Raw genomic sequence first — 55,715 nt, forward strand, 5'->3', positions numbered from 1 at the left:
GGGCCGCGACGCCGGCCACCCCGCCGGGGTCCGCGCGGGCGGCAAGGGCCCGCCGGCGGCGCCCCTGGGGGGCCGCCCGGCGACTTCGCCCCCCGCGGCGCCGCGGGCCCGAGACCGTCAGCGGCGGCTTCGTCCTCGACCGACTGACGGTCCGGGTCCGCCGACTACGCGGCGGCAGGCCCTCTACGAATCACGCTGTGCTGCAACAGGTCGCTGTCGCGATGAATCCACCGCGACGGCGACCTGTTCGCTTTTGACGGGCGCGGGCGCGGCTCTTGTTGCGCTCGGGTGGCCCACGGCGCTACCGGGTACCTCACCCCGAGACACGGATGCGGACCAAACGGCGAACACCCCACTCACCGCGGGAACTCACTGATCCGGGTGTTCTGGAAGGTGGTGAACAGCCAGATTGCGTTCTCGCGCACCGCGACCCGGGTCTGCACCGAGCGTGCTTCGGGCGGCGCCGGCTCCCCCGGCAGCATGGGCCGATCACCCACCGTGACCAGCACCGCGACATTCGATGCCGGGAAGCGCAGGGTGGTGGTGTCGGGCTCGGCCATCCGGGTGCCCTTCATGAACCCGTCGAAGCCCTCCTGCATGACGGTGGCGAGTTCTGCTCTGCCCCTCACGAATTCCCCGATCACCGACACGAAATCGGCGTCGGGGGTGAACGTGTCGGCGAACGCGGCGCCGTCGCCCGCAGCCCAGGCGTCCATCTGCGCCCGCAACAGGGAGTGGATGGCAATTTCGTCGGTCTCTCGATCGGTTGTCATGAGACCGACGCTGCCAGCGGCCGGTCACGGTCTCAATGACCTCGGAGGTCATGGCGACTGGGCCGGCCGCAGCACTCCGGTCACTGCCGGTCCACGAACTCCCCGAGTAGCCGCAGGTCGAACGGCCGCAGCACCTCGTCGAGCGCGTCGGCGGGGAGTTCGGGGTGGTCGTAGGTGATGTTCAGCCAGAGCACCGGCAGCTCACCGGCGACGGCCACCATCCGCTCGGGGTCGAGCAGGTCGTTCACCATGTCGCCGGTCGAAAAATAGCCGCGCGCCTGGAATCTCGCGGACGGATACCGCGCGAGCACCGGCGCGAGGGCGTTCTTCAGCTCGAGCAGACGGCCGTAGGCGGCGTGCTTGGTCGCCACTCCCAGCGGGCCCGCCCACTCCCGGCATGCCAGCGTCATCGCTCGACCCTACGTACCCCACGACGTGCCGGTCGAGCTTGGAATCGTGCGGCGCAATCGGTCATTTTCTCAGACCCCGGCCCGCCCGATCACGTCGTCGAGCACGTCGCGCGAGCGCAGCAGATCGCGAATCTTGCGATCGATGCGGGCGCGTTCCACCTTCAGCTCGTCCACCAGTTCCGGCGTCGCGAATTCGTTTGCCCCGCCGTCGGTATCGCGCATGCACGGCAGGATCTGGAAGATCTTGCGGCTGGACAGCCCTGCCGCGTACAGCTCCTGAATGTGAATGACCCGGTCCACCGCCATCTCGGGATAGTCCCGGTGCCCGCCCGGCGTGCGCCCGGACACCAGCAGGCCCTGCTCCTCGTAGTAGCGCAGCGAGCGTTCACTGACGCCGGTGCGCGCGGCCAGCTCTCCGATGCGCATCCGCCACCTGGTCTTTCTCATTCGGACTTGATTCTCACATCAATGTGAAGTTTTACCGTACCCGCATGACGCACACAGCAGCACCCGCCGACCTCTTCGACACCGCCCGCCTCGGCGGCCTCGAACTACCGAATCGCCTTGTCATGGCGCCGATGTCACGTCAGCGCGCCACCGCCGACGGCACCCCCACCGACCTGATGGCCACCTACTACGCCCAGCGCGCGAGCGCCGGGCTGATCGTCGCCGAGGCCGCCACCCCCAGCCTCGTCGGCAAGACCTTCGCCGGCATTCCCGGCATCTACACCGACGCCCACATCGCCGGATGGCGGCGGGTCACCGACGCGGTGCACGCCGAGGGCGGGCGTATCTTCCTGCAGTTGCAGCACGGCGGGCGGATCGGGCATCCCGACAACACCGGCCACACTCCCCTCGCCCCGTCGGCGACCACCCTGCCCGGCACCGTCCACACCGCCGCCGGGGCGCGGCCCGCGGTTGAGCCGCTGGCCATGACGGAAGACCAGATCCGTTCCACGACCGACGATTTTGTTCAGGCGGCACGGAACGCGATGGCCGCGGGCTTCGACGGCGTCGAAGTGCACAGCGCGAACGGCTTTCTGCTGCACCAGTTCCTGTCCGGCAATACGAATCAGCGCACCGACGGCTACGGCGGCACGATCGCCGGCCGGATCCGTTTCACCGTCGAGGTGGTCGAGGCCGTCAGCGCCGCCATCGGCCCCGAACGCGTGGGCGTGCGCATCGCCCCCGGCGTCACGGCCAACGCGATAGCCGAAACCGATACCGCCGAGCTCTATCCGGCCCTCGTCGAGGCACTCGCGAGCACCCGCCCGGCCTACCTGCACGTCGTGTTCGCCGACCCGCGGTCCCCCGTCTTCGAGGCCATCCGCCGCGACTGGCCCGGCACGCTGATCGCCAATCCCTACCTGGGCTGGGGTGAGCCGCTGCCCGCCGACGGCGGAAAGCACGCCGCCGACCGGCTGCTCGCCGCGGGGGCCGACCTCGTTTCCCTCGGCCGGCCGTTCCTGGCCAATCCTGATCTGGTCGAACGCCTCCGTCACGACGCGGCGATCACTCCGTTCCGTGAGGCCTACTTCTACGGCGGCGACGCGACGGGCTACACCGACTATCCCGTTCTCGCGGGCGTGCGCGCCTGATCGCGCACAGACACGAGGCCCCGACACCACTGCGCGCGGACCACGGGCCGAAATGATCGGGGCACCAGCTCACGTTCGAGGCAGGGTGCGGTGCGCGCTCGCACCGGCGGCGGGCTCCGTGTTGTCACGTCGACCCGACAGCCCACGCGCTGCCGGGGATTGCCGACTCACACCATCCAGGCGAGCTCTCCGGTCTCGATGTGCCGGGCGGTCCGCTCGAGCCAATCGATGTCGTGCCGCAGCCGCGACAGCAGGTAGTGGGCCTCGATCATGTGGATCTCCGGGCCCGTCACCTCGGACACGGCTCGTTCGAGTCGGCTCACCTCGGCCCGGATGCGCGCGACTCGATCCCCGACCACCTCGATCGCATCGGGACGCGGCAGCACCCCGAGGTAGGCGAGGGCGGTGATGAACGTGGGACCGCCGGTGAGATCCGCGTCGCCCACTTGCCGGCGCACCTGCTCGGCCAGCACGGCCACGCCCGGCCCGGTGACCGTGAGAGCACCGCGCTCATCGTCGTTCGCCGGGGCAACCCAACCCTCGGCGGTGAGACGGTCCAGGAGCGTATAGACGGTCGCATTGCGCACACGCAGGTAGTCGTACCGGCGTTTCAGCTCGCTGAACAGCGCGTACGGGTGGCGTGGCTGTTCGACCAGCAGCCCGAGTATGGGCAGCACCAGGGGGTTGTCGAGCGCGTTCTTGGGCACCAGCGCAGCCTACGCGAATAGCCGTATACGGCTACCACTGCTACCTTGTAGCCGTATACGGCTATTTGGAGGTATCGCATGATTTTCGGGATCTGGCCGGGCGTTGTCGCCGCCGACCTCGTCGACTTCCGCCCGCTCGAGTGCCCGCCGGAAGACCCCGCCGCGACCCTGTCGGCGCTGCGGCAGTTGCAGGGTCCAGCGTCCGCGTTCTACGTGCGCTGCTACCGCCACTTCGGAGCCAACCCGCGAGAGCGGCCGGAAATCTCCCGAGCCCCCGTGGACCCCGGGGCGTACGCGGGTGAGGGACGGCTCATCGATCTGGTCGCGTGCTATCAGAGCTCCGAACCCGATCCGGCCGGATTCGCCGAGTTCGTTCGGACGGCCGTGCGAGACGTGGCGATGTGGGGCGGTGGCAAGGTGCAGGTCGGTGAGGAGCTGAACATGCCGGCGCCCCAGGATGGCGGCAGCCCAGGGTGTTTCGAGGCCATCGCCGCCGGAGTCGCCGCGGCGTTCTCCGAGCGCGAGCGACTGGGCGCCGACGTGGAGATCGGTGTGAACTCGACCGGTATGGCCGGACCCGAGTTCTGGCAGCGCATGGCCGCCGCGGTCGGCCCGAAGTATCTGCCCGCACTGGATTACGTTGGTGTGGACTTCTTTCCCGACGTGTTCCGCCGGATCCCCCACGAGCAGCTGGCGGGATCGGTCACCTACATCCTCGAGGACTTCCGTGCCGTCACGAAAGCCGCTGGGGTACCGGGCAATACGCCCGTGCACGTCACCGAGACCGGATGGCCGACCGGCCCCGGCCGAGACGAGCGAACACAGTGCGCCGTCCTCGAGGCGGTGGCCGCCGCCGCACTCGACACGGACCTCGGCATCACGGCGTACGAATTCTTCGGCCTACGCGATGGCCGCAGCGACGCCGACTGGTCCGGCCGTTTCGGCCTCCTGCGCGACGACTACTCGCCCAAGCCCGCCTTTCACACCGTGCGCGAACTCGTCGCCTGCCGATCCGCACCTCGCGCCGGAATGCGATAGCCCCCGTCAAGAGCAGGAAGATACGACCCCGTGACGTTGACCTTCTAGCTTCGGGATGTCAGTGAATCCACCTCGGAAGGGCCGACATGCTGCATACCGACATCCCCACCCGCTCCGAACTCGAAGCGCTGGTCAACGCTTCGGCGCCGTGGTCCGTATCGATCTACACCCCGACGGAAGCCGATACCCCGACACCGGAGGAGAACCGCATCGCGTTCTCCAACCAGACGCGCGAGGCCCTCGAGCTGGTGTCGGATCGGCGAGCACGCTCGTCCCTGGCGGAGGAACTCGAGGACCTCATCGACGACGAGGACTTCTGGCGATTCCAGTCGCGCACGCTGGTCGTGCACGCGACCCCGGAACGCATGCGCACCTTCCGGGTTCCCAATCGGCTCGAGCCGGGTGTCACCGTCGGTGATCGCTTCTTCGTCAAACCGCTGTTGCGGGCGGTGACCTTCCCGCAGTCGGCCTTCGTGCTGGCCCTCGCCGAAGGTTCGGTGCGGCTGGTGGAGATCACCCCGGACAGTCCCGCCGCGGAAGTGCGGGTTCCCGGGCTGCCGACCAGCGCCGCCGACTACGCGCGCAAATCGTCGTTGAGCGGACGAGCGCCCAAGGGCCGGATCCAAGGCACGGAAGGTCGCAAACTCCGGGTTCGCCAGTACGCGCGGGCGGTCGATCAGGAATTGCGCGATCTGCTGACCGGCCGCGATCTGCCCCTGATTCTGGCCGCGACCGAGCCGATCGCCGGGCTGTTCCGCTCGGTGAACAGCTACGACGGGCTCCTAGAGGACACCATCGCGGGCAATCCCGAACACCTCACCGACGAGGAACTCGCGACACGTGCCCGCACGATCCTGGACGATCACTACGCCCGCGAACTGTCCGGCCTGCGCGAGCTGTTCGACCTGCGGCGGGCCGAGGGCCGAGCCACGACCGACCTGTCCGACGTCGCCCGCGCCGCGACCTTCGGCGCCGTCGACACCCTCCTGGTCGATATCGACACCACGATTCACGGAACGATCGCCGAAACCGACGGAACCCTCACGCTCGCAGCGGACTCGGATGCCGACACCCCGGGTGTCGTGGACGAGATAGCCCGGCGCGTGCTGCTCTCGAACGGCCGGGTATTGGCCGTGCGCACCGCCGACATCCCGGACTCCGCGCCGGCCGCGGCGATCCTGCGCTACTCCGTGTGAGCGGAGGCGCACACCCACGCCGGTGCGTGTTGCCGAGAGCATCTCCGTTGCGCTGGAACAGTTCACGGCCTCGACATGGATGAGCCGCGAGCCGGTCAGCCCCGTGCCGCGGCCAGGTAGCGACCGGCCTGCTGGATCTGCAGGACGCTCTCACCGGAACCACCACCGTCGCACGGGATGACCGCGCCGGACACATAACCGGCGGCAGAGGACGACAGGAACATCGCCAGCGCGGCGATCTCGGCGGTGGTGCCCAGCCGTCCCAGCGGAACGGTCGCGACCGCACCACCGTCGTCGTCGCCGGGGGTGAGCCGAGCCAGTCCCTCGGTGCCCGCGATCGGGCCCGGCGCGATGGCGTTGACCCGAATCCCCTTGTCGCCCCACTCCATTGCGAGCACACGGGTCAGCTGATCGACGCCGGCCTTCGCGGCGCACACATGTGCCTGGTAGCGGACCGGAATCGAGCCCTGCGGGGCGGTGATGTTGATGACCGAGGCCCCGGGCGCGAGGTGTGCCACACCGGCCCGCATGACGTGAAAGGTGCCGTTGAGGTCTATGTCGACCACGACCTTGAACCCGTTGGACGACAGCGACTCCGCCTCGGCGAGGAAGTTGCCGGCCGCACCCGAGACCAGGACGTCGATGGCGCCCCATTCGGCGGCGATCCGCTCGAACACCTCCTCGACCGCGGCCATGTCCCGCACGTCGGCCGTGAACCCGAGCACGCGTCCACCGTGCGCTTCGAGGTGAGCGACGGCCGCCTCGACGTTGGCGGGCTTGCGGCTGATCACCGCCACGGCCGCACCGCGCGCGGCGAACGCCTCGGCGATCCCGAGGTTGATCCCGCTCGTGCCCCCGAAGACGACGACCTTCCGGCCGGTGAAGTCGAACTGAATATCCATGCGCTGCACTCCCTTTGGTGATTCGAACGAGCTTCGCCGTTCACTCCCGCCCGGCGGACCGCTCGCCGTGATAGCGGTGCCAGGAGACTATGGCCGGGATCGTTGTTTGTGCAATAAGTTGCATAAAACATGTGACACCCGTCACCACGAGGGCGCGAGACGGCGCTTCCGCCCCGGTCCTGACGCACGAGCCGGGAAAACGACCCCTCTAAAGTTCGGGGAATGGCACTGCAGTTCGCGATCCTGACCGCGCTGACCGACCGCGAGGCGGGCGGCTTCGAACTGGCCAGGCGATTCGATCGCGTCTACGGCTACTTCTGGTCGGCCTCGCATCAGCAGATCTACAAGGAACTCGATCGACTGCACGCCGCCGGCCTGGTCACCGAAGTGCCCCAGCCCGAACGGCCCGGCCGCGGCCAGCCCAAACAGTTCGCCATCACCCCCGCCGGCACCGATGCCCTGCGCGAGTGGATCGGCGAGATCGACGAGCCCACCCACCCGCGCGAGTCACTGATCGTCAAAGTGCGCGCCGCCGCAGCCGTCGGCGATGTCGAGGGCCTGCGTGCGGTGATCAACCACCACCTGACCGTGCACGCCTCCACCCTCGGCAAATACACCGACATCGAGAAGCGCGACTTCCCGGACACATCCCCCGCCACCGATCCTCTGCGCCACCTGGTCCTCAAAGCCGGTATCGCGATGGAACGCACCTGGGCCGACTGGTGCCGGGAAGCACTCGACACCCTCGATGCCCTCACGGACTCGGAGACCACGGTTCCCTGACCGGTCGGTCTTCACCGATCGCGGTTCGGCCGCGTCGATCCGGGCATTGCCGATGCGATGTCCGTCACCTACTCGACGATTCGGTCGCCTAACGATCCGCCCGTGACGTGCGCGGCGGACCCGTGCGACCGCCGAGCATGGGGTAGGAGACAGTGATGGCAGCGATCGGCATGTGTACCCCTTGCGAGGTCAGCGGGCGTGTCGCGCTCATCGCCGCCGGGACCGGAAGCGGGCGTGAACGAGCCGTGGGGAGCGACCACGGATGCACGCGCCGGACCCGAACCGTGCCCCCGGGGCCGGGTCACGGGGCTTGACCCTGCCCCAAGGGCACGGTTTCTACTGATCGGTAACAGTGCATGCCTCACCCGGAGGCAACCTGCTCGCGAACACGGAGGGACTCATGGCGTCGTTTCTATACCGCGTGGGACGGTTCTCCTACCGCCGATGGTGGGCGGTCCTGGGGGCCTGGATCCTCATGGCGGTGGTGCTGAGCGCGGTCGGCGGTGCCATTTCCAAGCCTTTCGAGGACAGCTTCGAGCTGCCGGGCAGTGCCGCGGTCGAGGCGCAGGAGAAGCTCATCGAGCGCTTCCCCGAGCGCGCCGATCAGGAAGGCGTCCCCGCCACGATCGTCGTGCAGTCCACCAACGGCGCACGACTGGACCAGGGCGCCGATCACGCGGCCGTCGAGCAGGTGGTGGCCAAGCTGCGTGAGGTCCCGCAGCTGACGCCCGAGGCGCGCGCCGCGATCGTCGACCCCACCGTGGGACCGGCGGCCGTCGAGAATCTGAACGCGGACGGCACGGTCGCGTTGATCAAGCTCACGCTCGACGCGAAGCCCAGCGGCGCCGACAACGGCGTGACCGAAGCCTCGATCGAGAAGGTGACCGAGGCCAAGGAGATCGGGCGCGCGGCGGGTCTGGTCGTCGAGAGCGCCGGCGGCGCGAACGAGAAGATCGCCGAGCCGCCGGCCGAGCTGATCGGCATCATCGTGGCCGTGGTGGTCATGATCATCACCTTCGCGTCGCTGCTGGCCATGGCTATGCCGCTGACCGCCGCGATCGTCGGAATCATGATGTCCACCTCGGTGATCTCCATCGGCACGGCGTTCATGACGCTGGGCACCTCGACCACCGGCCTGGCGACGATGATCGGTCTCGCGGTCGGTATCGACTACTCGCTGTTCGTCATCTCGCGATACCGGTACGAGACGACCAGGACCAATGACCGCGCGCATGCCGCCGGCGTCGCGGTCGGCACGGCGGGTTCGGCGGTCGTATTCGCCGGCGCCACAGTAGTTATCGCGCTCGTCGCGCTCAGCCTGACCGGCATGTCGTTCCTGGCGCAGATGGGTCTCGGCGCCGCGGTGACCGTCGTCATGGCCGTGCTGGTCGCGCTGACCGTGCTGCCCGCGCTGCTGGGTCTGTTCAAGTCGGCCGTGTTCAAGCCGCGGCTGCCCCTGCTGTGGACGCCGGAGCACTCGACCGGTCCCACGGTCGGACATCGCGTGGGCGTCGAGCTGACCAAGCGTCCCCTGCCTTACCTGATCGTCGCGGCCGTGGCGCTCATCCTTGCCGCGCTGCCCATTTCGCAGCTGCAGCTGGGGCTGGACATCACGCCGCAGTCGGACAAGACCGCGGTCAAGATCGAGCGGGACGCGTTCGGCGCGGGCAAGTCCTCGCCGCTGCTCGTGGTGGTCGCGGCGAACGATCCCGCGGGTATGGCGCAGGCGTCGGAACAGATGAAGGAGCGCCTGAGCGGGATGGCGCACATCACCCCGCAGGGCGTGATCGGCCCGGTGCCGAACGCGGCGCAGGACTCGGCACAGTTCGTCGTGATCCCCGATCACGGCCCGGCGAGCCGGGAGACGGGTGATCTGCTGGCCGATATGCGCTCGGCCGCAAAGGATGTCGAAGCCTCGACCGGGATCTTCGTCGGAATCGGCGGCGCGGCCGCCATCAACGCGGACTTCTCCAGTGCGCTCACCGACAAGCTGCCGCTGTACCTCGTGGTGGTCGTCGGACTCGCGTTCCTGCTGCTGATGGTCGTGTTCCGCTCGGTGGTCGTGCCGCTGATCGCGTCGGCGGGCTTCCTGCTCTCGATCGCGGCCACGTTCGGCGTCACCGTCGGGTTCTTCCAGAACGGCTGGCTGGGCTGGATCAAACCCGAGGACCAGGGGCCGATCCTGGTGTTCATGCCGATCTTCTTGATAGGCATCGTGTTCGGCCTCGCTATGGATTACCAGGTCTTCCTGGTGAGCCGCATGCGCGAGGAGTACCACCACGGTGCGTCGGCACTGGACGCGATCCGCACCGGGTACGGCGCCGGAGCCCGCGTGATCACGGCCGCCGCGCTGATCATGATCTCGGTGTTCGCGGGCTTCACCCTCTCGAACGAGACGTTCCTGAAGCTGATGGGCTTCGCGATGGCTGCCGCGATCATCTTCGACGCCTTCCTCGTTCGCATGGTGATCATGCCGACCACGATGGCGTTGCTGGGCGATCGCGCCTGGTGGATGCCGGCCTGGCTGGATCGGATTCTGCCGCGCATCGACGTCGAGGGTGAGAACCTGCGCGTGGAACCGGCCGAGCAGAAGGAGGCGGTGCCCGCCGGCGCCCGGTCCGACGGCTCCTGAGCAAGCCCCGGGGGTCGTGCGCATCGCGCGACCCCCGGTAGCGAACAGATCCGATGAGCAACCACCTGGCAGGTAGAGTCGAGGTAGCGAGATGGGCTGGAGCACAAGACAACTGGCCGAGTTGGCCGGTACCACCGTCAAGACGATCCGGCACTATCACCAGGTGGGTCTGCTGGACGAGCCCGAGCGCGCGTCGAACGGCTACAAGCAGTACGGATCCGCCCATCTGGTGCGACTGCTACAGATCCTGCGCATGAAGGATCTCGGCATCCCGCTGGCGCAGATCCGCACGATGGCCCGCGCGGACCAGGATCCGGAGGCGGCGATCCGCCTGCTGGACGCCGACCTCGCCGCCACCATCGAACGGCTGCAACGGATCCGGGCCGAGCTGGCGGTGATCCTCGAGCTCCGCGCGCCGATCGACACCCCGGCCCCGTTCCACTCGATTCAGCACACGATGTCCGAGCGCGACAAGGGAATCGCCACGGTGCTCTCCCGCGTGTTCAACGATGACGCGCTTGAGGATTTCCGGCAGATGATGTCCGAACCGAGCGCCGCGGACGAGCCCTTCGATCGCCTGGACGAGGATGCGGACGATGCCCGGATCGAGTCCGTCGCCCAACTGCTCGCGACACAGATGGCCGAGCACCGCGAACGGTTCACCTGGCTCGAGGACATCTACTCCGCGGTGCCCCGGGGGCAGCGGTTCGCCGAAATGGCGTTGGGCACGGCGATGCCGGAGCTGCTCAATCCGGCCCAGCTCGCGGCCTGCGTGCGGGCGCTGGAGATCGTGGAGGAAGCCGGCTCACTGGGCCCCACGCCCGATACGCAGGGCTGAGCACTCGGGCGTTTCGACCCGAGGGCATCTGCGCGCACGACCGACCAAATCTCACAGCTCCGGCTTCGGCAGCCGGTCCAGGAACGCGGCGATGAGCGGGGCGATCTCGCCGAGGTGGGTTTCCAGGGCGAAGTGGCCGGTGTCGAACAGGTGCAGCTCGGCGTCCGGGACGTCGGTGAGGTACGCCTGGGCGCCGGGCGCGGGGAAGAAGGGGTCGTTCGCGCCCCAGGTGACGAGGGTGGGCGGGGTGTGCTTGCGGAGCAAGGCCTGCCAGGCGGGGTAGCGGGCGACGTTGGACTTGTAGTCGAAGGCGAGGGCCACCTGCGCTTCCTTGCGGCCGGGCAGATCCAGGAAATGCTGGTCCAGCAGCCAGGATTCCGGGGACAGCGCGGTTGGGTCGGCGACGCCGGTCTCGTACTGGCCGCGGGTGCCGTCGAGGGTGAGGAGTCCACGGATCGTGTCTTCGGCTCCGTCCTGCTCGGGGCGCAGCGCCGTGAAGCCACGCGCGGCGTCGGAAAGCCCTGCCTCGTAAGCGTTTCCGTTCTGTACGACCAACCCGGTGATCCACTCCGGATGGCGTTCGGCGAGGCGGAAGCCGATCGGCGCGCCGAAGTCGAAGACGTACATCGCGAAGCTCGTCAGGCCCAGACGTTGCACGAAGCCCTCGGTGATGTCGGCCAGACGGTCGAAGGTGTACTCGAAATCAGCCGGGGCGGTGGTGTTTCCGAAGCCCGGGTAGTCGGGCGCGATCAGCCGGTAGCGGTGGCCGAGCAGGTCGATGAGCCGGCGGAACTGGTGGGACGCGGAGGGGAAACCGTGCAGCAGCAACAAGGTTGGCGCGTCAGCGTCGGCGGGCACGGACTCGCGGTAGAAGACGTTCACGCCGTCGACATCGAGGTGACGGTGGTGGATCAGCGGCAAACTCACGGCGTTCACATGCTTTCTTTCGAAGATTATGCATTACATGTACCCGCCCGCCCTCTAATGTGTCAAGTCGGTGAGTTAGCATTAGGTCATGCGTGAGGCGTCATTCCTGATCGGCGAGCCCTTGGCGCTGGACCTGGTCAACACCCGTCCGGCGGGCATCGACCTGCTCAGTACGCGGGACCAGTTGGCCGACTGGCTTGGCAAACAGGCCGATCGGCTACCCGAACGGCCAGAACACCCGACCGCCGAGGATCTGCGCCATGTGCGACGGGTCCGCGATCATGTCGCGACGGTCCTCGAGGCGCTGCTCGACCACCGTCCGCCACCGCCCGCCGCGCTGCGCGGATTGACCGACGCCCAATCCGCGGCGCCCGCGATCCGCCGTCTGGAATGGAACGGCACCACGCTCACCGCCACCGCACACCGCACCGGGGACAGCGGCATCCGGCTGGCTGCGGCCCTGGCCGAATCCGCCGTCGAACTCCTCACCGACCCGGCGATCACCCGCTTGAAACGATGCGAGGCGGACGACTGCGTCCTGTTGTTCGTGCCGGCGCATCCGCGACGCCGCTGGTGCTCACCCCAGCGCTGCGGCAACCGAATTCGCGTTGCCCGCTACTACGATCGTCACTCATCGAACTGAGTCGAGACAGCGAAACGACGCCTCGGGTCGCCTACGATGCGGCAGTTCTCACCAGGCCCGCCGACATCAAATTCGGTTGCGGGGCCGACAAGTGCCGTGGTCTTTTGACCACATATGAAACAGCAGCGACCCGCAACCGCACGGACCATCACCGACGGGATGAAACTGCACCGGCACACGGTGCGGGGGTCCGATCGCGTCCGAACGGTCATCACCCTTCGCCCCGGGACACGAGCCCGGTTCAGCACGAACCGTTTTCACGACACCTGGCATGTGCTGTCGGATGACCACGGCGCCCAGATGCTGTCGCGTCTGCTGTGGGGACTGTCGTATCAGGCTCGGCCCGGCACGGTCGTGCTCATCGATCGCCGGTTCCTCACCCCGAATCCGTTCGACGCCGACCCCGCCGACCCGATCGTGTTGGTTCCCGGCTGGTGCACGCGCTTCGACGATCACGCGGCCCGTCAGGTGCGCGGCCGATCACCGCAGCGGCACCCGGACGGCACGGTCCGCTGGCACACCTTCGGCTTGGATCGGGCGCTCGACCACGAGCCCGCCGACCGCGAGCGAGTGCGCGGGCGTCCCCGCGAGGACATCGGAAGTGTCACGCGCCGTAACGGACTGCTCGTTGTAACTCCCAGCACTCCCGAGGACGCCCGCAGCTGGGCGCTGCAGGCGGCGCGCCTGGATCCAGGCAACCGATGGGAGTCCGACTACACGTACCTCGGCCCCTGGGACTACGGATACCAGGGCGAGGTACAGATCTTCCGCCGCTTCCACTCGATGGTGAGCGTGGCCTCCCGAGCCCGGGCCCAGGTCCTCGCCGCCGCCAATCCCCCGACCGATCCCGACGCCCTCCGACCGGCCGTGTGGCAACAGTCGGAACGTGTACGCGGCGACGCACACCTGCGCGTCCGCGAATGGCGTGATTACAGCTACCAATTAGGCGAGGCGGCCGCCGTCCTCCTTGCGCGAGCCGGTGTTTCGACCCTCGACGAGCTCGCCGAGGTCGGTTCGGTCGAGGCGTACCGCCGGATGCGCGCGGCCGGTACGCCGGGCCTGGACCGCGAGATGCTCTGGGCGATGGAGGGTGCGCTCACCTACCGCGACCGGCGCAATGTCTCGACCGAGCGGCGCCAGGAAATGCTGGCCGAGCTGGGCGAGGAGCCTGCGCGCCCGCCGACGGGGGTGTCGACCGGCACCGCATCGAGAGCCGGACGGTACACAATGACGCGGGCAAATCGCTTGCGGCCGAACGTATCCCGGACTCCCTGACCGCGTGGGCGATGAATGCTCCCAGGCCTCTCGAACGGCCGACACTCACCCTGCTGGGGACTGCGTCCGCACCATCGCCAGCTGTTCCTCGGCCAACCACGGCTCGTCGATGCCGAGCATCTCATCAGCCTGCTTGGACATGGCCCACATGTCACGATCGAGTCGATCCTCGATTGCCCCGATAACCCAAGCGGATACGTCGCCCTCGGCGACCGCGCGAATCCGCTGAACCAGCTGGTCCGGAATCTGCAAGGACAGAGGCATGCTCATGCCAATGACGGTACCCACTGCGACGACCGTGCGAGCCTCAGATCCGACCGAATCTTCCTATTGTGCGGCAACAGCGATGACGACGACCGCAAGGATCGCAAACGCCAACCACAGGTAGCCGAGCACCAACCCTGCCAATGCGAGTCCGTCGCCCTGTTCGCCCGTTACGCGGATCTGGGACCGGGCGAGGTGACCGACGGGGATCGCTGCGACGGGCAGCACCAATCCCAAGACCAGGGCCACGATCGAGAGCGAGTTCGTACGGGGGTTGAACGGACCTGCGGGCACGGCTGGGACGTGGCGACCGGCTGCCCGGATGATGACGGCGCCGGCGACGCCCACCGCGACAAGGAACAGCCCGATCGCGAAGTTCCAGACACCGAGTTCGTTCATGGCCGGTACCTGTTCCGCCGCAACGTAATAGGTGCCCAGCCACGCGAGACCGAGTAGCAGCGGGATCAGGAAAACCATCCAAGCCGCGCTGGATGGTGCAGGGGCTGGGCTCGCGGGCGGTGGAAGCTGGGGGTTGGAATTCGTCATGGACAACCCTTCGACGTGACCGAGTCTCCCACTGTCTACGCCATTTCGACTGCGTACTAGCCTTTTTCGATCCGGACATCGATCGGACATCGACGTCGCCTAGACCCGATGCCCGCCCGCTTTCGCCTGGACCGGCTAGTTCGACAGCAGTGCCTCGAGCGTCGCGATTGTCAGCTCATTGTTCTCGTGCAGGACGGCCGTCATGCCCACGGATTCCGCGCCGACCACCGCGATCGCGGCGTCGTCGACGAACACCGCCTCGCCGGGCTCGACACCGAGCCGTCGACACGCGAGAAGGTAGATCCGCGGGTCCGGCTTGGCCATCCGGACCTCGTGGGAGTACACGATGTCGTCGACCAGCTCCTCGAAACCGTAAGCCGCGCTTTCCCGCTCGCGCGCTCCGACGAAGCTGTTGCTCAGCAGCCCGGTCCGGTACCGGGGCCGCAGGCCAGCCAGGTAGTCGATGAGCTCCGAGTTCGCGACCCCGAGGTACTGCGCCCACATGTCGGCGATAACCGCGTCCGCGACGTGCCCATCAACCGACAGACCACTAGAGATCGCTTCCCGCACTTGCGATTCGGTGACGTCCCCAACTTCTCCCGCCGCCCAGATCTCAAATAACTCCGGCCCGACGTCGCCGAGCGCCAACCCCAACCGCCCCAGCCAGTCCCCGATGAACGTCATCTCCGAGTTCACCGCGAGCACTCCACCGATGTCGAACACGACCGCCCGTACCCCCATGGCCGCGAGTCTAGCGACGCCACGCAGATCCGATTGCCGGGCACACGATCTCGGCCGACGGTATCGTGTGAGGCAGGCACCGCCGGGATGTGGACAACCGCTCGCCGCGGTTCCGCGATTCGCCGGTGCCCAAGCGTGGGGAGGCGCTGTGGACAATCTGCTCAAACTTGTGGCCGTCTCGCTGCCGTTCGTAGTGGCAGCGCTCTGCTTCATCGAAGCTTTCATCTATTGGGGGGATCCGGATGTCCTAGTACCTGCAATCGGCGCGATCGTGATGGGCATCATCGCCTTTGCCTTCGGTGTGGTCGGTCTACTGAGGTGATCGTTTCGGCGTCGGCGCGCGGGGCAGAAGCCGAAAACCCAACGAAGTTGTCGAACACAGACCGGCCAGGGGGCTGCTAGAGGTCGTTCTGCCCCCTGACATGGCTATGCCAGTCCGAAGAACTCGTGGAGTTCCGCCGGAATCCCGTTGGGGTCGGGTTGGAAAATCTCGACCAGCAGACTGTCGGGGCCCTTCGCCATCGCATAGGAGGCCGTGGGCTCGACCCGGATATCGGTGACCGAGTAGCCGGTTGCGCGCACTCGTTCCACGACCGATTCGAGCTCGTCGGTTTGCACGCCGACGTGGTGGACAGTGCCCTGCCCGAGATGCCCGGGCGGCTGGTCGTACAGGTGGATTCGTCCGGTCCCTATGCGTAGGAAGACATTTCGCGCGCCAGCGAAGTCGACATCGTGGACCACCTCCGCACCGAATCCGTCGCGCCAGAAGGCGATGGTCGTCTCGATGTCGGTGGCCATGAGGTGAACGTGATGCATGTTGATCATCGGACGGTGTCCTTGCGGTCGGCGGCGTACAGCGGCGGGCGGTGCAGGACCAGCTTGGTGGTGTGGGCGGTGTACGCCTCGGGCGCGTCATCCCAGTCTGCGGTCAAGGTCGTGACGAACTCGGCGGGAAAGTCTTGTCGGGCAATGAAATCGAGCAGATTCGGCAGGATCGGCCGGACGTTGGAAACACCGACTTTCAGGGTCGCGTCGTTCGCGTACATGTGCATCAGCGGGACCTTCGTGCCCCTGGGCAGGTAGTAGCCGACGGGCTGACAGAATCCGCCCGGCGCGAGCGAGCGCAATGCGGCATCGACCCCGGCGGCCGACGAGGTGCCTTCCACCGCGATGTCATAGTCACGACGAGGGATGTCGGCGAGCCGGAGCTTGCCCTTGGACGTTGCGCGATGCGCCGTGGCGCCGAGCCGTTCGGCGATCGCGAGCCGTTCGGGCCTGTGGTCGACATAGTCGACGACCGAGGCGCCGTGGCGAACCGCCAGTCCGGCGGCATAGAGTCCGATGCTCTGTGCCGCGCCGCCCAGCACGAGGACCCTGCCGTCCGGTCGCACCCGGAGGGCCTGTACCACGCAACGCCAGGCGTCGGAGAGGTTGTCGCTGGCGGCCGCGACCCGTAGCGGGTCGATGCCGGCGGGGATCGGTACGAGCATGTGGTCGGCGAAGGGGATGCGCAACAGGTCCGCGACCATCCCGCCCCAGGGGCCGCTGGCTGGGCCGAAGCCGAACGCCGCCAAGGTCGAGGTGCGGGTGGTGGCGCACTTCGCGGTGATCCCCAGGCGGCATTCGCGGCAGTCTCCGCACGACACCGCCCAGGGCACCACGACCACGTCACCGCGACGCAGAGTGCTGATGTCTTCGCCGACCTCGATCACCTCGGCGACGCATTCGTGGCCGATACCGAACGGACCTCGAAACGGAATCGGCCCACAGATGCCGCCGACAACCGGGTCGATCACCCCGGCCCGTAGACCGAGCTGCATTGCGCGGGAGACATGCCGGTGTATCGGCATGGTGTCGCCATCGCAGCGCCCGGCCACGAACGGGCGCACGATCGCATCCCGCGTATCGGTCAGCACCGGTGCGGGCCGGTCCCGCCATTCCAGGCGTCCGGTGCGAATGAATTGCAGCTCAAGCATTCCCGCGTTGCCCCTGCGCGAGTGCGGCCAGCTCCTTGAAGTTGACGATATTGCCGGCGGCGCCCCACGTGCCCTCCGCCTGTTCGTGGATCAGCACCCATACCCGCAACGCGTCCGCGTCGGTGAGACCGGCCGCCGCGAGTATCTGCTGGGTGACCTCGCCGACGAGTCCGGCCTTGCGGCGCGGCGACAGTCCGCCTTCGGGAACGGTCACATCGACGCGGAACCGCGGCGAGTCGTCTTCCAGTGCGGCGAAACCGCCGTCGGCGACTTCTTCGATCCGGCACCAGGCTTGGGCGCGGAAGAACGCAGTATCCGGGGCTCCTTCCCACTTCAGCAGGGTTTTCGGCAGCGAGGTCTGGAGCTCGCTCCGCGCCGGGGCGCTCAGCACCCCCGAGGGCAGGGTCAGGTGAATCATCGGCATCGGCTTACTCCTTCGTGTCCAAACCAACGACCTATAACAGTCGTTATAATTTGCAGACGCTACTATATGACGGTTGTTATAGACAAGGAGGTGGGCGTGACGGAATCGACCGACTCGCGACACAAGCTCGTCGTCGGCGCGGCCGATATGATCCGGCGCCGCGGCCTGAACGCCACCAGCGTGCGCGAACTGGCCAAGCATGCCCACGCGCCACTGGGATCGACCTACCACTACTTCCCCGGCGGAAAGACTCAGCTAGCCACCGAAGCCGTCACCTTCGCCGGCGATATGACCGCGGCGCTACTGGCTCGCGAGCTCGAGAACGGGCCGGCCCAGGGATTGCGGGCTTTCTTGCAGATGTGGCGGCAAATACTGGTGGACAACGACTTTCAGGCGGGGTGTCCCGTCCTGGCCGTGGCGATCGAAGATCTCCCGGAAGCCGAGACAGCGCCACACGAAGCAGCCGCCGCGGCGTTCGCCCGATGGATCGACCTGCTGACATCGTCGCTGTGCGAACACGGTGCCGACCCGGTCGACGCCGAACGCACCGCGACGCTCATCGTCACCGCCGTCGAAGGCAGCGTGGCGCTGTGCCGAGCCGAGCGCAGCGCGCGGGCGCTGGACCGCATCACGGAGAAGCTCGAGCTGATCGTCCAGGACGCGATCCCACCGAATCGCCAGAAGATCTGACCGGCTCGGGGACCATCTCCTGCTTCATTACTCAGCTGACTACCGGCCGTCGATGTTCGCGCGGGCGGGCAAGGCGAGCTCCTGCAGCTAGAGGTACCAGGGATCGGTCAGTGCCGGTCGGAAGAACTCGTGGAGTCGCGCAATGGCCGGCTGGACGCCTTGGCCGACAGCAAGGCGGTCGTAGGGTGCGAGGGTCGGCACCGTGCCGTCGGCTCAGTCCGAGCCGAAGGACAGGGCGGCCACGGCGTTGAGGGTCAGACCGATGCCGATGCCGCCAACTGTCCAGCCGAGAGCCTTGGCGCTGTTGCGGGTCAGCCAGTCGTTGACCCGCTGCAGGATCGGATCGACCCGGTGGTGCGCGGTAAGGCGAGCGACCGCCAGCGCGGCTGCGGGCACTGTCATGACGACACAGTAGGCGGCCAATGAGATGGCGGTCAGTGCCCATGAGAGGTCGGCGTTCGCGAGCAGGGCGACCGCGGCGAGGTAGGGCAGCATGGTCGCGACCTCGAGGGCGGCCGCGACGACGGCTAGTTTCACCAGACCGGCTGTGCTGCCGGTGCCCGACATGGTTCGGGACCTCCAGATCTGAATCTTGCCTGGCGTGCCCGCTCGCTGGGCGGCCCGGGCCTCCAGGCGGTAGCTGAGCGCGATGACGAGGACGCCGAGTATCAGCTGCCCGACGCGTAGCGGTGTCGGCGGAATGTCTACGCCGTCAATAGCTTTCAACGCGGCGTCCGCACCGAGCACCAGCAGGATTCCGACACCGAAGTAGAACACCGCGATGGTCGCGAGGTAGACCGCGATGCGGCCGGCGCGCAGCCGCCCCGGAGCGAGTAACAGCCAGATCGGGATCAGGAGCGTGCCGAAACTGGTGCTGTCCACGAGCGCCAGTCCGATCAGCGCACCAACGAGGGCGACAGTCATCGATCTCCTTCCAGTCCGACAGCTGTCCCATCGTCGCTCAGCCGATCACAGGATCACGTCGGCCCGAAGGAGGACCGGGGGTCGTAGATTTGGCGGGATCTGTACTACTTCAGTCGTATATCGAGTGGCGCGCAGACGACTTCACGGTCCGGGTTCGCTGATCGCACCGCGGCTCGAGGTGAGGTCGCGAAGGTAGAGATACCAGGGGTCGGTCAGCCACCACTGCTCGTCGAATCCCTCATGTGGACCGTAGATGTCCCGGTACCGGTCCCCCAGCGCAACCGTGTCGATGAACTCCGCGACGCTCTCGCATTGCAGGACGAAACCGCTGTCCAGGCCATGCCGGAAGTAGAGGAAGTCGAAGATGAACATGACTTCGGTGTCGACATCGATGACGATCGAAGCGCTGTCCCCCACACTGCCGATGGTGAGAGTGCTGCCGGCATCGACGATTTCGCCGTTGTGGTCGACCAGCTGTTGGGCTCGGAAACCTTTGTGCCCGTTGAACTCCAGGTCGCCGAATTGAGGGGCTGCGGTGAGTGCGTACAGTGCGCGCAGTCCCGTCGGCAGCGCCTCGCCGATTTCGACGCCGGCGGGCAGCGACAGGCGTGAGACGTCGTACCTGTCGTAGAACTCCTCATCCTCTTCGGAACGTCGCTCGAGTTCTTCGACAGCGCCGACCCGGCGCAGCAACTCGATCGTCGCGGCCATCTCACGCAGGTGGTCTGTCATGCGTCCCTGAATTCTCGTCGGCGACACCAGGTACCGATTCTAGATCCACACGCCGACTGCGGGATTCGGCTCGTACGTCGCCAGAACGGCTCCGGCCGGTCCCTCCTCGGCACGGTAACCCGCGCTGGCAGCTCGACGCCGCCCCAGTCAGATAGCGACCGACTGAACCTGGCCCTATGTGCATGTCCCTCCGAGGCCGTCGACATGCAACCAATTTCACTACTACGGCGCGTAGTTAACCTCTAGGCTGGCAGACGGAGTCGAGTACGTCCCGTCCAGGGCGTTCATCGAGGGAGGGGCCATGTCCGACCGTGCCGCCGTTCGTCCCAGACCGCCTGCACTGCTGCGGTTCTGGCGCGTCAACAACTGGTTCGTACGCAAGCTGACCTGGCTCAACCCGTACTGGGTGTTGCTGGAAACGATGGGGCGGAACACAGGGGCCGCGCGCCGAACGCCCCTGGCCACCGGACCGACCGACGACGGGTCGATGTCGTTCATCGCGGTGCACGGCAGCCGGGCGGCTTGGGTGCGCAATATCGAGTCCAATCCGGCTGTCCGCGTGCGGAAGTGGTTTCGCTGGGTGCACGGCACCGCGACGATCCATGAGCTCACGACTGCGGATCGAGAACGATTCAGCCGCTACGCCCGCCTCGGACCGGCGATGTTCGGACTCGACCACGTGCGGCCGGTGCTGGTCAGAGTCCAACTCCATCACTGAGTGCCCGCCGGCGCCACAATCCGTATCGCCTCCGATAGCCTCGGTGACCGTGGCGGCGTTCTTTCCTCCGATCGACCCGTACGCGGACGGCCTGCTCGAGGTGGGCGACGGCAACCAGGTCTACTGATGTGCCAGTGGCAACCCCGGGGGCAGGCCGGTCCTGGTGGTGCACGGCGGGCCGGGTAGCGGGAGCAGCGCGCGGGCCCGAAAGGCGTTCGACCCGAACCAATTCCGGATCGTGCAGTTCGACCAGCGGGGGTGTGGGCGAAGTACGCCCAGCGCCGCCGAGCCGACCACCGACATGTCGGTGAACACCACCGAGCATCTGATCGCAGACATGGAGCGGCTGCGCATCCACCTCGGCATCGATAGCTGGTTGCTGTACGGCGGATCCTGGGGGTCGACGCTCACCCTCGCCTACGCCCAGCGGTACCCGGGGCGGGTCACCGGGATCATCCTGATCGGCGTCACCACCACGCGCCGGCGCGAGATCGACTGGCTGTACCGGGATCTGAGGCGACTGCTGCCCGCAGAATGGGCTCGGTTCCGTGCCGCGGCCCCGGGGGACGACGACCCGGTCGAGGCATACCGGCAGCTCCTCGAGCATTCGGACGCCGAGGTTCGACGGCGCGCGGCGGTCGAGTGGTGCCGTTGGGAGGACGCGGTCATCGCGCACGAATCACTGGGCAGCCCGGGGCAATACAGCGCCGTGCCGGACGGCGACATGCTCGCCTTCGTCCGGATCTGCACGCACTATTTCGCGCGTGCGGCCTGGCTCGACGAGGGAGTGCTGTTGCGCGAAGCCGGGCGGCTGGCGGGGATCCCGGGCGAGCTGATCCACGGCCGTCTCGACCTGAGCGCCCCACTCGAAACCGCCTGGGAGCTGGCCGAACTCTGGCCGGACGCTCGGCTGCACATCATCGAGGACTCCGGTCACACGGGCAGCCCGGCCATGGGCGAGGCCCTCGCCGCCGCCATCGCGCGCTTCTCGAGGACCGATCCGTCCGGCTAACTCGCGAGACCAAGGAACCGCTATCCGCGACGAAGCCTGACGCCGGCTTCGCTCACAGCAGGCGGCGCACGGCGTCCACAACCGCGCGGCGGCGACCGTCGACGCCGTCGGCAGTCGCGGCGGACACACCGGCGACGTTGCTCGGACCCCACGCCAGAGCAATGCTCAGAACGATCGTCAGCAGCGCCTCGGGCGAGAAGTCGCGGCCCAGACCGGTCTTCTGCTGGACCGCGGCGAGCGCCCGCAGCTTGTCCTCGCGTGCCGGCGACGCGGCGGCCGGGTCCTCACCCGTGCGCTCCAGGCGGTGCCAGGTCGCGAGCCGGATCACCTCGGGATGCTGCTCGCAGTAGTCGAAGATCCGGCCCGCGTAGTCGGGGAGGTCGTCGGGAGTGAACGGCACCGAGTCCAGGCCATCGGTCACGTGGGTGTTCAGGACCGCGTCGAAAAGCTGTTCCTTGCTGCAGAAATAGATGTAGATCAGGTTCTTGTTGGCCGACGCCGCCTTGGCGATGCGGTCCACCCGGGCCCCGGCGATGCCGAACACGGCGAACTCGTGGGCGGCGGCGCTCAGGATGCGGGCCTTGGTGGCATCGGCTCGGGACATACGGGCCATCGTAATTGGGACTAACCGGTTAGTTTCGGGGCTCCCAGGCGCGCACCGGCGGTGTCAGCCGATCCCGAAGAAGTCGAAGGCCGCGTCGGACGCGAACAGCAGCACCGTGCACCACAGCGCGATCCCGGCCATCAGCGCACGAATCAGTGACCAGCGCGGAATGCCCAGCGCCGCTCCGATCAGGGCCGAGCCCCAGGTCCCGAAGAGGGCGGGTCCAACGAGACCGAACCCCACCACGCCGTACCGGTCGAGAACTCGGCGGGCCCGTCGACCTGTACTGCCGGAGAGACGGGCATCGGTGGCCGACGACCCCACGACAGCCGCGCCGACGGATATCGGCCCGGCCGCCGCTCCCCTGTCTTCGCGCCGCGGGCGGAAGGCCGCGACGTCCCGCAGACTCGAGAACGTGAGGGACCCCGCGCGCATCCCGAAGGCCGCCCTCCGTCCCGAACCAGCCGGTACCGCAGCCGAATTCCAGCGAGCACGCCATTCCTGCCAGTACAGCCGTAGCCGTTCCATCGCGAACACCGCGAAGACGACGCACCCCGCAGCCCCCAGCAGCACCGCGACCAGCGCGACCGGACCCGGCAGCGAGAGCGAGAGCCCGATGGGAACCGCCGGGGTGCCGATTGCGAAGCCCGCGAGCAGGGTCCAGGCGAATCGCCCCATCCGAATTCCTCTCAGCCGCATCGTGTGCGCCCGTTCGGTCGGCGCCGTCCACAAATCTAACTAACTGGTTAGTATGAGTCCATGGAAGACATCGATACCGTGTTCAGTGACCTGGCCGACCGGAAGTATCTGCTGCTCACCACGTTCCGACGCGACGGCCGGGCGGTCCCCACTCCGGTCTGGGCGATGCGTGATGGGAACGCGCTGACCGTGATGAGCGAGGCCGACGCCGGCAAGGTGAAGCGCATCCGGAACGGGGGCCGGGTGACGCTCGCCCCGTGCGACTGGCGCGGCAAGCCGCAGGGCGCGGAGGTGCCCGCGTTCGCCGAGCTGCTGCCGTCGGACGCGACCTCGCACGTGGCCGATCTGATGAAGCGCAAGTACGGCCTGGTTGCGCGGATCACGTTGCTGGGCAGCGCGCTACGCGGGAGTTCCAAGCGCATGGTGGGCATCACCATCCGGCTGGACGGGTAAGCCGGATCCCCCCGGTCGAGCGGAATTCGACCGGCCCGGAACAAGGACCGTCACTCGGCCACCACCGCAACCTGATTCGGCAGAAACGCGGCCGGTCGGACCGGCCGAAGCGAGGTTGACGGAAAACATCCCGCCGGACGAGTGCCGGTCCCTCGAGATACCGTCCGCGCCATGGGCAAGCCTTCGCTGATCGCGATCAACCACGACGACTATCACGCCGAGCACATCGGCAGGACCTCGGACGGCAGGCAGTTCTTTCTCACCCTGGCGTTCGAGCCGCCGAGCGGGCAGGACGAGGGCAACGAGTTCGTCGCCCTCTACCTGTTCGACGCGGACGGAACCTTCGTGGAGGCACGGATCGACGAATTCGGTCCGCGGGCGAGCATGGACATGGACCGTCGCACCGCGATCTACGAGCAGCGGCTCCGGGAGCTGGGCGAGGTGACCTTCACGCGCATCGAGGTCGCGCCCTTCGAGCACGAGGCGTTCGGCACGATCTTCGGCCTCATCGCCCGTCCCGGCGACGAGGAGGACGAGCCGTGGTGGGTCGAACTGCACCCGGGAAACTGCATGGCGTTCTCCGAGCCCTGGGACAGCGGCGACTACGACACGTGAGCGCGACCCTGGTGTGCGGCGCTCGTAGCTCCTCCCCGTCGTGTCGGTGACCTCACCGAACGAGTTCGGCGATCGCACCGGCGGTGTCCAGATCTGCGTACGCCGCTGAATACCGTTGTGCCAGCGCCAGAGCGATGTCGGGACGCTGCCAGAACTCGCCCGCACTCGCGGTACACAGCCAGAGCGTGAGCCCGTGTGCGACCGAGGCCCGGTAGCCGAGCCGGATCTGTTCTCGGCTGGGCATTTCCCGCGCGGGCAGGGCGAGGGCGTCGCGGTAGAGGTCGAGGAGGTCGTTCTCGCCGCGGCGCCGGTCTTCGATTGTCAGCGCGCCCTGCAGGAAGTAGCCCAGGTCCAGCGACCAGCTGCCGCGCCGGGCAACCTGCCAGTCCAGGAAACCGAGTTGACCATCCTCGAGCAGGTAGGTGTTGCCGATGTGCGGGTCGCCGTGCAGCAGCGTTTGCGGCGTGGTGGTCAGCGTCGAAATGTAGGGCTTCCAGATCTCGTTGATCAGCGCCTCGATGGTGAGGCCGAGGACCTCGGGTGCGGTCCCGGGGCCCAGACGCTCCAGCGCGGCGGGTAGCGGCGCGATTTCCATTCCGTCCCAAGGGACGAACGGCTCGAGCCAGCCCAGACTCGGATGCCGCAGCACCCTCTCATCCCAGTATCGGCCGTGCATGCGGCCCAGCCCCTGGACGCCGGATGCCGCCTGTTCGAGGGTCAACGGCCTGGTGGCGTCGCGCGGGTCGGCACCCCGCGCGGAGAGGTCCTCCATCACCATGACGAAGTCGTAGGACTCCTCGTCGATCAGCGCCGCGTAGACCCGCGGGTGTTCCAGATTCAGCGGAACACCCGAGTTGTACAGCCTGGGCTCGTGGAACATGCCGCTGGTCATGCGGATCAGTTCCTTGTGATCGGGATCGGCGGCCTTCACGAAAACCGTCGCCGGACCGGTTCCGGACGAGTAGGTCAGCGCCAGCCGCGCGCGACGATTGGTGCCATCGTCACGCAGGTCCACCGACACCGACTCGACGCGCGCATCAGGATGCTGGTCGGCGAGTACCGCGGTCATCCACTCCGGCGTTATCTGGTCCCAGTCCTGCGGCAATGGCAATGCTTCGACGTTCACGACAGTCCTCCACCCGTGAGAATCTAATTCTGATTCACTGAGAATTAGATTGTCGCGAGGCTACTACCACCGAGTGGCTTCGTCCAGGTTGGTCGCGCTCGTGATGGTGTCCGGTACCCCGGTGGCACAACGGCATACGCAGCGCCCGCCGGTGCCGACGGCCGGGACCCGGCTACCGATCCAGGTATCGCGCGGACAGCCGGCGACGGTGGTCGGCGGGTGAGCCGTAGAGGGAGCGGTTCAGGGTCGCTCGCTTGAGGTGGGTGTGGATCCTGTGCTCCCAGGTGTAGCCGATGCCACCGTGCAGCTGCATGGCCTTGCCCGCGATACGCACCGCGGCGGCGCAGGTGTGGGACTTGGCCATCGAGACCGCGGTGGGGGCGTCCGGATCGCCGACCGCCACCGCGCGCGAGGCCGCGGTGACCAGTTGGCGTGCCACCGAGATGTCCACGAGCATGTCGGCACAGGCGTGCTGGACGGCCTGGAAGGAGCCGATCGGGCGGGCGAACTGGGTGCGAACCTTGGCGTAGGAGACGGTGGCCTCCAGCATGGCCTCGCTGATGCCGAGGCTGTCGCACGCGATCGCCAGGGCGGCACGGTCGCGGAGTCGGCCGAGGGCCGCGCGTGGTGCGGGAAGTCGGAAAAGCGCTGTCGTGGAAACGTTCTCGGCCGACACACGACCCAGGCGGCGGGTCTGGTCGACGGTGGGGCGCGCGGCGACGGTGAGGCCGGGGGCGCCCGGCGTAACCAGGGCCAACGCGATGGACCCGTCCGCAGCGGTCGCAGGGATGAGCAGATGCGAGGCGACCGGGGCATCCATCACCAGGTCCACCTGGCCCCGCAGGCGATGGCCGGGATCGAGGTGAAACACCGGCCGGGTATCGGCAGCGTGCTGCGTATCGAGCACGACGATGGGAATCGCGCTGCCGGACACCGATTCGGCCAGCAGCCGATCGCGTTCCGCACACGGTTCCGCCGCGGCCAGCGCCCCGATTCCCAGCGCGGCCACCCCGGGATACGCCGAACACGCGGCGGCCCGGCCGATCTCGGTGAGCAGCACGGCGACCTCCGCGAATGTCGCTGCCGCGCCGTCATGGTCGGCGTCGACCTCGAGGCCGAGCCAGCCCGCGCGCGCGATGGTCGCCCAGTCCACTGCGCGGGCCGGGTCCGAGCGGCCGAGCAGTTCGCGGGCCACGTCGCGCAATTCGTCGTGCAGCTCGCCGAACTCGGTGGCGGTACCCATCAACTCTCCTTCGGGGGGCGCGGGAGGCCGAGTCCGCGTTCGGCGATGATCGTGCGCTGGATCTCGCTCGCGCCGCCGGGGATCGTCCACTCCCAGGAGCCGACGAAGTCCAGCACCCAGGCACCGGATTCCCAGCCGCCGGACATGGGCTTGCGCAGCACGGTGTGGGCCGCGACACCGCCGATCGCCGTGGCGAAATCCATAGTGCGCTGCAGCAATTCGCTGTAGTACAGCTTCACGACGGACGCGTCGGCCGGCCCCACCGTTCCGGTGGCGTGGCGTGCGACCAGGTCGCGGCACAGCGCCCGCAGACCGGCGATCTCGGTGTCGAGTGCGGCCAGACGATCTGCCACCAGCGGATCGTCGATGGGACGGCTGCCCAGGGGCCCGGGGATGAGGCATTCGCGCACCAGGCGATCGAATCCGGCGTGCCCGAGCCGCTCGGCCAATTCCAGCATGGTCAGGCCGCGCTCCGCGCCCAGGGTCTGCTGCGCCACCTGCCAGCCGCCGTGTTCGGGGCCGATCAGGTTGGTGGCGGGGACCCGTACCTCGTCCAGGAAGATCTCGCAGAAGTGCGCTTCCCCGGTCGCCTGGCGGATGGGCCGGACCTCGACGCCCGGACTGCGCATGTCGAGGAGGAAGTACGAAATGCCCTGCCGTTTGGGCGCATCGGGGTCGGTGCGGGCCAGCAGGAGGCACCAGTCGGCGTAGTGCGCGCCGCTGGCCCACACCTTCTGGCCCGAGACGATGAAGTCCGTCCCTTCGCGGCGGGCGGTGGTCCGGAGGGAGGCCAGGTCGGATCCGGCTTCGGGCTCGGAGAAGCCCTGCACCCAGATCTCGCCGGCGGTGATGGCCGGCAGGTGGCGGGCGATCTGCTCGGGCGTACCAGCCGCCAGTAGGGTGGCCGCGGCGTGATGGATGGCGACGAAGGACAGGACGAGGCGGGGCGCGTCATGTGCGGCGAGCTCCTGGTAGAGCACTACCTGGTGCTCGATGGACATGCCGCCGCCGTGTTCGGCGGGCCAGTGCGGGACCGCGAACCCCGCGCGATGAAGGCGAGCGAACCACTCCCGTTGGAAGTCGGCGAATTCCGTGTCGGAGGCGCCGGTCTGCGTCCGCCGCCAATCGGCGGGGACGTTGTCCCGGCACCACTCACGCACGGCGGCACGGAATTCCGCGAGGTCGGAGTCGGTGCGCCCGGGCGCGGCCAGCTCGGTCATCGCGCCCGCTCCCGCAGTGCCATCAGTTTGTCGCGATGCTCGGCGGACTGCATCGTCACCACTTCGGCCGCGAAGCCGGCCTGCATCGGGCCGGCCAACGCCTGCGAAAGATACATGTTCACAACCCGTTTCGTGGCTCGCAGCGCCTCGGCGGGCTGCCCGGCCAGGCGGTGAGCCAGTGCGCGTGCTTCGCCCAGCAGGTCGTCGGCCGGGACGACGCGGCTGGCCAGTCCCAGCTCCACCGCGGTCGCCGCGTCGATGCGATCCCCGGTGTACAGGTACTCGCGGGAGCGCAGGATCGGGGTGAGCAGCGGCCAGAACGCCGCCCCGCCGTCGCCCGCCACCAGGCCCACCGCCACGTGCGGGTCGGCCAGGTGCGCGCGGTCGGAGATCAGCACGACGTCCGACAGCACGGCCAGGCTCGCGCCGAGCCCGACGGCCGCGCCGTTCACCGCGGCGATGACCGGCAACGGGAACCGCAGCATCTCCTCGATGATCTGCGCGCCTTCACGAATGCTCTCGTCCCGGGCCACCGGATCGTCCAGGAACGAGGTGATCCAACCCAGATCGCCACCGGCGCTGAAGGTCCGGCCCGCGCCGGTGAGGATGACGACCCGCGCCTCGGTATCGGCCGCGAGCTGACGCCACACGTTGGCCAGCGCCCAGTGCAGGGCCCGGTTCACCGCGTTCAGGTCCGCAGCGCGGTCGATGATCACGGTGCGGATCGGGCCGTCGCTCTCGACGGTGAGTTCGGGCGGCAAGTCGTAGTCCACGCTCACGCTCCTGTCGGTTCGGAGAACAGTCCGGCCAGGCCGCGTTGCTCGACGCGGCGCGTCAGCAGTTCCTCGGTACCCGAACGGCCACGGGGGAATCGGCGCAGCGGCAGGCTGTAGCGCGAGAGCCAGGACAGCGGTGACTCGTCGCAGAAGCCGAGGGCGCCGTGTACCTGGTGTGCGACCCGGAAGACGATGTCGGCTGCTTCGATCGCGGCCAGCCGGGCGGCGAGCGCGTCGTTCAGGGCATCGGGGCGGCGGTCCTGAATGCTCCAGAGTGCGTAGCGGACGAGCATTTCCACGCCCCGCCGCTCGACCTCGGCGTCGGTGAGCTGGAACTGCACGGACTGGAACTCGGCGAGCGGCCGCCCGAACTGCTCGCGCACGAGCACGTGCTCGCGGGCGAGATCCATGGCCCGATCCAGCATGCCGAGCAGGGTCCAGCAGGGCAGCACCAGCCCCAGCGCCGCGTCGCGCTCACCGTCGGGGGTGGCGGGGCCGAGCACCCGCACGTTCAGGCGGGTCACGAACATCGACGAGCGGGCGGGCGAATCCGGTTCGCGCGGTGTGATGTCGGCGCGCTCTCCCGCCACCGTCACCCCGGACCAGCGCCCGTCGAGGGCCGCGATCGCGCCTCGGGGCTCGGGGCCGTCCACCACGATCAGCCCGTCCGACCCGGGTGTGCGCGCCAGCCGTTCGGCGACCGGATAGGGCACCGCGAAGTACCCGGTGCTGCGGCACAGGGCGGCCGCGGCCTCGAGTTCCACCGGCTCGTCCCGGGGCGTGAGGTCCCACGCTCCGAGCGCGGTCAGTATCGGTTCGACCAGGTCCGCGCGCCGCGCCGGATCGGCCTCGGCCCGGTACAGCAGGTCGTCCCCGCCGGCGGCCCGGAAGGCACGCAGCGACTCCCGGCCGAATTCCCGGGCCTCATCGCACAGCTCGATGTTCATATGTCTGTTCTCCCACCGCGCCGGTTCAGGCCGCGTCGCGGTTCTTGCGGGGCGCCAGCAGATTTCGCGCCAGCAGGATGCGCTGCATCTCGATGCTGCCGGAGGCGACGGTCGCCGCGTTGGCGTAGCGCCAGTGATCCTCGACCGCGCGGGCGAACCTGCGCTGCACCGGATCATCCGGGTCGGCGGCGTGTGCGATCTCGCTGAGCACCGCGGCGCTGTCCTGGTCGAGCCGGGTCACCGCGATGCGGTACGCGGCGGCGTCGGCGGGTGACACCTGTCCGGAATCCTGCAGCGCGACAACCTGATAGGCGAGCAGCCGAGCACGTCGGCAGTGGGTGAGTCCGCGTGCCCAGCGCCCACGCAGATCCGCGGGCAGCGCATCCCAGCGCGAGCCCAGCACCTCCGGCGCGGCGTGCAGCAGCCGTTCGCAGCGGGCGTACCGGGCGATGCCGACCCGTTCGAAGGCCAGCACCTCCTGCACCACGGACCAGCCGCCGCCCACATCGCCCAGTACATCGGCCTCGGTGGCCCGCACCCCGTCGAGGAACACCTCGTTGAGGTGGTGCGGCCCGAGCATGGCGCCGATGGGCCGCACGTCGATGCCCGGATCGGACATGGGCAGCAGGAAAACGGTGAGGCCCTGCTGTTTTCGCTCCTCGACGGAGGTGCGCGCGAGCAGGAAGCACCATTGCGCCATGGTGGCGTACGAGGTCCAGATCTTCTGCCCCGAGATGCTCCAGCCGTCGCCGTCCGGCCGCGCGACGGTGCGCAGGGAGGCCAGGTCCGAGCCCGCGTCGGGTTCGCTGAAACCCTGGCACCAGATCACCTCGCCGCGCGCGATCGGCGGCAGGTGTTTGCGCTGCTGTTCGGCGCTGCCGTGCCGCATGATCGTCGGCCCGACCCAGTTCACGCCCATGTACTGCGCGCCGCGCGGTTCGTGCCGCGCCCACATCTCCTCGCGCACCGCGGTTTGCTCCCAGATCGAGGTGCCGCGCCCGCCGAACTCGGGCGGCCAGGCCGCGCACAGCAGGCCCCGATCCGACAGCAACCGGCAGAAGCGCTGGGCGACGGCCAGATCGGCGGGATCGTCGGTGAAAGCGCCGAGATAATCGGCCGGGACCTCGTCCGCTATCAAACGCCGCAGGTCCCCCCTGAGCGTTGCGACGGACTCTCCCATTGTGAAGTCCATGGGGCGGAGATTACTTCAATCCTCATAAGGATAGCAATGTTTGAAGGTCAATACGCCGGTGATTAGACTTCGCCCATGCAGCGAACGGTGTGGGTGCGCGTGAGCACGAATCCGGGGCGGTCCCAGTGACCGCTGCTCGGCGTGGACGGTCCGCCGGCCGCATCCCCCAGCTCCGCATCGCCGAAACCGTTGCCGCGGAACTGCGTTCGCGCATCCTGGCAGGCGACGAGGACTATCGCCTGCCCACCCAGGAACAGCTGGTGCAGGACTTCGGCGTCAGCTACCCCTCCATTCGCGAGGCGCTGCGCATCCTGGAGACCGAGGGCCTGGTGACGGTCCGGCGCGGCAATGTCGGCGGCGCGGAGGTGCACCGACCGGACGAGTCGTCCGCCGCGTATCACCTGGGCCTGGCCCTGCAGGGCGCCCGCGTCACCCTCGGCGATCTGGCCGACGGCCTGCGCCTGCTGGAGCCACAGTGCGCGCGCGCCTGCGCCGAACGACCCGATCGAGCCGAGACCGTGATCCCGGCGCTCACCGAGAACGTCGACGCCTGCGCGGCGCTGGTGCAGGACGGCGTCGCCTTCACCCATACCGCGCGGGAATTCCACGATCTCATCGTCTCTTTCACCCCCAATCTCACCGTTCGCTACGTCGTGAGCACGCTGGTCGCGCTGTGGTCGACGCAGGAAGAAGCCTGGGCGGAGGCGCTGACCAAACGCGGCGAGTACCCGTCCGCGGACGAGGCGTCCGAGGTTGTCCGCACGCACCGGCGCATCGTGCGCGAGATCGCGGCCGGCCGGGCGTCCGAGGCCGAGCGGCTGTACCGCACGCACCTGGCCGCGACCCAGAACCTGGTGATCGACCGCTTCGGCGACGGCGTGGTCAATGCCGCCGCGTCGGCGCGGTCCGCCTTCGGGTCCACCCCGCGCACGCGCATCTGAGCGTTCCACCCCAGATAACCGGGCTTTATTTGCCGTTGACGTGCAATAATAATGTTCTCACGAAGTAGTATTTACTTCTCGAATGCGAGCACTACGGTCTCCTCGAACAGGCGCGCAGCCCACTCGGCCTGGGCATCTTTCGCTCCCAGTCGAGCTTAAACATGCTGTACAACAGCACTATTGATTGGCAACTCATCGCAGCGAGCGCGCCGACCCCACCATCTCCGAAACACCCCGAACCTCCCCGATTTCCCGTCGATCCAGGGCTCGAGGCACCGAAGTATTGCTATCCTTATGAGGATTGAAGTAGCGTACTTCCACGGATCAGTGGCCTGCATCACGCCCACGGAATCGCCCCCGGCAGCGCAGCCCGAATCCGCGACCGCACTTCGCACTCACACGGGAGGCCCCGCCTTGTCTCAAGGGGCGCGCTACAGCAGCACCACATCCATCACGCTCGCCGAGGGCGTGCGCATCGAACGGCTCACCCCGCCCAGCAGGCTCTTCGGCGCGAACGGGCTACGCACCGGCGCCGACAACCGGATCTATGTCGCCCAGGTCGCCGGCAGCACCATCAGCGCCATCGACATCGGCACCGGGGACATCGAGACCATCAGCGCCAAGGGCGGCGACATCGTCGCCCCCGACGACATCGCCTTCGATCCGGACGGCAACATCATCGCCACCGAATACCTGGACGCGCGAGTCAGCGTGCGCGGCAAGGACGGCCGGTCCCGGGTACTGCGCGACGATCTGCCCGGCGCCAACGGCATCACCGTCCACCAGGGGCGGTTGTTCGTCAACGAATGCCGGCCCGGCGGACGCCTGATGGAACTGCCGCTCGACGGCGGTGCGCCGAAGGTGCTGCAGGACAACCTGATCATGCCCAACGCCATGGAAGTCGGGCCCGACGGGCTCCTGTACTACCCGGTCATGGGCACCAACGACATCTGGCGTATCGACCCCGACGGCGGCGAGCCCGAACGCGTGGTCGGCGACCTGGGCGTCCCCGACTCGGTCAAGTTCGACCCGCAGGGCTTCATCGTCTCGACCCAGGTGCACACCGGTGAGGTGCTGCGAATCAACCCGCGCACCGGCGAACGCGAGCTGCTGGCGCAGCTGAATTCGGGCCTGGACAACTGCACCTTCGTCGGCGACCGGCTGTTCGTCTCCAACTTCTGCGGTGAGATCACCGAGGTGCTGGCGGGCGGCGAGACCAAACAGCTGCTCGCGGGCGGTCTGCTGTGGCCCCTGGACCTGGCGGTCACCCCCGAGGGTGTGCTGTACGTCGCGGACGGCACCTTCTTCTACGTCCTGCGCGACGGCGAACTCCACACCATCGCTTCGCTTTTCAGCCCCAACACGCCCGGCTACATCCGCGGGTTCACCCTGGTCGGTCCCGGCGAGTTCGTGGGCACCACCTCGAGCGGGCAGGTCACCTTCTTCGCGCCCGGCACCGATGCCGAACCACAGGTGGTCGCCGAGGGCTTCGACCAGCTCTACGGCCTGGTCGCCACCGCGAACCGCACCGTGGTCACCGCCGAGCTCGGCACCGGGCGGGTGCTGTCCATCCGCACCGGCGGCGAGGTCGAGGTACTCGCCTCGGGCCTGGCAGCCCCGATGGGCGTGGCGTTCGGCCCGGACGGCACGATCCTGGTCTCCGAGTCCGGCGCCGGGCGGATCGTCTCGGTCGGCGGCGCGGGCGTGGACATCGTGGTCGACGGACTCGACACCCCGCAGGGAATCCTGGTGCGCGGCAATCACTTGCTGATCGTCGACGTCGGGCTCAAGGCCCTGATCAGCGTCGACCTCGAGACCAAGACCCGCACGACGCTGGCCGCGAACCTCCCGGTCGGCGCGCCTCCCGGCGTCGTCGCCAAACCGCTCAACGCGAGCCCGCCGTTCTCCGGTCCCATGGGCCCGTTCGCGGGCATCGCCGCGGGCCCCGACGGCACCATCTACCTCTCGGCCGATGCCGAGGGCAGCGTCCTGGCGCTGACGATCGGAGCGTGAGTTCCCCATGGGCGAACCCGGATTCGGGCTCGAAGGCCGCATCGTCATCGTCTCCGGTGCGGGCGGCGGCGGTATCGGCACGGCGGTGACCCGCATGGTCGCCGCCGCCGGGGCGACGGTGATCGCGGTGAGCAGATCGCCGGAGAACCTGGAGAAGCACATCGCACCCCTTGCCGCACAAGGGCTTCCGATCATCTCGGTCCCGGCCGACGCCGCCACCGACGAAGGCGTGGCCGCGGTGCTCGAGTATGTCCGGCACACACCCGGCCGGTTGCACGGCCTGGTGAATGTCGCGGGCGGGGCGGCGGTCTCGGACTGGATGCCCGCGATCCGGGTGACGCGGTCGAACTGGCGCGAGCTGTTCACCCAGAACCTGGAATCGATGTTCTTCATGAGCCAGGCGGTCGCGGCCGAGCTGCAGGCCGCCGGGCACCCGGGTTCGATCGTCTCGATCTCCTCGATCAGCGGTATGAACACCGCGCCCTTCCACATCGGTTACGGCACAGCGAAATCCGCGCTCGTCGCGGTGACCCGCACGCTCGCCCTGGAGCTGGCCGGAGCCGGGATCCGGGTGAACGCGGTCGCGCCCGGCGTCACCGCGACCCCGGCCTCGCGCGCCTACGTCGGCGAGGATCCCGACCGCGACCGCCGCGCGATCGCCATGGGCCGGCGCGGCTCGCCCGAGGAACAGGCCGGGCCGATCCTGTTCCTGCTCTCGGACCTGTCGACCTACATCACCGGTCAGACCCTGCTCGTGGACGGCGGCCTGAACCTCAAGTGGACCCACCTCGGGGCCGACAACACCTCGCTGTTCCTCGAGGACGAGGACTTCCGCGCCGCACTCACCCGCTGATACCACGGTCGACCACAGGAGGATGTCGTGACCGAAACCGTCGAAAACGCTTCCGCGCCCGCCGAACCCCTGGCGACTCCCAAACAGATCGGGGTCGAGGCGTACATCTCGCCCGAGTACGCCCGCGCCGAAGGCGACAAACTGTGGGCCAAGGTCTGGCAGCAGGTGTGCCGGGTCGAGGAGATCGCCAAGGTCGGCGACTTCCTCACCTACGACATCATGGCCGACTCCATCATCGTGGTGCGCACCGCGCCCGACACCATCCGCGCCTATCACAACGTCTGCGCGCACCGGGGCCGGCGGCTCGTGGACACCCCGCCCGGCGCGCACGACGCCCGTGGCGCCGCACGGCAGTTCATCTGCGGCTTCCACGGCTGGCGCTACGACCTCGAGGGCCGCAACACCTTCGCCGCCGAGCGCGAGGACTGGACCTGCGGGCTCACAGAACGCAACGACGGCCTCCAGCACGTGCGGGTGGACACCTGGGGCGGCTGGGTCTTCATCAACATGGACCCCGAGTGCGAGCCGCTGCGCGACTACCTCGAGCCCGCCGCGAGCCTGCTCGAGCACTTCGAACTCGAGAACATGCGGTACCGGTGGCGGCGCTGGCTGACCTTCGACTGCAACTGGAAGGTCGCCTTCGAGGCGTTCATGGAGACCTACCACGTCCCCTACACGCACCCGGAGTTCATGAACTTCGGGCAGTTCCTGGGCTGGGCGCGGGCACAGGGCAAGCACAGCAACATCGGCTACGACGCGCCCAAGGGCATGGAGGAGAACCAGGCCAAGGTGCGCCTGGGCAGCGGCCCCGACGCCCGGGTGTCCACTGCCGAGCTGCAGAACTTCACCTGGGAGAACGCCAACACCAACACCACCCGCACCCTCGTCGATGTGGCCAACCGGCTGGTCGACGAATTGCCCGAGGGCACACCGGCGCCCGAGGTCCTGCGGTACTGGCTCGACACCGCGCGCTCGGAAGACGAAGCGCGCGGGGTGGTCTGGCCGAAGATCGATCCCGCCGTGGTCGCGCGGGCCGGCACGGCCTGGCAGATCTTCCCCAACTTCCAGATCGGCCACGCGCTGAACAACATGCTGTGCTACCGATTCCGGCCCTACGGCCAGGATCCGGACCGGTGCATCTTCGAGGCCGCGGTGTTCGAGCTGTTCCCGCTCGGGCAGGAGCCGCACACCGAATGGGAGTACACCCCGGTCGGGGATCCCGGCTGGCGCACCGTGCTGCCCCAGGATTTCGACAATATGGCCGCCGTGCAGCAGGGCATGAAGAGCCGCGGGTTCTCCGGGCCCAAACCCAATCCGTACCGCGAACGCAGCGTGGTGAACCTGCACCACAACCTGGCCAGCTACATGGGGACCGGCGAGCCCCGCGATCTGGCCTGAATCATCTTCTCCGACAAGGACACACGAGAATGCAAGACTGCACACCCACGCAGACGCCCGAGATCGACCTGGACGCGCTGCGCGCGAAGTACCTCGCCGAACGCGATAGGCGACTGCGCACCGAGGGGCAGGGCCAGTACCTGTCCACCGAGGACGGATTCGAGAACTTCCACGCGGGCGACCCCTACTCCCCCGTGGTGCCGCGCGAGCCGATCTCCGAGGAGATCGGCGTCGCGGTCCTCGGCGGCGGCTGGGCGGGCCTGCTCGCCGGCGCCCGCCTGCGCGAGGCCGGGGTCACCGACTTCCGAATCATCGAGCACGCGGGCGATTTCGGCGGGGTGTGGTACTGGAATCGCTACCCGGGCATCCAGGTCGACACCGACAGCTACCTGTACCTGCCGCTGCTCGAGGAGACCGGCTACATCCCCAGCGAGAAGTACACGCGCGGGGACGAGAACTTCGAGCACGCCCAGCGCATCGGCAAGCACTACGACCTGTACGAGCGCGCCATCTTCGGCACCATGGTCACGTCCCTGGAATGGGACGAGGCGATCGGGCGCTGGCGCATCGGCACCAACCGCGACGACGACATCCGGGCTCGCTTCGTGATCATGGCCCAGGGGCCGTTCAACAAGCCGAAGCTCCCCGGCATCCCCGGCATCGGTGACTTCCAGGGCCACACCTTCCACAGCGCGCGCTGGGACTACGACTACACCGGGGGCACCTCGCGCGGCGGGCTGGACAAGCTCGCGGGTAAGAAGGTCGCGGTCATCGGCACCGGAGCCAGTGGCATCCAGGTCATTCCGCACATCGCCGAATCCGCCGAGCACCTCTACGTCTTCCAGCGCACGCCCTCGTTCATCAACGAGCGCGGCGACATCCCGACCGATCCAGACTGGGCGGCCACGCTCGAGCCGGGCTGGACCGAGGTGCGCAAGCGCAACTTCCACACCGCGGCGTTCGAGGCGTTCGCCCCCGGTGAGAAGGACCTGATCTGCGACGGCTGGACCGAGGTCTCCCGCAACCTGGAAGCGCGGATCAGCGCCGACAACGGCTGGGCGACACTGACTCCGGAGAAGTTCGTCGAACTCCGCGAGATCGAGGACTACCGGGCGATGGAGCGCGTTCGCCGGCGCGTGGACGAGCTCGTGGACGACCCCGCGACCGCCGAGGCGCTCAAGCCGTACTACCGGTTCCTGTGCAAGCGGCCGTGTTTCAGCGACGAGTACCTGCCGACCTACAACCGCGACAACGTCACACTGATCGACGTCTCGGCGACCAAGGGCGTGGAGCGCATCACCGCCACGGGAATCGTCGCGGACGGCGTCGAACACGAGGTGGACTGCATCATCTTCGCCAGCGGCTTCGAGATCACCACCGATCTGGACCGCCGCCTGGGCATCGCGCCGTTCACCGGCCGCGACGGGCTCTCGCTCTACACCCATTGGGCGGAGGGCTATTCCACCCTGCACGGGCTCACCACCCACGGGTTCCCGAACGTGTTCTTCACCGGATTCCTGCAGGGCGGGGTGACAGCCAGCATCACGGCGGTCTTCGACCAGCAGGCCAAGCACATCGCGCACATTCTGGGGCACGCCTTCGAAGCCGGGATCACCACCGTCGAGCCCACGGCCGAAGCGGTCGCCGCCTGGGTCAGCACCGTGCGCGAGACCGCCATCGACAATTCCGCGTTCCAGCGCGAGTGCACGCCCGGCTACTACAACAACGAGGGCGAGAAGAACATTCGCTCGCATCTGGGCGAGCCCTACTGGCCGGGCTTCTACGCCTTCGACGAGGTGCTGCGGGAGTGGCGGGACGCCGGGGACATGCCGGGGCTCAACGTCAGCAAATAGCCCGTAAGGCAGTGCTGGAGAGGATATTTCGTGGATGAACTGAGATACGACGGCCGGGTCGCGGTGGTCACCGGCGGCGGTCGCGGCCTGGGGCGCGCGTACGCGCTGCTGCTGGCCGCGCGCGGGGCGAAGGTGGTGGTGAACGACCCGGGCAGCAGTGTGCGCGGCGAGGGCGTCGATGTGAATCCGGCGGTGTCGGTCGTCCAGGAGATCGAGGCGGCGGGCGGGACCGCCATCGCCTGCACCAAATCGGTCGCCACCCCCGAGGGCGGGCAGGGCATCGTCGATACCGCCCTGGGCTGCTACGGCCGGCTCGACATCCTCATCCACAACGCGGGCAACGTGCGCTACGGATCGCTGCGCGAACTGTCCTACGCGGATTTCGAATCCGTCCTGGACGTGCACCTGCGCGGGGCGTATCACGTTGTGCGCCCGGCATTTCCGGTCATGGCCGACGCGGGCTACGGCCGGGTGGTGCTCACCTCCTCCATCGGCGGGCTGTACGGCAACAAAGGTGTGGCCAACTACGCCGTCGCCAAGTCCGCGATGATCGGCCTGTCGAACGTGATCGCCCTTGAGGGCGCCGAGCACGACGTGAAGAGCAATGTCATCGTGCCCGCCGCGGTCACCCGCCTCGCCGACGGCCTGGACACCTCGGCCTATCCCCCGATGGGGCCCGAGCTGATCGCCCCCGCCGTCGGCTGGCTCGCGCACGAATCCTGCACCGTCACCGGCGAAATGCTGGTGGCGGTGGCGGGCCGCGTCGCCCGCGCGTACATCGCCGAGACCCCGGGCGTCTACCGGCCCGAGTGGAGTGTCGAGGAGATCGGCGCGCAGATCGAGCACATCCGCGACACCGCGGACTCGTGGACGCTGCCGCCGGTCCCCGACGGCCACACCGTCCATCTGACAAAGAGTTTCGAGCTAGCCACGGAGGCAGCCAACCATGGCCGTTAAGGTTTTCGAACGCATCCTTCAGCTCTTCGAGGCCGAGGGCATCAACACCATCTTCGGTATCCCGGATCCGAACTTCGTGCACATGTTCCATCTCGCCGAGGAGCGCGGCTGGAACGTGATCGCGCCGCACCACGAGGAATCGGCGGGCTTCATGGCCGAAGCGGTGTCGCGGATGACGGGTAAGGCCGCGGTGTGTATCGGCACCCTGGGCCCGGGTGTGGCCAACCTGGCCGCCGCCATGATGTGCGCCAAGGTGGAGAACTCCCCCGTCATCTTCCTGGGCGGGCAGCGCGCGCGGATCACCGAGCAGCGGGTCCGGCGCGGGCGCATCCAGTTCGTGAAGCAGGCCGAACTGTTCACGCCATCGGTGAAGTACAGCGCCAGTATCGAATACGCCGATCAGACCGACGAGATCATCCGCGAGGGCCTGCGCCGGGCGCTGACCGGCACCCCGGGCCCGGTGTACATCGAGTGGCCCAAGGGCATCATCCAGGAGGAACTCGATGTGCCCGAACCCCTGCCCCCGCACCGGTATCGACTCGTCGGGCAGACGGCCGGGCAGAACCTGATCGACGAGGCCGCCGCGCTGATCCGCGCCGCCGAGCAGCCGATCCTGCTGGTCGGGCACGGGGTGCACACCACCCGCGCGGGCGCGGCGGTGCGGGCGCTGGCCGAGGTCATGGCGTGCCCGGTGATCCAGACTTCCGGCGGCACCTCGTACATCGAGGGCCTCGAGGACCGCACGTTCGCCTACGGCTTCTCCCCGTCGGCCATCGAGGCGGTGGTCAAGTCCGATCTGTGCCTGGCCATCGGCACCGAACTCGGCGAACCCGTGCACTACGGGGTCGGGCGGCACTGGGTGGCGGGCGAGGCGAAGCGGTCGTGGATTCTGGTGGAACAGAATCCGGAGGCGATCGGGGTCAACCGCGCCATCGACGTGCCCCTGGTCGGCGATCTGCGGGCCATCGTGCCGCAGCTGACCGAGGCGCTGCGGGACACCCCGCGCACCCCGACCGCGGAGCTGGCGGGCTGGATCGAGCAGGATGCCGCGCGGCTGGCCGAGCTGGCCGAGACCGCGCCGTCCGGCCGGTCTCCGGTGCATCCGGCGCGCCTGATCGTGGAGGCCACCAAGGCGTTTCCCGCCGACGGCATCATGGTGCGGGACGGCGGGGCGACCACGATCTTCGGGTGGACGTACTCCCAGGCCAAGCCGCGCGATGTCATCTGGAATCAGAACTTCGGGCACCTGGGCACCGGAATCCCTTACGCGGTGGGCGCTTCGGTGGCCGACGGCGGCAAGCGGCCGGTGATGCTGATCTCCGGTGACTCCTCGTTCCAGTTCCATATCGCCGAGCTGGAGACCGCGGCGCGATTGAACCTGCCGCTGGTGTGCGTCGTGGCGGTGGACTACGCGTGGGGGCTCGAGGTCGGGGTCTACAAGGGCCTGTTCGGGCAGGGGTCGCTCGAGACCGGCACACACTGGAGCACCGACGTCCGATTGGACAGGGTCGCAGAGGGTTTCGGCTGCTACGGCGAATACGTGGAGAAGGAAGAGGAGATCGCGCCCGCCATCGCCCGCGCCTACGCCAGCGGCAAGGTCGGGGTGATCCACGTGGCGGTCGATCCCAAGGCCAATTCCGAGGAGATGCCCAGTTACGACGAATTCCGTACCTGGTACGCGGAAGGGACACAGTAGTCATGCGCGAATACGGGAAGTTCTACATCGGCGGCGCCTGGGTCGATCCGGCCGGGCCGGAGACGTTCGACGTGGTGAATCCGGCCACCGAACAGGTGTGTGGACGGGTCGCGAGCGGGTCGGCCGCGGATGTGGACCGGGCGGTGGCCGCCGCCCGCGCGGCGTTCCCCGCCTGGTCGAGTACCCCAGTGGCCGAACGGGTTTCGGTGCTGCGCGCGATCGGCGAGCAGTACGCCAAACGGTCCTCCGATCTGGCGGCGGCCCTCACCGAGGAGATGGGCGCGCCCGCCGCGCTCGCGGGCGGTTTCCAGCTGAATCTGGGCACCGGACATCTCGAGACCGCCATCGAGGTGCTCGAGCGGTTCGCGTTCGAGGAGCAGCGCGGCGACACCCGGATCGTGCACGAGCCGATCGGGGTGTGCGGGCTCATCACCCCGTGGAACTGGCCGCTGAGCCTGATCGCGGTGAAGGTGTTCCCGGCCCTGGCCACCGGCTGCACGATGGTGCTCAAACCGGCCGAGCGCGCGCCGTTCAGCGGGCAGATATTCGCCGAGATCCTCGATGCCGCAGGTGTTCCCGCGGGCGTGTTCAACCTCGTGCAGGGCGACGGCCCCGGCGTCGGGGTCCCGCTGTCCGCGCACCCGGACGTGGATTTGATCTCGTTCACCGGCTCCACCCGGGCCGGCATCGAGGTGGCCCGCAACGCGGCGCCGAGTGTGAAGCGCGTGGTGCAGGAACTCGGCGGCAAGAGCCCGAACATCGTGCTCGACGACGCCGATCTGCCCGCCAATGTCGCCGCGGCCATCGGCCCGGTCATGATGAACGCCGGCCAGACGTGCAGCGCGCTGACCCGTATGCTCGTGCCGCGCGCCCGCATGGGTGAGGCCGTCGAGGCCGCTCGTACGGCCGCGGCCCAGCTCACGGTCGGCGATCCGGCCGGTGATGTCGCGCTGGGTCCGGTGGTTTCGGGCCCGCAGTTCGAGAAGGTGCAGGCGCTGATCCAGCGCGGCATCGACGAGGGCGCGACCCTGGTCACCGGCGGACCCGGCCGCCCGGACGGCCTGAACACCGGCTACTACGTCAAACCGACGATCTTCGCGGACGTCACCAACGACATGACGATCGCCCGCGAGGAGATCTTCGGCCCGGTGCTGTCGATACTCGCCTACGACGACGTCGACCACGCGGTGACGATCGCCAACGACACCGACTACGGCCTCGCCGCGAATGTCGCCGGCGCGGACCCCGAGCAGACCCGGGCCGTGGCCCGCCGCCTGCGCGCCGGCTACGTCACGATCAACGACGCCTTCGACTTCCACTGCGCTTTCGGCGGCTACGGCAAGAGCGGAAACGGCAGGGAGTGGGGCGAGTTCGGGTTCCACGACTACCTGGAGATCAAGAGCATCGTCGGCTACGGCGCCTGAGGGGCGGGGAGTAGACCCCCGGCCTCGCGGCTGACCGGTGGCGCCGCTGCGCAGCGCCGGTGGGAACGCAGCCGGCCCGCTGAGCGCCCCACGACCCGGATCGATCCGGAAACCACCCGCCGGAACCACTTCGGGCGGTGTGCATTTCGGACCGGACACCGGCGAGGGTTCCTCGCTGGTGCCCGGTCCGCGGTGAAAGTGCGTCTGTAGCCGCGGCCGATGGTCGGGACAGAGCTGGCGGTTGCCGAGAAAGGGGATCGCCAAGGAATCTCGTTTCATGCTCTGGCGCAACATCGTTCGGATACCTCGGCCCGCGTGACCGCACCACGGAGCGTTCGCCGGGTCGTACTCTCGTGGTCGTGCCGTCACCTCTCCAGGACACGCTCTTCCTGCTCATGATGGAACCCGAGCGCCCCGAACCACTTCGTCATGCCACGGCCGCACTCCCCCGTGCACTAGCCGAATTCTTCTCGATCGTGGGCGAGATCCCGCTCGGCCAGGACGGTTTCCCTCGCACCGTGTGGAACGAGGGAAACAGCGGTCGACCGGTGATCGGCGAGCTGGACGACTATTCGTGGACGGTCGGCCTCCCCGCATTGCTCGCGGACTACTGGGCCGCGGAGATCACCCCACTCGCCGCTTTCATGGACCCGACGGCCGAGTTGCCACCGAATCCGCCCGCCGAATCGCTGCACCTGCTGTTCACCAACGAAACTCGCGATGGCCGCGCCTACATCGAACTCGACGGCACCGACGATCCCCCGGTCCACGAGTTCTTCACGTCATCCGGCTGGGCCGCCGCGTCGCGGCCGTTCTCTGCATGGCTGTTCACGCTGTTCGCCGACGCCTACCTCGCGCACGCCTGGGCTCCCCTCTCGTTCTGGGGCCCCGAAGCCGACCTCGAACGCTCCGCCGAAAGCGCACCCCTGCAACTGTTCAAATCCGGCCTGTGGCTGCGTGCCCGCGGTCCACTGTCCGCCGCCGCCCGCGTCGCCGTCACCGCCGCGTTCCCCGACCACGAGGCCCGGCCGTTCGACGACGCGAACCTCGAGCAGTTCACCGACACCGACGCCGCGATCTGGATAGTCGGCGAGCACTGGTGGCTATGGGCCGACACCGCTCCCGCCCTGGCCCGGATCGCCGACATAGCCCGCACGAAGGGAGAACTCGAAACACTCCTCGCGGACACCCCCGAAGGCCGCGCCGTACTCGGGTGATCCCGTGACCGCCGCGCAGGGCCGCCGACGAACACCTCGGTGGGCTTATCAGGGCTTGGAGGTCACTGCGGCCCCTGAGCCCACCGGTAGTAGCGGACGTTCGAGAAGTCGATAGCCAAGTACGGGTATTGGCCGGGATCAACACGACGATCTGCCTGGCGAGAATGTCATCGGGGAGGGAAATGGACACCGAGCCAACTGCGGTGATGCAGCATCTCAGGAGCCTGCGATGGCCGATCGCCCGTTCGGTCGGTGCGGCGGTGCTGGTTCTGGCATTGGCGATGATCTTCTTGCTCACGTCGAATCCCCCTGCGGAGCAGGATGTGCCGGCCGTCCCACTGCCCGCCGTCACCTCGCCATTGGTGCCAACCACTCCGATACCTCCGACACAACAGCGGCCGCGAGACTGACCCATTCGAAGGTTGATCCCACTTAGGCTTCGAATGCGCCGCGCTGGCCGGTTCGGACAGCGCAGTATGCGGCATGTGCGTACATCCGGTGCTGAAGGAGATCTCGCTGTCGCCGCCCATGCTGGCCGTTCAACCTGCGCGGGTATCAGCATGTGCTGATGCCGCACGACCATCGGGCAAGATCGTGCAGACCCGCGAACTTTGTGGCTCGACGGGAAGCGTGTCAAACACGGCTGGAACAGAGGTGGACGATGGAAAGGACCGATGCCTACTACGCGGAGATGTTGGAGATGTCGCGATGGTGGACATCAAGGCTCGGCACCCTTCTGCAGGCACTCCGAGACAGACTGATCGCCCACTACGAGGACGGAAGTGGCGATGACGCCATGGCATATTTCGACAAGCTCTATCAAGCCGGTGAGTACATGCTCGTGGCAGACGCACTAGCTGCAACCCTGTCCGTACGACGAATACCGATCACTGCCACCGAGCGTGGCGTGGTGCGCGAAATCCTGTACAAAGTGGCTGATCCGCACCCGACGTACTACCGGTTCCTGGCCGACCGCGACGACGTGATGGCATCACTCAACGTGGTGGAGAACACTCAGGATCTGACGAACCCCGCCGAGCACGCTGCCCCAAGGTTCACCAGCGGTACCCTAACGGTGACGGTGACACATCACACGCCTGTGCAACCACCCGAGCCAAGCTGAGTCCAAATGCGATTCCACGCGACGAGCCGTGCAATCCAGATAAATGCCATCGCACGACACTCGGCATGATGGTGCGTTCCGCCGATCAGAGGCGCAAATACCGATGGCCGGTGGCGAGATGGACGGCACGCATCGACGCACCAGCTACTTCGATCGCGACTGTCCATGCAGCGTCGCCATCGAGCGGGTCTCCGAGTAGCGGTGGGGTGAAGTCCGCGTCTTTCAGCCGCAGTCCGAGCTGTCGTCGATAGAAGCGTTCGGCCGCGGCAGGGGCGCGGGATTCGTGGACGACCGGGCCGGGAGTCCGTGGTCCCGGGGGGTGTGACCATCCGGTGAATGTCTGCGGTTGCCACAGCGACACGACCGCTCCGAAAGGGTCGACGATGGTAGCGAGGGTTCCTTGCTCCGCGATAGGTGTCGGAGCAAGCAGGCTGCGCGCTCCGTGGCTGATGGCCAGGTGGTGAAGGGCCGCTGCATCTTCGACACCGAGGTAGTAACTGACGTGCGGTGGTGTCCCGGGAGGATAGAGCGGACTATCGAGATTGCTTATCCCGGCAACCCAGTGGCGGTCGGCTCGCGCCTTGATCGCACCCCGCCAGTCGTCTGGATCTACTAGGCATTCCCAACCGAACTCGTCGGCGAAAACCCGGGCGGCCGCATCAACGTCCACCGACTTGCAGTCCATCCAACAGAACTCCCCATGCGGCCGTGATGTGGACGGATGTCGGTGGACCAAAACAACTCCTATCGTGGGCGCACCATCTCGAACGAGCGGCAGACGCCGCAGGGCTGTGCCGGCGACCCTCTGGCGGTACACCATGGCAACGCCGTGAGCACGCACATCGGCAGTAGCGGACGTTCCGCCGGCCTCAAATCGGCTTGGCCCGCAAACCTTCGACTGACCCACGCTGGCTGCTTCGGTCAGCGCGATCAGCGGCATGAGCGGACATCCGAAGCTTCGGACCTTCGGGGTCAGAACGGTGGATCATCAAAGGTGATCGTCCATGTTTCCGGATCCAGCCAGCGCGGAGGATCTGGCCTGACGGGCACGTGTACGTGCATGGGCAGGGTCACGTTGAGCCGTTGCGCGTCGTGCCGCGTGCCGGAGTCCAGCTCCCAGTGCAGGTTCACCACATGGCCCTCCCAGTCCTCCCACAGTCCGTCGACGATCGAGGTGATGGTCTGCTGGAGCCCGAAATTGCACCACGGCCGTCCCTCTTCATCCTTCGAATCGACCCAACCGGTCGAGGAGTCGTAGGTTCCGTAGACGAAGAGGTAGGCGCGAATATCCTCACCGATCAAGCAGTCCAATTCGGCGTCTTGGAAGAGAGCGATACCGACTGTCGCAGAGGGCATTTCCGGCGCTTCCGAGCAGCAGGACGACTTGATCACCGGTTGATCATTCACCCAGTTCAGCTATGCGGCAAGCCTCGAACGCCTTGCAGATCCATCAGTGCGGTATGTGGCATTACAGTGCGCTGACCTCGGGAAGATGCCGCCCTCGGCAGTTGCTCCGCCCCGGCTAGCGGTAGTCGGGCCAAGTCCACTCGGTGTTCGCCTTGGCCTGGGCCGCAACGGCGGAAACACGCTCTGCGAGAAGTCCATCGAATACGTCTGTCCACGAGCCGTTTCCGCTGATGATCAGCGTGTTAAGTGATTCGATCACCACGTAGATATCGGTATCGTCTCGCTGCTTGACTTCCACGTTGAAGTCCCAGCCACCTTGGAACTCCTCCGCTAACAGCTGCTCGACCGCAGCCTTCACAGACTGTGCTTCATGAAGATCAGCAAAGCCTCTTACTGATGCATAGAGATCGCAGTTCACAGACACACGGTGGACCCTATCGGGTCGGTCAGACAGCTCGGACGGTCGTCGCTGCGGCTTACCAGTCAGGACAATTCCCCGCTCCTGGACCCACTGGTCAAATACGGCTTGGCGCGGCGATCGGGTTTCCGGAACTCGGCAGAAGCGGACGCTGTGCACGACACCGGGTCGCGGCCGCCGGCACCCCGCGCTGGCCGGTTCGGTCAGCGCGGTATGCGGCATGAGCGTGCATTCGCTTTAGCTGTGGTCCTCGTCTCCGAATGCCGAGGAGGGTCGATAACTAGGTGAGGTAGAACAATCCCCAATCCCGACGGGCAGCCTCCAAGATGATCTCCCCCCAATCCCGGACCAGCATCGCGAACTGGTCGAAATCGGCGAAACTCGGCCCGCGTGTGATGGCCTCCGCTGTCAGCACAGGCCGGAGTTCCTCGATGCGATCACTACATCGGAGCCAGACTCGAGCCAGTCCAGCGATCTCGGCCGGTGAACACGCCGTTCGCAAATGGCGGTCGATCTTCTCCATCGGCAGGCCGGGCACAGGGTCGCTGCCCCTGTGCCCGAGCAGTCCGATGATGAACTGGTCGAACAGTGCGGCCAGGTCGGTAGGCATGTCGGACTGCTCGCGCATCTCTCCCCAGGCCTCGGCGAGGTCCCAGTGCGCGTCCATCGAGCCGGTGGACGCCACCCCGCGGAAGGTGCATTCGGCGTACCACGGCGCGAGGTCCGAAGGCGGCCAGAGGAAGCGAACGTTCTCGTCGTAATCGTCGCCGAGTTCTTCGAGGGACGGGATGGCCCAGAACATTTTCCAAAGTCCATCCATGCCTTCACTGTTCAGCCTTTCAGCCAACCGGTCCCACTGCGCGATGGCTGGGAAAATATCGACGCTCACGGACGCATCCTGCACTCTCGTATGATCCGAGGCCAACGAAATCGTGTTGCCGAGGATCGGTGTCAGGTTGGTGCGCTCGCCCGAATCCGTCCGATCATCGGCATGAGAGTGCGGTCGGTGGTCACGCCGACCGGCTGATCGGCCGTGCTGGGTTGGGCGATGAGGCTATTCGGGTTTTACTGCCGCGCTGGCACCGAGCAGGACCAACCCGAGTACCAGGGTGCCGCCACCGGCGTACAGCAGGTTTTGCTGCGCGTTCGATGCGCTCTCGGCGCGTTCGTCGTAGCTCTTGTCTGTGGATCCGAGGCAGGCATCACTGCGTGACATCTGCTGTCCGTCACAGCGGGGGTTCTCGGCGTCGTTGCCCGCTGACCAGGACGCCACGAACAAACCCACCGCGAACACGATCGCCAACCAGCCCAGCACCTTGAAACCCGCTGCGCGCTCGCGGGGATCATTCGTCATCGTCATTGCCCACCCCTGGATCACATCCGCTGCCGGGCACTACGTCCCGCGTCGCAGCGATGATGCCACACCCTATTTCTTCCAGATCTGCGCGGTGAGACTCGACTTGCCCACGGCCAGGCAGAGAACGCCTTCGAAGTCCTTGTAGGACTTCGCCTTGTCGGGGGAGTAGTACACCTGCAACTCGACGCTGTCCTCGAGGCCGGCGGCTGTCAGCAGCGGGCGGGCGTGGGTTTCGCATTGGGCGTGGGCGTCCGGGCGCGCGGTAGCTTCGCCACCGGAGATGTCGACCGCGCCCCTGTACAAGACCTCGGCCTCGTGCGGCTTGACGCAGTTCCGGCGCACCACGAGCGTGAGTTCCTGCCCGTCTCCGTGGATGTCGATGCAGTCACCCATACGCAGCTCGCTGACCGATACATCGGTGCGGCGATCGTCGTTGGTGATCCCGCGCCAGAGCGTGAATCCACCGATCGCGACCGCGCCCGCAATGATCACCGGTACCACCCACCGGCGGGTCGAACCCGGTGGGGTGGCCGGCGGGCGGGGTGGGGCGGCGGGCGGCCAGTGTGGCTGCGGCGCGGGATAGGGCTGTCCCGGTGCGGGATTCCAGTGCGGACCGCCGCCCCCGGCGCCCGGATACGAATTCATGCCTGTGCCCTCCCGTGTCTGCTGTGGCAGCCACTCGGCTCCCCCCGGGTAGACACAATAGGCACTGCGACCCCAGCAATGCGCACGGCACCGATGTCGACGGCGATCACGCGGAAGGGCCCTCTCACCGCCCCGAGGTCCGCGAGTCCTTCGCGGCCGTGAACCGATACCGCGGCCCCGAACCCGCGTAGGCGAGCCACGGCCTGCGTCGGTCGAGGTCGTCGATGTCCGTGGTGGCGTCGGCCAGCACGTGCGGTTTCGTACTGCCGAGACTCGGCTCCGCTATGGCCATTGCCCGTATTGCACTGCGCCGCACGTTGTTTCGTGGTGGCGTTCTACGATCTCTGGGTGAGCGCGCCCGAGATGGTCTTGCAGTACATCGAATCGTTGAAATGGCCGGTGATGACCGCGCTGATTCTGTTCTGGCTACGCGCCCCGCTCACCGGTCTGGTGGGCCGGTTGAACTCCGGGCGGCTGGAGGCACCGGGATTCGCGCTCGAGGTGTCTTCCGAGTTGGCCGGGCAAGCAGCCGAGACCGCCCTGGCGATCGAGGCCGGGGACCGTCGAACCCCGGGCGATGGAATCGAACCCGCCGACGAAGAACCAGCCGACGAAGACCCTGCCGAGACGGACACCGCCGAGACGACACCCCCGGCCGCTGCGTCGATCGACGCCGTCACCGCTGCGGCAAATCTGTCGGCCAAGGACCGAAAGACGGTCGATGACGGCATCGTCGAACTCTTCATCGTCGCTCGGCGGGCCAAGAGCATGCAGATGTTCAATGGAAAGCCCGCGCAGGCTGTCCGCGACACACGCCTCGCCCTGGCCGACGCGGTGTGGAAAGTGGCTTTCCCGGTGGCCGGGAAGGTGCGTCGACCGTCTCGTCTCGAGCTGTGGCCTGGGACTCCACAGGAGTTCCGGCAAGGGCTCGACGAGCTGCTCGACCTGTTCGACATGGTGAGCGGCAACCCTGAACTCGTGACCGAGTACACCGCACTCAAGGTTCACGAGGCCGTACGGTCCTGGGCCAGCCAGTATGCCGTCTACCTGACCTCGGTGCTGGCTGAGGCTGACCGCTCCCATGAGTGAGATCACTCCGGAGGCAGCCGAACCTGTTCCGGGGATATGTCGACCCGTAGACCGCGCCAGGATGGATGACGCAGGTGCGCGCGAGTGCGAACCGGTGGAGTGCACGTATTTGGAAGGTGCACTATTCTCTCCGATGACGCCGGGCGCCGAGCTCGGGTTGGCAGCGCCAGCGGGGTCCGTGCCGCGCGCCCAGCGGCATTTCCGTGCGTTGCTGAGATGTAGGAAATCTCAGATCATCGACAACACGAAACCGATGAAGCCGCATCGTAACCCGCCCATCCGGCCTCGTCGTCACGGTCGGTTGCGCGGCAGTCGACTTGCATATCTCCGGTGGGCAGTAGGCGATCAACGGCCGGCTCGAGCACCCCGCGGCTCCGCCCTCGGGTTCCGCAACCTGACAAACTACATCGCCGGATCACCCCTCGAGTCCGGCGGGTTCAGGCCGCAACCACATCCTCGAGTGGGATGAGATCTCTATCGTCGGTCCATGACCACTCGACTGAACCCCTACCTCAGCTTCGCGGGTAATGCCTCGGCCGCCCTGGCGTTCTACCAGGACGTGTTCGGCGGCGATCTCACGATCAACCACTTCGGCGACTTCGGCACCGACGACCACGGCATCAGCGACCAGGTCATGCACGGCCGGCTGGAAACAGCGTCCGGCCTCACGCTGATGGCAGCCGACATGCTGCCGGGCGAGACGTTGCGGCCCGGGAACAACCTCGCGGTCAGCCTCGGCGGGGACGACACCGAGGAGCTGCGCGGCTACTGGCAGGCGCTGTCGGACGGAGGGACCGTGACGGTCGAGCTGGCCACCCAGCCGTGGGGCGACGAGTTCGGGATGTGCGTCGACCGGTTCGGGATCTCGTGGCTGGTCAACATCGCCGGGGCCGGCTGACCTGCGATCGAGGTCGCTCGGGCACCGGCTTGCAACTTGCGCCCAATGCGGCGCTCCTGCTTGCCAAGTGCAGAGAAGTCGCCTGCGCCCACGCGTACAGGCTGGCGCGGTCTTGGTGAGAGGGCCTCGAGGCCGAGAGCGATCTGGCGATCGTGCGGTCTGCCGACCTGAACACCGAGTACGACGACGCCACACCAGGCGGTCTCAGTAGTCGGCGTCGGCCTTCTCCACGGCCCGGCGGGTGCACCACTGCCGGGTGGGGACGTGCCCGAACCCGTTGGCGGTCAGCAGGGTCAGCTCGACCAGGGCCAGCCAATCCCCGGAGGAGGTCCGGGCCCAGGCCAGTAGGAGACCTGGGGAGCGGCCCGTGACCAGGAGTCCGCCCGAGCGGACCCACAGCGGGAGTTCGTTGGCGCCGAAGTGGGTGCCGTCGGTGAAGATGGCCAATCCCAGGTCGACGGTGACAGGCACGGGCGGCTGGACAACGCGGCGCGGGGAGGGGCCTACGGACGGCTCCGGCCAGTTCTCGAACATATTTTCGAATAATAGACCGTTAAGTTTGTTTCCTGTAGTCCGATCCCCTGAGCTGACGAGACCTAGTGCACGGCGGGCGGGCCCGGGACCGCCGGGGTGGCGGAGGCTGGTACCGGTTCGACGGCGGACCGCGCTTCGGGATCGCGATGCTGCGCGACCACCAGGCGGGACGGGATCAGCACCACCGCGCGGACGCCGCTGTAGTCGGATTCGCCCAGGCGGACGGTGATGCCGTGGCGGGCCGCCAGGCGGGCGACCACGAACAGGCCGAGGCGGGAATCCTCGAACAGGGTGTGCACGCCGAAATCGGGTGGACTGGAGAGCATCTGGTCCAGGCGTTGTTTCTCGGACTGCGGGAGGCCGACGCCCTGATCGATGATCTCGAGGGCGATGCCCTTGCCGACGACCGTGCCGATCACCTCCACCGGGGCGGTCGGCGGCGAGAAGGCCACCGCGTTGTCGATCAACTCGGCCAGCAGGTGCAGCAGGTCGGCGACCACCAGGCCGACGACGGCCACGTCCGGCATGCGGGAGACGCGGGTGCGGGTGTAGTCGATGGTCTCGCCGACGCTCGAGCGCACCACCTCCATCAGCGAAACCGGTTGCCGCCATTGGCGTCCCGGCTGACCGCCGGCCAGGATGATCAGGTTCTCGGCGTTGCGGCGCTCGCGGGTCACCAGGTGATCGAGGCGGAAGAAGACCTCGAGCATGGCCGGATCTTCCTGGTTCGCTTCGACATCGTCGAGAATCTCCAGCTGGCGATGCACCATCACCTGGCTGCGGTGGGCGATATTGAGCACCACCTTCTCGACGCCCTCGCGGGTGCGGGCCTCGGTCACCGCCGCGGAGATCGCGGTGGCGTGGGCGTGCCCGAACGCGGCGGCGACCTGGCCGATCTCGTCGTCACCGAAGTTCAGCACCGCGCCGTCGGCGGCCGGATCCACCGGCTCCCCCGCGCGCAGCCGCCGCATGACCTCGGGCAGGCCCTCGTTGGCCAGGCTCAGGGTGCGATTGCGCAGCCGCCGCAGGCGGCGAATGATGCGGTCCGCCAACAGCAGCGCGATGGCGATGGCGCCGGCCGAGAGCAGCAGCACCGCGGCCCCGGCCAGCAGCGCGTCACCGCGGGTGTCCTTGGACGCCTCGATGGCCAGCGTCTGCGCGCGCCGATTGTGCGCGTCCCAGAATCCGGTCAGCACGGCCGAGACCTCGGCGACGGCGTCCTGCCACTCCTGATGCGAGACCGGCAGCGGGGTCGTGAACAGCGCCTGCATCGCGCTCGTGGACACCCCGGAGGCGGCGGAGATGCGGCGCGCGTCCGAGCGCTGCACGAGCGCGCTCTCCACCGCGGTCAGGCGCTTCCACGCCATCGACTGCAGCAATCGCTGTGCGGCCCCGGCCTGTTCGGAGGACTGGTCCTTGGCGAAGTTCTCCACCAGTGAGTGCGAGAAGCCGACGAGCCGCTGATACTCCGCCGCCAGGATGTCGGGCAGCCCGGCGTCTCCCGCCAGCGACGCGGCCAGCGCGTTGGCGCGGTTGATCGCCTCCTGTGCGGTCAAGGCTTCGGCGGCCAGCGTGAGCTTGCCCGCGCTCTCGGCGCTCGGCGCCTGGTCCTGGATCATGCGGGTGCCGAGGATGACCATCTCGGGCAGCCGTCCGTAGAACGCGTACGACTCGGTCAGGCTCAGCGCTCCCGCGTCGAAGGCCGCGCGCTGCCCGGACAACAGCTTCTCCAGCAGGTTCAGGTCGCCGACCGAGTCCTTGAGGTCCTCGCGCCCCAGCGCGCGCAGCGCGTCCTCGGTCGGATTCATGTGGCGCAGCGCGGTATCCACCCGATTCCGCGCGCCCGACAGCGTGCCGGCGTCGGCCTGGGTACCGCCGTAGATCCACAGCGTGACCTGGCGCTCCTGCTGAATCGCGGCCACCAGTTCCGACACCGGCGAGATCCCGTCGAGCATCTTCGAGGCCCATTCCTCGTCGTGCCCGCTGGCCGCGACCAGGTACCCGGCCCCGCCCACGCCGACGCCGAGCAGGGTGAGGCTGGGAACCAGGGCAATCGCCAGAATGCGTACCCGCACACCGGGTTTCGCCTTGAACATCGCCACAGTATAGGAGACCTAGATCACATGAACAATGCCATTCTCATATTTGCTCATTCTTATTTTTATGCCTCGCGCTCAGGACAGGCCGAGGTCGCGCGCCACGATGACCTTCATGACCTCGCTGGTCCCGGCGTAGATCCGCGCGACCCGGGCATCGGTGTACAGCCGCGCGATCGGATACTCCAGCATGTAGCCGTAGCCGCCGAACAGCTGCAGGCAGCGATCGACCACCCGGCCCTGAACCTCGGTGCAGAACAGCTTCACCCGCGCCGCGTCCGCCCCCGAGAGCTTGTCCACGATCAGTTCACTCACCGCCCGATCGACCATGCACTGCGCGGCCTCGACCTCGGCCGACATGGCGGCCAGTTCGAACTTGGTGTTCTGGAACGAGGAGACCGGGGTACCGAAGGCCTTGCGCTGCTTGACGTAGTCCACCGTCGCGGTGATGGCGGCCCGGGCCTGTGCCACCGATCCGACCGCGACGGTGATCCGCTCCTGCGGCAGATTCCGGCCTAGATACCCGAAGGCCGCGCCGTCCTCACCGAGCCGATTCGCCTGCGGCACACGCACGTTGTCGAAGGACAACTCCATGGTGTCCTGCACCTTGCAGCCCATCTTGTCCAGCATCCGGCCGCGGGTGAAGCCCGGCATGCCGTCCTCGACCACCAGCAGGGTCAGCCCCGCGCGCCGGTTGTCCGGGTCGGTGGCGGTGCGGGCCACCACGATGACCAGGTCCGCGTGCAGCCCGCCGGTGATGAAGGTCTTGGCGCCGTTGAGGATGTAGTCGTCGCCGTCGCGCACCGCCCGGGTGCGCATGCCCGCCAGATCCGAGCCGGTCCCGGGCTCGGTCATGGCGATGGCGGTCAGCAGCGTGCCCGCGGCCATGCCCGGGAACCAGCGCTCGCGCTGTGCGGCGTCGGCGTATTCGAGGAAGTAGGGCAGGATGACGTCGAGCTGGGTGCGCACGGTGCCGAGGGTGACCAGCGCCCGCGCGGCCTCCTCCTGCAGCACCATGTTGAACCGGTAGTCCCGCAGCCCCGCGCCGCCGTGCTCCTGCGGCAGCGCGATGCCCAGCATGCCGAGTTCGCCCATGGCGGTGAAGACGTCGCGGGGCATGAGCCCGGCCTTCTCCCAGTCGGCGTAGTCGGGGACGATCTTCTGCTTCACGAAGTCCCGCACCAGCAAACGGAATTCGTCATGCTCGGCGGTGAAAAGGTCGCGGCGCACGATGGCCTCTCGATCAGGGGACGAGTTCGACGACGGTGGCGTTGGCGGTCCCGCCGCCCTCGCACATCGTCTGCAGTCCGTAGCGAATCCCGTTGTCCCGCATGTGGTGGATCATCCGAGTCATGAGCACCGCGCCCGATCCACCGAGCGGATGCCCGAGCGCGATGGCCCCGCCCAGCGGGTTCACCAGGTCCGGGTCGGCGCCGGTCTCGGCCAGCCAGGCCAGCGGCACCGGCGCGAACGCCTCGTTCACCTCGAACACCCCGATATCGGCCAGGGCGAGACCGGCTTTGGCCAGCACCTTCGCGGTGGCCGGGATCGGGCCGGTGAGCATGAGCACCGGGTCCGCACCGGCGACCGCGCCCGCGCGGTAGCGGGCGAGCGGGGTGAGCCCCAGCTCGCGGGCCCGTTCCGATGTCGTGAGCAGCAGGGCCGCGGCGCCGTCGGAGATCTGCGAGGAGTTGCCCGCGTGCAGCACGCCGTCCTCCTGGAAGGACGGCGACAGGCCGGCCAGGCTCTTCACGGTGGTACCGCGCCGGATGCCTTCGTCGGCGGAGACCGTGCCGGAATCCGTTGTCACCGGGACGATCTGGGCGTCGAACGCGCCCGCGTCCTGGGCGCGGGCGGCCAGTTCGTGCGAGCGTGCGGCGTAATCGTCGACCCGCGTGCGGTCCAGCGCCCATTTGACGGCGATCAGCTCGGCCGACAGACCCTGGTTGAAAGAGAATCCGTCGTACCGTGCCAAAGCCAATGGCCCGTAAGGCATTCCGGTACCTCGGGCAGCGCCGAGCGGTACGCGGCTCATCACCTCGACCCCGCCGGCGACCACGAGGTCCTGCTGTCCCGAGGCCACGGCCTGGGCGGCGAAGTCCAGCGCCTGCTGGCTGGAACCGCACGCGCGATTGACGGTGGTGCCGGGCACCGACTCCGGCCAGCCCGCGGCCAGCACCGCGTAGCGCGCGATATTGCTGGACTGGTCACCGACCTGCGAGACACACCCCCAGATCACGTCGTCGACGAGCGCCGGGTCGATGCCCGTTCGCGCGACGAGCTCGTTGAGCACCAGCGCCGACAGATCCGCGGGATGGACACCCGCCAGGCCGCCGTTCCGTCTACCCACGGGCGTGCGCACCGCGCCCGCCACAATGACTTCCCGCATCGCTCATGCTCCGTTCTCGGTCGATGCCGCCCGGCCGGGTTCCCGGCGCGGCGCGGTCCAGTGCCCGGTGAACCGGGGTTCACGGCGCTGGGCGAAGGCCTCGTACGCCTCGGGGGCGTCGGCCGTCGCGAAGTTGATGCCCTGGGCGCGGGCCTCGGCGGCGAGCGCGTCCCGGAAGCCGGCTTCCGCGCCCGCGTCCAACAGGGCCTTGGTCTGGGCGAGCGCCACCGGCGGACCGGCGGCCAGGCGCGCGGCCAGATCGCCCGTGAAGGCGTCGATCTCGGCGCCGTCCACCACCCAGGTGACCAGTCCCAGCTCGAGGGCTTGCGCCGCGTCGATGGTCTCCGCGAGCAGGGTCAGCCGCTTGGCCTGCTGCAATCCGATCAGGCGGGGCAGCAGCCACGAGCCGCCGAGATCCAGGGTCAATCCGCGCCTGGTGAAGATCTGGCAGAAGGTCGATTCCGGGGTCGCGACGACCAGATCGCAGCCCAGCGCCAGGTTCCAGCCCGCGCCCATCGCGACCCCGGCGACCTTCGCAACGGTCGGTATCGGCAACTCGCGCAGCAGCAATGCCACGTCGGTGAGCGCCCGCATCCGGTAGACCGGGTGCCGGGGGTCGGGTGCGCCGATGTCGGCGCCCGAGCAGAACGCGTCACCGGCCCCGGTCAGCACCAGCGCCCGTACCGACCGGTCATCGGCGGTGTGGCGCAACGCTTCCGCCAGCGCGATCCACAGCGGCGGGTCGATGGCGTTCTTGCGGTGCGGGCGATTGAGGGTGAGGGT

General features: G+C 67.9%; 59 protein-coding genes and 1 pseudogene (1 of these 60 cut by a window edge). 26 read left to right on the top strand and 34 right to left on the bottom strand.

Annotation, left to right across the window (positions count from 1 at the left end; genetic code table 11):
- Positions 1-356 precede the first annotated feature (356 nt).
- The 3 genes from ACWIGI_RS24930 to ACWIGI_RS24940 form a co-directional block, all read right to left on the bottom strand.
- On the bottom strand, positions 357-773 hold the full coding sequence (locus ACWIGI_RS24930; RefSeq protein ID WP_454204862.1) for an SgcJ/EcaC family oxidoreductase: 417 nt from the start codon (positions 771-773) through the stop codon (positions 357-359).
- 80 nt (positions 774-853) lie between these two features.
- Positions 854-1,183, bottom strand: a complete 330-nt coding sequence (locus ACWIGI_RS24935; protein ID WP_454204863.1) for a hypothetical protein — start codon at positions 1,181-1,183, stop codon at positions 854-856.
- A gap of 69 nt (positions 1,184-1,252) precedes the next feature.
- Positions 1,253-1,609, bottom strand: a complete 357-nt coding sequence (locus ACWIGI_RS24940; RefSeq protein ID WP_454204864.1) for a MerR family transcriptional regulator — start codon at positions 1,607-1,609, stop codon at positions 1,253-1,255.
- Positions 1,610-1,674: 65 nt separating this feature from the next.
- Between ACWIGI_RS24940 and ACWIGI_RS24945 the strand changes: the two genes are divergently transcribed.
- Positions 1,675-2,781, top strand: a complete 1,107-nt coding sequence (locus tag ACWIGI_RS24945) for an alkene reductase (protein WP_454204865.1) — start codon at positions 1,675-1,677, stop codon at positions 2,779-2,781.
- A 167-nt stretch (positions 2,782-2,948) separates the two neighbouring features.
- Here the strand turns inward: ACWIGI_RS24945 and ACWIGI_RS24950 are convergent, their stop codons facing one another.
- Entirely contained in the window at positions 2,949-3,488 is a 540-nt protein-coding gene (locus tag ACWIGI_RS24950; protein ID WP_454204866.1) for a PadR family transcriptional regulator, read from the bottom strand.
- A gap of 78 nt (positions 3,489-3,566) precedes the next feature.
- Between ACWIGI_RS24950 and ACWIGI_RS24955 the strand changes: the two genes are divergently transcribed.
- Entirely contained in the window at positions 3,567-4,526 is a 960-nt protein-coding gene (locus ACWIGI_RS24955; protein ID WP_454204867.1) for a hypothetical protein, read from the top strand.
- Between the two features lie 86 nt (positions 4,527-4,612).
- Positions 4,613-5,722, top strand: a complete 1,110-nt coding sequence (locus ACWIGI_RS24960) for a baeRF11 domain-containing protein (RefSeq protein ID WP_454204868.1) — start codon at positions 4,613-4,615, stop codon at positions 5,720-5,722.
- Between the two features lie 95 nt (positions 5,723-5,817).
- Here ACWIGI_RS24960 and ACWIGI_RS24965 read toward each other — a convergent pair whose 3' ends face one another.
- Positions 5,818-6,624, bottom strand: coding sequence for an SDR family oxidoreductase (locus tag ACWIGI_RS24965; protein WP_454204869.1), 807 nt, complete (start codon positions 6,622-6,624; stop codon positions 5,818-5,820).
- 222 nt (positions 6,625-6,846) lie between these two features.
- Between ACWIGI_RS24965 and ACWIGI_RS24970 the strand changes: the two genes are divergently transcribed.
- The 3 genes from ACWIGI_RS24970 (at position 6,847) to ACWIGI_RS24980 (ending at position 10,877) form a co-directional block, all read left to right on the top strand.
- Positions 6,847-7,407, top strand: coding sequence for a PadR family transcriptional regulator (locus ACWIGI_RS24970; RefSeq protein WP_454204870.1), 561 nt, complete (start codon positions 6,847-6,849; stop codon positions 7,405-7,407).
- A gap of 400 nt (positions 7,408-7,807) precedes the next feature.
- Complete coding sequence (locus tag ACWIGI_RS24975; RefSeq protein WP_454204871.1) at positions 7,808-10,039, top strand: MMPL family transporter; 2,232 nt, start codon at positions 7,808-7,810, stop codon at positions 10,037-10,039.
- A gap of 91 nt (positions 10,040-10,130) precedes the next feature.
- On the top strand, positions 10,131-10,877 hold the full coding sequence (locus ACWIGI_RS24980; RefSeq protein WP_454204872.1) for a helix-turn-helix domain-containing protein: 747 nt from the start codon (positions 10,131-10,133) through the stop codon (positions 10,875-10,877).
- A gap of 51 nt (positions 10,878-10,928) precedes the next feature.
- On the opposite strand, the gene ACWIGI_RS24985 is transcribed toward ACWIGI_RS24980, so the two are convergent.
- A complete protein-coding gene (locus ACWIGI_RS24985) occupies positions 10,929-11,804 on the bottom strand; it encodes an alpha/beta fold hydrolase (protein ID WP_454204873.1) in 876 nt (291 codons plus the stop codon).
- 88 nt (positions 11,805-11,892) lie between these two features.
- On the opposite strand from ACWIGI_RS24985, the gene ACWIGI_RS24990 reads away from it, so the two are divergent.
- Both ACWIGI_RS24990 and ACWIGI_RS24995 read left to right on the top strand, forming a co-directional pair.
- Complete coding sequence (locus ACWIGI_RS24990) at positions 11,893-12,447, top strand: CGNR zinc finger domain-containing protein (RefSeq protein WP_454204874.1); 555 nt, start codon at positions 11,893-11,895, stop codon at positions 12,445-12,447.
- A 273-nt stretch (positions 12,448-12,720) separates the two neighbouring features.
- The gene (locus ACWIGI_RS24995; RefSeq protein WP_454204875.1) at positions 12,721-13,722 is read left to right on the top strand and encodes a TfoX/Sxy family DNA transformation protein; all 1,002 of its coding nucleotides are present in this window, start codon (positions 12,721-12,723) and stop codon (positions 13,720-13,722) included.
- A gap of 45 nt (positions 13,723-13,767) precedes the next feature.
- On the opposite strand, the gene ACWIGI_RS25000 is transcribed toward ACWIGI_RS24995, so the two are convergent.
- The 3 genes from ACWIGI_RS25000 to ACWIGI_RS25010 are packed head-to-tail and all read right to left on the bottom strand — an operon-like array spanning position 13,768 to position 15,273.
- A complete protein-coding gene (locus ACWIGI_RS25000; RefSeq protein ID WP_454204876.1) occupies positions 13,768-13,992 on the bottom strand; it encodes a hypothetical protein in 225 nt (74 codons plus the stop codon).
- 57 nt (positions 13,993-14,049) lie between these two features.
- On the bottom strand, positions 14,050-14,622 hold the full coding sequence (locus ACWIGI_RS25005) for a cell division protein CrgA (protein WP_454204877.1): 573 nt from the start codon (positions 14,620-14,622) through the stop codon (positions 14,050-14,052).
- A 45-nt stretch (positions 14,623-14,667) separates the two neighbouring features.
- Positions 14,668-15,273 (bottom strand): HAD family hydrolase, encoded by a 606-nt coding sequence (locus ACWIGI_RS25010; RefSeq protein ID WP_454204878.1) that lies wholly within the window; start codon positions 15,271-15,273, stop codon positions 14,668-14,670.
- A gap of 148 nt (positions 15,274-15,421) precedes the next feature.
- Here ACWIGI_RS25010 and ACWIGI_RS25015 point away from each other — a divergent pair, with 148 nt between their 5' ends.
- Positions 15,422-15,595: a hypothetical protein gene (locus ACWIGI_RS25015; RefSeq protein ID WP_454204879.1), complete on the top strand. Its 174-nt coding sequence runs from the start codon at positions 15,422-15,424 to the stop codon at positions 15,593-15,595.
- A gap of 104 nt (positions 15,596-15,699) precedes the next feature.
- On the opposite strand, the gene ACWIGI_RS25020 is transcribed toward ACWIGI_RS25015, so the two are convergent.
- Genes ACWIGI_RS25020 through ACWIGI_RS25030 form a run of 3 tightly spaced genes read right to left on the bottom strand, consistent with a single transcriptional unit; the run spans position 15,700 to position 17,673 of the window.
- Positions 15,700-16,098 carry a VOC family protein gene (locus tag ACWIGI_RS25020; protein ID WP_454204880.1) on the bottom strand — a complete coding sequence of 133 codons (399 nt, stop codon included), beginning with the start codon at positions 16,096-16,098 and terminating at the stop codon, positions 15,700-15,702.
- Positions 16,095-17,189 carry a zinc-dependent alcohol dehydrogenase gene (locus ACWIGI_RS25025; RefSeq protein WP_454204881.1) on the bottom strand — a complete coding sequence of 365 codons (1,095 nt, stop codon included), beginning with the start codon at positions 17,187-17,189 and terminating at the stop codon, positions 16,095-16,097. Before ACWIGI_RS25025 ends, ACWIGI_RS25020 begins: the two co-directional genes overlap by 4 nt.
- A gap of 52 nt (positions 17,190-17,241) precedes the next feature.
- On the bottom strand, positions 17,242-17,673 hold the full coding sequence (locus tag ACWIGI_RS25030) for a tautomerase family protein (protein ID WP_454204882.1): 432 nt from the start codon (positions 17,671-17,673) through the stop codon (positions 17,242-17,244).
- A 96-nt stretch (positions 17,674-17,769) separates the two neighbouring features.
- On the opposite strand from ACWIGI_RS25030, the gene ACWIGI_RS25035 reads away from it, so the two are divergent.
- The gene (locus tag ACWIGI_RS25035) at positions 17,770-18,363 is read left to right on the top strand and encodes a TetR/AcrR family transcriptional regulator (RefSeq protein ID WP_454204883.1); all 594 of its coding nucleotides are present in this window, start codon (positions 17,770-17,772) and stop codon (positions 18,361-18,363) included.
- Positions 18,364-18,576: 213 nt separating this feature from the next.
- On the opposite strand, the gene ACWIGI_RS25040 is transcribed toward ACWIGI_RS25035, so the two are convergent.
- Together ACWIGI_RS25040 and ACWIGI_RS25045 are read right to left on the bottom strand one after the other, a co-directional pair.
- Positions 18,577-19,287 (bottom strand): GAP family protein, encoded by a 711-nt coding sequence (locus ACWIGI_RS25040; protein WP_454204884.1) that lies wholly within the window; start codon positions 19,285-19,287, stop codon positions 18,577-18,579.
- A 141-nt stretch (positions 19,288-19,428) separates the two neighbouring features.
- Positions 19,429-20,019 (bottom strand): hypothetical protein, encoded by a 591-nt coding sequence (locus tag ACWIGI_RS25045; protein ID WP_454204885.1) that lies wholly within the window; start codon positions 20,017-20,019, stop codon positions 19,429-19,431.
- A 301-nt stretch (positions 20,020-20,320) separates the two neighbouring features.
- On the opposite strand from ACWIGI_RS25045, the gene ACWIGI_RS25050 reads away from it, so the two are divergent.
- Positions 20,321-20,737: a nitroreductase/quinone reductase family protein gene (locus tag ACWIGI_RS25050; protein WP_454204886.1), complete on the top strand. Its 417-nt coding sequence runs from the start codon at positions 20,321-20,323 to the stop codon at positions 20,735-20,737.
- Positions 20,738-20,786: 49 nt separating this feature from the next.
- Positions 20,787-21,749: pseudogene (pip, locus tag ACWIGI_RS25055) on the top strand (prolyl aminopeptidase).
- 52 nt (positions 21,750-21,801) lie between these two features.
- Here the strand turns inward: pip and ACWIGI_RS25060 are convergent.
- Together ACWIGI_RS25060 and ACWIGI_RS25065 are read right to left on the bottom strand one after the other, a co-directional pair.
- The gene (locus tag ACWIGI_RS25060; protein WP_454204887.1) at positions 21,802-22,353 is read right to left on the bottom strand and encodes a TetR family transcriptional regulator; all 552 of its coding nucleotides are present in this window, start codon (positions 22,351-22,353) and stop codon (positions 21,802-21,804) included.
- Between the two features lie 63 nt (positions 22,354-22,416).
- Positions 22,417-23,031: a hypothetical protein gene (locus ACWIGI_RS25065; RefSeq protein WP_454204888.1), complete on the bottom strand. Its 615-nt coding sequence runs from the start codon at positions 23,029-23,031 to the stop codon at positions 22,417-22,419.
- Positions 23,032-23,112: 81 nt separating this feature from the next.
- Between ACWIGI_RS25065 and ACWIGI_RS25070 the strand changes: the two genes are divergently transcribed.
- Positions 23,113-23,505, top strand: coding sequence for a PPOX class F420-dependent oxidoreductase (locus tag ACWIGI_RS25070; RefSeq protein ID WP_454204889.1), 393 nt, complete (start codon positions 23,113-23,115; stop codon positions 23,503-23,505).
- A gap of 171 nt (positions 23,506-23,676) precedes the next feature.
- Entirely contained in the window at positions 23,677-24,120 is a 444-nt protein-coding gene (locus tag ACWIGI_RS25075; RefSeq protein ID WP_454204890.1) for a hypothetical protein, read from the top strand.
- A gap of 52 nt (positions 24,121-24,172) precedes the next feature.
- Here the strand turns inward: ACWIGI_RS25075 and ACWIGI_RS25080 are convergent, their stop codons facing one another.
- The 6 genes from ACWIGI_RS25080 to ACWIGI_RS25105 form a co-directional block, all read right to left on the bottom strand.
- The gene (locus ACWIGI_RS25080; RefSeq protein ID WP_454204891.1) at positions 24,173-25,246 is read right to left on the bottom strand and encodes a phosphotransferase; all 1,074 of its coding nucleotides are present in this window, start codon (positions 25,244-25,246) and stop codon (positions 24,173-24,175) included.
- A gap of 172 nt (positions 25,247-25,418) precedes the next feature.
- Positions 25,419-26,489, bottom strand: coding sequence for an acyl-CoA dehydrogenase family protein (locus ACWIGI_RS25085; RefSeq protein ID WP_454204892.1), 1,071 nt, complete (start codon positions 26,487-26,489; stop codon positions 25,419-25,421).
- Positions 26,489-27,709 (bottom strand): acyl-CoA dehydrogenase family protein, encoded by a 1,221-nt coding sequence (locus ACWIGI_RS25090; protein WP_454204893.1) that lies wholly within the window; start codon positions 27,707-27,709, stop codon positions 26,489-26,491. The genes ACWIGI_RS25085 and ACWIGI_RS25090 overlap by 1 nt, the downstream gene beginning before the upstream one ends.
- Positions 27,706-28,482, bottom strand: a complete 777-nt coding sequence (locus ACWIGI_RS25095) for an enoyl-CoA hydratase/isomerase family protein (protein ID WP_454204894.1) — start codon at positions 28,480-28,482, stop codon at positions 27,706-27,708. The genes ACWIGI_RS25090 and ACWIGI_RS25095 overlap by 4 nt, the downstream gene beginning before the upstream one ends.
- 2 nt (positions 28,483-28,484) lie before the next feature.
- A complete protein-coding gene (locus tag ACWIGI_RS25100) occupies positions 28,485-29,432 on the bottom strand; it encodes an acyl-CoA dehydrogenase family protein (RefSeq protein WP_454204895.1) in 948 nt (315 codons plus the stop codon).
- 25 nt (positions 29,433-29,457) lie between these two features.
- Positions 29,458-30,624 carry an acyl-CoA dehydrogenase family protein gene (locus ACWIGI_RS25105; RefSeq protein ID WP_454204896.1) on the bottom strand — a complete coding sequence of 389 codons (1,167 nt, stop codon included), beginning with the start codon at positions 30,622-30,624 and terminating at the stop codon, positions 29,458-29,460.
- A gap of 125 nt (positions 30,625-30,749) precedes the next feature.
- Here ACWIGI_RS25105 and ACWIGI_RS25110 point away from each other — a divergent pair, with 125 nt between their 5' ends.
- The 10 genes from ACWIGI_RS25110 (at position 30,750) to ACWIGI_RS25155 (ending at position 44,099) form a co-directional block, all read left to right on the top strand.
- A complete protein-coding gene (locus ACWIGI_RS25110; protein WP_454204897.1) occupies positions 30,750-31,565 on the top strand; it encodes a FadR/GntR family transcriptional regulator in 816 nt (271 codons plus the stop codon).
- Positions 31,566-31,859: 294 nt separating this feature from the next.
- A complete protein-coding gene (locus ACWIGI_RS25115) occupies positions 31,860-33,578 on the top strand; it encodes an SMP-30/gluconolactonase/LRE family protein (RefSeq protein ID WP_454204898.1) in 1,719 nt (572 codons plus the stop codon).
- Between the two features lie 7 nt (positions 33,579-33,585).
- Complete coding sequence (locus ACWIGI_RS25120; protein WP_454204899.1) at positions 33,586-34,431, top strand: SDR family NAD(P)-dependent oxidoreductase; 846 nt, start codon at positions 33,586-33,588, stop codon at positions 34,429-34,431.
- Between the two features lie 27 nt (positions 34,432-34,458).
- Complete coding sequence (locus ACWIGI_RS25125) at positions 34,459-35,829, top strand: aromatic ring-hydroxylating oxygenase subunit alpha (protein ID WP_454204900.1); 1,371 nt, start codon at positions 34,459-34,461, stop codon at positions 35,827-35,829.
- Positions 35,830-35,858: 29 nt separating this feature from the next.
- A complete protein-coding gene (locus ACWIGI_RS25130; protein WP_454204901.1) occupies positions 35,859-37,682 on the top strand; it encodes a flavin-containing monooxygenase in 1,824 nt (607 codons plus the stop codon).
- Positions 37,683-37,712: 30 nt separating this feature from the next.
- Positions 37,713-38,639, top strand: a complete 927-nt coding sequence (locus ACWIGI_RS25135) for an SDR family NAD(P)-dependent oxidoreductase (RefSeq protein WP_454204902.1) — start codon at positions 37,713-37,715, stop codon at positions 38,637-38,639.
- Positions 38,629-40,335 carry a thiamine pyrophosphate-binding protein gene (locus ACWIGI_RS25140; protein WP_454204903.1) on the top strand — a complete coding sequence of 569 codons (1,707 nt, stop codon included), beginning with the start codon at positions 38,629-38,631 and terminating at the stop codon, positions 40,333-40,335. Before ACWIGI_RS25135 ends, ACWIGI_RS25140 begins: the two co-directional genes overlap by 11 nt.
- Positions 40,336-40,337: 2 nt before the next feature.
- Complete coding sequence (locus tag ACWIGI_RS25145; protein ID WP_454204904.1) at positions 40,338-41,759, top strand: aldehyde dehydrogenase family protein; 1,422 nt, start codon at positions 40,338-40,340, stop codon at positions 41,757-41,759.
- A 359-nt stretch (positions 41,760-42,118) separates the two neighbouring features.
- Positions 42,119-42,976: a hypothetical protein gene (locus ACWIGI_RS25150; RefSeq protein WP_454204905.1), complete on the top strand. Its 858-nt coding sequence runs from the start codon at positions 42,119-42,121 to the stop codon at positions 42,974-42,976.
- Between the two features lie 661 nt (positions 42,977-43,637).
- Positions 43,638-44,099 (top strand): hypothetical protein, encoded by a 462-nt coding sequence (locus tag ACWIGI_RS25155; protein ID WP_454204906.1) that lies wholly within the window; start codon positions 43,638-43,640, stop codon positions 44,097-44,099.
- 85 nt (positions 44,100-44,184) lie between these two features.
- Here ACWIGI_RS25155 and ACWIGI_RS25160 read toward each other — a convergent pair whose 3' ends face one another.
- From ACWIGI_RS25160 to ACWIGI_RS25190, 7 genes are all read right to left on the bottom strand, one after another.
- Positions 44,185-44,784 carry a hypothetical protein gene (locus ACWIGI_RS25160; protein ID WP_454204907.1) on the bottom strand — a complete coding sequence of 200 codons (600 nt, stop codon included), beginning with the start codon at positions 44,782-44,784 and terminating at the stop codon, positions 44,185-44,187.
- A gap of 287 nt (positions 44,785-45,071) precedes the next feature.
- Positions 45,072-45,491 (bottom strand): hypothetical protein, encoded by a 420-nt coding sequence (locus ACWIGI_RS25165; protein WP_454204908.1) that lies wholly within the window; start codon positions 45,489-45,491, stop codon positions 45,072-45,074.
- A gap of 130 nt (positions 45,492-45,621) precedes the next feature.
- The gene (locus ACWIGI_RS25170; protein WP_454204909.1) at positions 45,622-45,924 is read right to left on the bottom strand and encodes a hypothetical protein; all 303 of its coding nucleotides are present in this window, start codon (positions 45,922-45,924) and stop codon (positions 45,622-45,624) included.
- 280 nt (positions 45,925-46,204) lie between these two features.
- Positions 46,205-46,813: a hypothetical protein gene (locus ACWIGI_RS25175; RefSeq protein ID WP_454204910.1), complete on the bottom strand. Its 609-nt coding sequence runs from the start codon at positions 46,811-46,813 to the stop codon at positions 46,205-46,207.
- Between the two features lie 165 nt (positions 46,814-46,978).
- Complete coding sequence (locus tag ACWIGI_RS25180) at positions 46,979-47,284, bottom strand: hypothetical protein (protein ID WP_454204911.1); 306 nt, start codon at positions 47,282-47,284, stop codon at positions 46,979-46,981.
- A 66-nt stretch (positions 47,285-47,350) separates the two neighbouring features.
- Positions 47,351-47,926: a hypothetical protein gene (locus ACWIGI_RS25185; RefSeq protein WP_454204912.1), complete on the bottom strand. Its 576-nt coding sequence runs from the start codon at positions 47,924-47,926 to the stop codon at positions 47,351-47,353.
- Between the two features lie 124 nt (positions 47,927-48,050).
- The gene (locus ACWIGI_RS25190) at positions 48,051-48,218 is read right to left on the bottom strand and encodes a hypothetical protein (protein ID WP_454204913.1); all 168 of its coding nucleotides are present in this window, start codon (positions 48,216-48,218) and stop codon (positions 48,051-48,053) included.
- A gap of 56 nt (positions 48,219-48,274) precedes the next feature.
- Between ACWIGI_RS25190 and ACWIGI_RS25195 the strand changes: the two genes are divergently transcribed.
- Positions 48,275-49,015, top strand: coding sequence for a hypothetical protein (locus ACWIGI_RS25195; protein WP_454204914.1), 741 nt, complete (start codon positions 48,275-48,277; stop codon positions 49,013-49,015).
- Between the two features lie 487 nt (positions 49,016-49,502).
- Positions 49,503-49,913 (top strand): VOC family protein, encoded by a 411-nt coding sequence (locus ACWIGI_RS25200; protein WP_454204915.1) that lies wholly within the window; start codon positions 49,503-49,505, stop codon positions 49,911-49,913.
- 204 nt (positions 49,914-50,117) lie between these two features.
- Here ACWIGI_RS25200 and ACWIGI_RS25205 read toward each other — a convergent pair whose 3' ends face one another.
- The 5 genes from ACWIGI_RS25205 to ACWIGI_RS25225 all read right to left on the bottom strand — a co-directional run.
- A complete protein-coding gene (locus tag ACWIGI_RS25205) occupies positions 50,118-50,447 on the bottom strand; it encodes a hypothetical protein (RefSeq protein WP_454204917.1) in 330 nt (109 codons plus the stop codon).
- Between the two features lie 62 nt (positions 50,448-50,509).
- Positions 50,510-52,543: a sensor histidine kinase gene (locus tag ACWIGI_RS25210; protein WP_454204918.1), complete on the bottom strand. Its 2,034-nt coding sequence runs from the start codon at positions 52,541-52,543 to the stop codon at positions 50,510-50,512.
- A gap of 78 nt (positions 52,544-52,621) precedes the next feature.
- Complete coding sequence (locus ACWIGI_RS25215; protein WP_454204919.1) at positions 52,622-53,773, bottom strand: acyl-CoA dehydrogenase family protein; 1,152 nt, start codon at positions 53,771-53,773, stop codon at positions 52,622-52,624.
- Between the two features lie 13 nt (positions 53,774-53,786).
- Positions 53,787-54,932 carry a thiolase family protein gene (locus ACWIGI_RS25220; protein ID WP_454204920.1) on the bottom strand — a complete coding sequence of 382 codons (1,146 nt, stop codon included), beginning with the start codon at positions 54,930-54,932 and terminating at the stop codon, positions 53,787-53,789.
- A 3-nt stretch (positions 54,933-54,935) separates the two neighbouring features.
- Positions 54,936-55,715, bottom strand: the 3' portion of a protein-coding gene (locus ACWIGI_RS25225; protein WP_454204921.1) for an enoyl-CoA hydratase/isomerase family protein. Its footprint extends 48 nt past the window's final position; 780 of the gene's 828 nt are visible here — the last part of the coding sequence; its start codon lies off the right edge, out of view; it ends in the stop codon at positions 54,936-54,938.

It is taken from the genome of Nocardia sp. NPDC055321 (genome assembly GCF_053645575.1).

Bases quoted from the DNA above. Each gene is read 5' to 3' on its own strand.
- ACWIGI_RS24930 (WP_454204862.1), bottom strand. From the start codon at position 773: ATGACAACCGATCGAGAGACCGACGAAATTGCCATCCACTCCCTGTTG.
- ACWIGI_RS24935 (WP_454204863.1), bottom strand. From the start codon at position 1,183: ATGACGCTGGCATGCCGGGAGTGGGCGGGCCCGCTGGGAGTGGCGACC.
- ACWIGI_RS24940 (WP_454204864.1), bottom strand. From the start codon at position 1,609: ATGCGCATCGGAGAGCTGGCCGCGCGCACCGGCGTCAGTGAACGCTCG.
- ACWIGI_RS24945 (WP_454204865.1), top strand. From the start codon at position 1,675: ATGACGCACACAGCAGCACCCGCCGACCTCTTCGACACCGCCCGCCTC.
- ACWIGI_RS24955 (WP_454204867.1), top strand. From the start codon at position 3,567: ATGATTTTCGGGATCTGGCCGGGCGTTGTCGCCGCCGACCTCGTCGAC.
- ACWIGI_RS24960 (WP_454204868.1), top strand. From the start codon at position 4,613: ATGCTGCATACCGACATCCCCACCCGCTCCGAACTCGAAGCGCTGGTC.
- ACWIGI_RS24965 (WP_454204869.1), bottom strand. From the start codon at position 6,624: ATGGATATTCAGTTCGACTTCACCGGCCGGAAGGTCGTCGTCTTCGGG.
- ACWIGI_RS24970 (WP_454204870.1), top strand. From the start codon at position 6,847: ATGGCACTGCAGTTCGCGATCCTGACCGCGCTGACCGACCGCGAGGCG.
- ACWIGI_RS24975 (WP_454204871.1), top strand. From the start codon at position 7,808: ATGGCGTCGTTTCTATACCGCGTGGGACGGTTCTCCTACCGCCGATGG.
- ACWIGI_RS24980 (WP_454204872.1), top strand. From the start codon at position 10,131: ATGGGCTGGAGCACAAGACAACTGGCCGAGTTGGCCGGTACCACCGTC.
- ACWIGI_RS24990 (WP_454204874.1), top strand. From the start codon at position 11,893: ATGCGTGAGGCGTCATTCCTGATCGGCGAGCCCTTGGCGCTGGACCTG.
- ACWIGI_RS25000 (WP_454204876.1), bottom strand. From the start codon at position 13,992: ATGAGCATGCCTCTGTCCTTGCAGATTCCGGACCAGCTGGTTCAGCGG.
- ACWIGI_RS25005 (WP_454204877.1), bottom strand. From the start codon at position 14,622: ATGTCCGATCGATGTCCGGATCGAAAAAGGCTAGTACGCAGTCGAAAT.
- ACWIGI_RS25010 (WP_454204878.1), bottom strand. From the start codon at position 15,273: ATGGGGGTACGGGCGGTCGTGTTCGACATCGGTGGAGTGCTCGCGGTG.
- ACWIGI_RS25020 (WP_454204880.1), bottom strand. From the start codon at position 16,098: ATGATCAACATGCATCACGTTCACCTCATGGCCACCGACATCGAGACG.
- ACWIGI_RS25030 (WP_454204882.1), bottom strand. From the start codon at position 17,673: ATGCCGATGATTCACCTGACCCTGCCCTCGGGGGTGCTGAGCGCCCCG.
- ACWIGI_RS25040 (WP_454204884.1), bottom strand. From the start codon at position 19,287: ATGACTGTCGCCCTCGTTGGTGCGCTGATCGGACTGGCGCTCGTGGAC.
- ACWIGI_RS25045 (WP_454204885.1), bottom strand. From the start codon at position 20,019: ATGACAGACCACCTGCGTGAGATGGCCGCGACGATCGAGTTGCTGCGC.
- ACWIGI_RS25050 (WP_454204886.1), top strand. From the start codon at position 20,321: ATGTCCGACCGTGCCGCCGTTCGTCCCAGACCGCCTGCACTGCTGCGG.
- ACWIGI_RS25060 (WP_454204887.1), bottom strand. From the start codon at position 22,353: ATGTCCCGAGCCGATGCCACCAAGGCCCGCATCCTGAGCGCCGCCGCC.
- ACWIGI_RS25065 (WP_454204888.1), bottom strand. From the start codon at position 23,031: ATGGGGCGATTCGCCTGGACCCTGCTCGCGGGCTTCGCAATCGGCACC.
- ACWIGI_RS25070 (WP_454204889.1), top strand. From the start codon at position 23,113: ATGGAAGACATCGATACCGTGTTCAGTGACCTGGCCGACCGGAAGTAT.
- ACWIGI_RS25075 (WP_454204890.1), top strand. From the start codon at position 23,677: ATGGGCAAGCCTTCGCTGATCGCGATCAACCACGACGACTATCACGCC.
- ACWIGI_RS25085 (WP_454204892.1), bottom strand. From the start codon at position 26,489: ATGGGTACCGCCACCGAGTTCGGCGAGCTGCACGACGAATTGCGCGAC.
- ACWIGI_RS25090 (WP_454204893.1), bottom strand. From the start codon at position 27,709: ATGACCGAGCTGGCCGCGCCCGGGCGCACCGACTCCGACCTCGCGGAA.
- ACWIGI_RS25100 (WP_454204895.1), bottom strand. From the start codon at position 29,432: ATGAACATCGAGCTGTGCGATGAGGCCCGGGAATTCGGCCGGGAGTCG.
- ACWIGI_RS25105 (WP_454204896.1), bottom strand. From the start codon at position 30,624: ATGGACTTCACAATGGGAGAGTCCGTCGCAACGCTCAGGGGGGACCTG.
- ACWIGI_RS25115 (WP_454204898.1), top strand. From the start codon at position 31,860: ATGAGGATTGAAGTAGCGTACTTCCACGGATCAGTGGCCTGCATCACG.
- ACWIGI_RS25120 (WP_454204899.1), top strand. From the start codon at position 33,586: ATGGGCGAACCCGGATTCGGGCTCGAAGGCCGCATCGTCATCGTCTCC.
- ACWIGI_RS25130 (WP_454204901.1), top strand. From the start codon at position 35,859: ATGCAAGACTGCACACCCACGCAGACGCCCGAGATCGACCTGGACGCG.
- ACWIGI_RS25140 (WP_454204903.1), top strand. From the start codon at position 38,629: ATGGCCGTTAAGGTTTTCGAACGCATCCTTCAGCTCTTCGAGGCCGAG.
- ACWIGI_RS25145 (WP_454204904.1), top strand. From the start codon at position 40,338: ATGCGCGAATACGGGAAGTTCTACATCGGCGGCGCCTGGGTCGATCCG.
- ACWIGI_RS25155 (WP_454204906.1), top strand. From the start codon at position 43,638: ATGGAAAGGACCGATGCCTACTACGCGGAGATGTTGGAGATGTCGCGA.
- ACWIGI_RS25160 (WP_454204907.1), bottom strand. From the start codon at position 44,784: ATGGACTGCAAGTCGGTGGACGTTGATGCGGCCGCCCGGGTTTTCGCC.
- ACWIGI_RS25180 (WP_454204911.1), bottom strand. From the start codon at position 47,284: ATGACGATGACGAATGATCCCCGCGAGCGCGCAGCGGGTTTCAAGGTG.
- ACWIGI_RS25185 (WP_454204912.1), bottom strand. From the start codon at position 47,926: ATGAATTCGTATCCGGGCGCCGGGGGCGGCGGTCCGCACTGGAATCCC.
- ACWIGI_RS25190 (WP_454204913.1), bottom strand. From the start codon at position 48,218: ATGGCCATAGCGGAGCCGAGTCTCGGCAGTACGAAACCGCACGTGCTG.
- ACWIGI_RS25200 (WP_454204915.1), top strand. From the start codon at position 49,503: ATGACCACTCGACTGAACCCCTACCTCAGCTTCGCGGGTAATGCCTCG.
- ACWIGI_RS25205 (WP_454204917.1), bottom strand. From the start codon at position 50,447: ATGTTCGAGAACTGGCCGGAGCCGTCCGTAGGCCCCTCCCCGCGCCGC.
- ACWIGI_RS25210 (WP_454204918.1), bottom strand. From the start codon at position 52,543: ATGTTCAAGGCGAAACCCGGTGTGCGGGTACGCATTCTGGCGATTGCC.
- ACWIGI_RS25220 (WP_454204920.1), bottom strand. From the start codon at position 54,932: ATGCGGGAAGTCATTGTGGCGGGCGCGGTGCGCACGCCCGTGGGTAGA.